The sequence below is a fragment of the Micromonospora sp. NPDC127501 genome, assembly GCF_040302185.1.
Taxonomy (GTDB): Bacteria; Actinomycetota; Actinomycetes; order Mycobacteriales; family Micromonosporaceae; genus Micromonospora.
In genome coordinates, this window is the sequence record NZ_JBEORJ010000006.1 from 341,476 (window position 1) to 399,146 (window position 57,671).

Sequence of the window (57,671 nt, forward strand, 5' to 3'; positions counted from 1 at the left end):
CGGCCCAACTCTCCGGCGGTCAGCAGCAGCGGGCGGCCATCGCCCGGGCGCTGGCCATGCAGCCCAAGGCGATGCTCTTCGACGAGCCGACCAGCGCCCTGGACCCGGAGATGGTCGGCGAGGTGCTCGACGTGATGACCTCGCTGGCCAGCGACGGCATGACGATGGTCGTGGTGACCCACGAGATGGGCTTCGCCCGGCACGCGGCGAACCGGGTCATCTTCATGGCCGACGGGCAACTGGTCGAGGACGCCCCACCGGCGGAGTTCTTCGCGAACCCGCGCAGCGAGCGGGCCCGAGACTTCCTCTCCAAGATCCTCACGCACTAGGCGTCCGTAGTGGAGCGCGCCGTACTCGGTGGGCTCCGTTGAAGAAGGAGAAGAGTATGCGTATCAAGCGCGTTGCGGCAGTCGCCGCGGTCGCCGCTCTGGCGCTCGGCCTCACCGCCTGTGGTGGCGACGACGGCGGGGACACCGGTGCTGGCAGCAAGTCCTTCACCGCCGGCACCACCATGGAGAAGCTGAACAAGGCCCAGAAGATCAAGGTCGGCACCAAGTTCGACCAGCCCGGCTTCGGCCTGAAGGGCCTCTCCGGCAAGCCGGAGGGCTTCGACGTCGAGATCGCCAAGATCATCGTCAAGGAGCTCGGCATCCCCGAGGACAAGATCGAGTGGGTCGAGGCCCCCTCGAAGGTCCGCGAGGACGTGATCGTCAACGGCACGGTCGACCTGGTGGCCGCGACCTACACGATCAACGAGAAGCGCAAGGAGCGGATCGCCTTCGCAGGCCCGTACTACGAGGCCGGCCAGAACATCATGGTCAAGAAGGACGACACCACCATCACCGGTCCGGACTCGTTCAAGGACGGCACCAAGAAGGTCTGCTCGGTCACCGGCTCGACGCCGTTCGAGGAGATCAAGAAGTACGTCAAGGACGTCGCCACCCAGCTGGTGCCCTTCGACACCTACGACAAGTGCCGCGACGCCCTCAAGAGCGGCCAGGTCGACGCCGTCACCACTGACAACGTGATCCTGCTCGGCTACATCGCCAAGGACGAGGCGTCGTTCAAGCTGGCCGGCAGCAACTTCACCAAGGAGCCGTACGGCATCGGGGTGAAGAAGGAGGACGCGGACTTCCGCAGCTTCATCAACGACACGCTGGACAAGGCCGTCGCCGACGGCAGCTGGAAGAAGGCCTGGGACGACACCGCCGGCAAGTTCGGCGCGGAACTGGGCTCGGCGCCCACCATCAACCGCTACTGATCTGATCCTTCGATCTGGAGGGTGGGGAGGAACACCGACCCGTGAACGTGCTCATCGACAAGTTCGACGTCTTTGCGGGTGGTTTCTGGCTCACCCTCCAGATCTGCATCCTTGCCGCGATCGGCGCCCTCGTCCTGGGCGCCATCGTGGCGGTGCTGCGCATCTCACCGGTGCCGCCGCTCCGTGCGCTCGGCACCGGCTACGTGAACGTCTTCCGCAACATGCCGTTGACGGTGGTGATGTTCTTCGCCGCGTTCGGCCTGCCGGCGCTCGGCTCCAACGCGGACTTCCTGCGCATCCCGGTGCTCGACTCGCTGTTCACCAGGCTCGGCACCGACCTGCCGTACTTCCGGTTCGCGCTGATCGCCCTGGTGCTCTACACCGCGGCGTTCGTCTGCGAGGCGCTGCGCTCCGGGGTGAACGCGGTGCCCGCCGGCCAGGCGGAGGCGGCGCGGTCACTGGGCCTGACCTTCGGGCAGAACCTGCGCTACGTGGTGCTGCCGCAGTCCTGGAAGGCCTCGATCGTCCCGCTCGGTTCCGTGATCATCGCGATGATCAAGAATTCGGCGCTGGCCGGCTTCTTCGGGGTCGCCGGTGACCTGTCGGCCACGGCCGACCAGCTCACCGGAGCCGAGGGCTACGCCTTCGTCCCGGTCGCCATCGGCATCTCGATCGGCTACCTGATCATGACCGTGCCGCTCGGCGCCCTGCTGGACCGGATCGAGAAGCGACAGGCGGTGGCCCGATGAGTCAGCAGACCAGCGTCCTCTACGACGTCCCTGGCCCCCGGCAGCGGCGGATCACCCTGATCAGCAGCCTCGTCGCCGGCGTGGTCCTGCTCGTCGGCGCATACTTCCTGATCTACCGGCCCCTGGATGAGAACGGCCAGCTCTCGATGGAGCTGTGGGGCCCGCTGATCGACCCCTCCAACGAGAACTTCTCCCAGGTGTGGGAGCGGATCGGCCTCGGTTTCAAGAACACCCTGCTCGCGGCGGCCCTGGCCATCGTCTCCTCGCTGGTGATCGGCACGCTGCTCGCCGTGCTGCGGATCCAGCTCAAGAGCCTGATCCGACGGCGCTTCACCGGCGTGGCGACGCCGGTGGCGTACCTGCTGCGCGGGCTGAGCAGGGTGCTGTCCGCGGTCACCCGGGTCTGCGTCGAGGTCTTCCGCGGCCTGCCCGTCGTGCTCACCATCTTCTTCGTGGCTCGCGGTTTCCCCGAGTTCGGCTTGTACTTCGACAACTTCTGGTACCTGGTCATTGGCCTCACCATCTACAACTCGGTGGTGATCGGCGAGATCCTTCGCTCCGGCATGGAGGGGCTGCCCGGCGGTCAGGCGGAGGCCGCCGCCGCCATCGGGCTCTCGCCAGCACAGACCACCCGGATGATCCTGCTGCCACAGGCCTTCCGGGTCATGCTGCCGGCACTGATCAGCCAGCTGGTCGTGGTGCTCAAGGACACCTCGCTGGGCTTCATCATCAGCTACGAGGAGACCCTGAACATCGGCAAGCAGCTCATCGGCGTGCTGGGCAACCCGATCCAGGTCTACGTCGTGATCGCCGTGCTCTTCATCGTGGTGAACTACTCGCTGTCGAAGCTCGCCCAGTACGTCCAACGACGGCTCGCCCGCGGCCGCAAGACCGCCGGCACCCCGGCGCAGAACCCGCCGCCGGCGGCCCTGATCTCCCAGGCCGAGGGCGGGGGCGCCGGCGGAGGTGGCGGCGGCGCCTGAGCCACGCCACACCGACCAGAAGGCCCGAAGGCCGCCCCGAGCAGTTCGGGGCGGCCTTCGGTCATCTGCGCGGGTGGTGCGTGTGGCGCCGTTGCGCGCGCGGCCGCTGCGGGCGGGTGATCGACTCTGTTATCAGGACATCGCGGTGTCCCGACGCGTGCGACCCACCGACTTCCAGGAAGCCGAGTCGATCAAGCGGCTCAGCGGGCGATCTCGGTGACCCGGGACTCGCGGACCACTGTGACCCGGATCTGACCCGGGTAGGTCAGCTCCTCCTCGATCTGCTTGGCCACGTCGCGGGCCAGCACCGCCGCCCCGATGTCGTCGACGTCGTCCGGCTTGACCATCACCCGGATCTCCCGGCCGGCCTGCATGGCGAAGACCTTGTCCACGCCGAGCTTGCCCGCCGCGATCTCCTCGATCCGCTCCAGCCGCTTGACGTACGCCTCCAGGCTCTCCCGGCGCGCGCCCGGCCGACCACCGGAGCAGGCGTCGGAGGCCTGGGTGAGCACGGCCTCGATGGTCTGCGGGGGCACCTCGTTGTGGTGCGCCTCGATGGCGTGCACCACGTCCTCGTGCTCGCCGTACTTGCGGGCCAGGTCCGCGCCGATGATGGCGTGGCTGCCCTCCACCTCGTGGGTGAGCGCCTTGCCGATGTCGTGCAGGAACGCCGACCGTTTGATGATCGGCACGTCCAACCGCAGCTCGGCGGCCATGATGCCGGCGATGTGGGCGGTCTCGACCAGGTGCTTGAGCACGTTCTGCCCGTACGAGGTGCGGTAGCGCAGCCGGCCGAGCAGGGTCACCAGCTCCGGGTGGATCTCGGTGATGCCGACCTCGACCAGGGCGTCCTCGGCGGCGCGGAGGCAGAGCTGCTCCACCTCCTGCCGGGCCAGGTCGTAGACCTCCTCGATGCGGTGCGGGTGGATGCGCCCGTCGAGGACCAGCTTCTCCAGGGTGACCCGACCCACCTCGCGGCGGACCGGGTCGAAGCAGGAGAGCAGCACCGCCTCGGGGGTGTCGTCGATGATCAGGTTGACGCCGGTCACCGACTCGAAGGCGCGGATGTTGCGCCCCTCCCGGCCGATGATCCGCCCCTTCATCTCGTCGCCGGGGAGGTGCAGGACGCTGACCACGCTCTCCGCGGTCTGCTCGCTGGCGACCCGCTGGATCGCGTCCACCACGATGTGTCGGGCGCGCTGCTCGGCCGTGTTGCGCGCGTCGGACTCGATGTCCCGCACGAGCAGCGCCGCTTCCCGCTTGGCCTGCGTCTCGATGGCGTCGACCAACTCCAGTCGGGCGGACTCGGCGGTGAGCCCGGCGATCCGCTCCAGCTCCCGGCGGCGCAGCTCCTCCGACTCGGTCAGCTCGGCCTCCCGCTGGGCGAGCGCGGCCTCCCGGGCGGCGAGGGCCGCCTTCGCGGCGGTGAGCTGTCGCTCCCGCTCGGCGAACCGCTCCACCTCCTCGGTGTGCATCCGCTCCCGCTCGTCCATCCGAGCTGCCCGACGTTCCACCTCGGCGGCCTGCTCCCGGGTGGTGGCGGCGAGCACCGCGACCTCCCGCTCGCCGCTGCGCCGGGCTGCCGTCCGCAACTGTTCGGCGTCCGCCTCGGCCTGCTTGTGGGCGCGCTCCAGAACGGTGTCCGCCTCGGCCCGGGCGTCGTCGAGGACACGCCGCGCCTCGGCGCGGGCCGCCTTCGCCTCGGCCTTCGCCGCCGCCGCCTCGGTACGGGCCGCGGCGGCCGCTGACTTCGCCACGTCGATCGTGCTGTTCGCCTCGTCGGCCGCGGTCCGCAGGGCCGCGAGGGACTGCTCCTGGCGGTCCTTCTCGGCGATGAAGGCGGGATCCTCCGGAGCCGGCGCCGCGCCCATCCGGCGCAGTGTCCGGATGCCGACGAGCACGGCCCCGATCACCACCACCGCGAGGACGAGGACGGCCGCGAGGAGCACGACGTCGAACGCGTTCATGCCGGGACCCCGTCGGGTCTACCGATGAACCTGTGCCGCCGCCCCGCCATGGCCGCCTCCCCTAACGTCGAGACCGCAGCGACCGTGCCGGGGGCACACTCCTGCGGCTGTGGACGCCCGACCGGAGCGGCTGGCCGTGGGTAGCTTTCTCCGCCGGCGGTGCCCGTGGGCAGCGTCGGCGGCCGGGTGCAGTTGTCGCAGCGTTCCGGACCGGCCTGTCCGGAACTGCCGCCAAAGGCCGCGGAGCCGGCCAAAGTGATGCTGTTCTGTTACGCGATCTATGTTGTGCGCTTAGCCTGCGCTGGTCGGGCAATGTGAGCCTGTATGGCGAGGCTAGGTCGCCGGGGGTGCTCCGGTCAAGGACTCATGATCAAACCCCCCGAACGGAGAGAAGTTGAACCGTCACCGCGCGCTGATATCACGCCGGACAGGAAGGGACAAACTCCGCGAGGTGTGCTGCCCCCTGGACGTGTCGGGCCTGCTCAGCGCCGTCCAAGGGGTCGTCGGACGGGGCCGACGACTCGAGCGAGGTGTGACCCAACAGTCTGACCAACGTCAGCTGGCACCGACCGCCACCGCTGCCGCGACCAACGCCGCGTTGTCCCCGGCGGGCGAGCCGTCCGGCAGGCACAGGGTGTCCTCCAGCCCGATTCGGGTGTCCAGAGCCCGGCGTACCGCCTCGGCGAGGACCGGCCAGGTCGCCGGCCCCTCGGCGTGCAGCAGCACCGACGGCGCGTCCGCCGGCAGCGCGGCGAGAAGCCGGGAGGCGTCGGCCAACGCGACCGCCACGTCCTCGGCCATGCACTCGATCAGAACCCGCCCGGCCGGCACCCGCCACCTCCGGTACGCCGCGACCGCGTCGAGCGTCCACAGCCCTGCCTCGACGAGCACACCACGCTCGTGCAGGGCGGCCGCGACGGCCTCGGCACCGGGCTCGTGCGCGTTGACCGAGGCGAAGTCGGGCAACACCGGCCAGGCCCGGACGGCGGCCACCCGGGCAGCCGGATCCGGCACGATCCAGGCTCCGGTGCTCACCCCCACCGGCAGCCCCGGCCGGGCGGCACGGATCGCGGTCAGCGCGTCAGCGATCACCGTCGGCCGCAGCGACTCGACGCCGGCCTCGTCCCGGGGATGGACGTGCACGGCCGCGACCCCGAGCGCCGCGCAGCGGGCCGCATCGGCGGCGAGCTCCGCCGCCGTGAGCGGCACGGCCGGATGGGCCTGCCGGCCGCGCCCACCGTTCAGACATGCCTTCAACATCGGGCCCCCATCCGGAGTCGCAGCGACCGCTCACTCGACCAGACGGTTGTCGCGCTCCAACTCGCCCTCGGCGTCGGCGAGGGCGTCGGCGTCGATCTGCTCGGCGAACTCGGCCGCCTCGGCGCTCTGCGCGGCGAGCGCGTCCTTCACCGCCCGGATGGCCACGCCAGGCGGGTAGCCCTTGCGGGCCAGCATGCCCACCAGCCGGCGGAAGACCGCGTCCGGCTCGCCGCGGGCGGTGCGCAGCTTGCGCTCCACCAGGGCACGGGCGGTGTCCGCCTCGGTCTCCTCGTCCAGCTCATCCAGCGCCTCGGTGGCCACCTCGCCGTCCACGCCCTTGCGGCGCAGTTCGTTGGCGAGCGCCCGGCGAGCGAGGCCGCGCCCGGCGTGCCGGCTCGACACCCAGGCCCGGGCGAACGCGGCGTCATCGATGATGCCGACCTCGTCGTACCGGTCGAGGACCTCGGCCGAGACCTCCTCGGAGATGCCCCGCTTGGCCAGCGCCCCGGCCAACTCGGCCCGGGTGCGGGGCCGGACGGCGAGCTGGCGCAGACAGATCTCGCGGGCCACCTCGGACTCGTCGCGCGGAGGGGCCGGAGACTCGACGGTGTCGGTCTCCTCGGACCGACCCCGGCGGCCTCGCCGAGGGCGGGGCGCATCGGTGGCGTCGCCCGTACGAGGCGGACTGGCATCCCAGCCCCGCCCCGTACGGGCGCGTCGTCCTGCCATGGGTCAGCGACCGGTCAGAAGTCGACCGGCGGCAGCTCCGGGCCACCGGCGGCGTCACCCGCGCCGACCCCGACGCCGAGCTTCTCCAGGATCTTCTTCTCGATCTCGGCGGCCACGTCCGGGTTTTCCTTCAGGAACTCCCGGGCCTTCTCCTTGCCCTGGCCGAGCTGGTCGCCGTCGTACGTGTACCACGCTCCGGACTTGCGGATGATCGCCTGCTCCACGCCGACGTCGATCAGCGAGCCCTCACGCGAGATGCCCTTGCCGTACATGATGTCGAACTCGGCCTGCTTGAACGGCGCGGCGACCTTGTTCTTCACGACCTTGACCCGGGTGCGGTTACCGACCACGTCGGTGCCGTCCTTGAGGCTCTCGATGCGTCGCACGTCGAGCCGGACCGAGGCGTAGAACTTCAGCGCCCGACCACCGGTGGTGGTCTCCGGGCTGCCGAACATGACGCCGATCTTTTCCCGCAGCTGGTTGATGAAGATCGCCGTGGTGCCGGTGTTGCTGAGCACACCGGTGATCTTCCGGAGCGCCTGGCTCATCAGCCGGGCCTGGAGGCCCACGTGGCTGTCGCCCATCTCGCCCTCGATCTCGGCGCGCGGCACCAGGGCCGCCACCGAGTCGATCACGATGATGTCCAGAGCGCCGGAGCGGATCAGCATGTCCGCGATCTCCAGCGCCTGCTCGCCGGTGTCCGGCTGGGAGACCAGCATCGCGTCCGTGTCGACGCCGAGGGCCTTCGCGTACTCCGGGTCGAGCGCGTGCTCGGCGTCGATGAAGGCGGCGATGCCGCCGTTGCGCTGGGCGTTGGCCACCGCGTGCAGTGCCACAGTGGTCTTACCGCTGGACTCGGGACCGTAGATCTCGACCACCCGGCCACGGGGCAGGCCGCCAATGCCGAGGGCAACGTCGAGCGCGATGGAGCCGGTCGGAATGATTGCGGTCTGGACGACCGGCCGGTCGCCCAGCCGCATCACCGAGCCCTTGCCGAATTGCTTGTCAATCTGAGCGAGAGCAAGGTCGAGTGCCTTCTCCCGGTCAGGCCCTGCTGCCATGGTTGCCACCCCTGCCTTCGCCGGCGTCTTTGCTGAGCTTCGCGTCACGCGGACACGCTAGGCGCTAGGTCCGACAGAAAACCAGCCGACGGGCCGCGAGCTGTGGACGAGCACCCCGCTGTGGACAATAGCCGAACAGGTGTACGACTCGGCAAACGACACGCGGAACCGGCGAAAAGGCTGCTCAGCGTAGTCGAGCGGGCACTCGATCGGGGTACGCGGCACAGACCGCCCGCCACACCACGTGCGTCTGCTCCCCCGATGCCAGGGCCTGCTCGATGGTCCGCCCGCCGAGCTGGGACAGCACCTGATCGCGGGCGATGCTGGCCGCGTAGCCGGGCCCGAACGCCTCGTCCAGCCGCGTCCAGAAGTCGGTCAGCCGCACAGTGATCAGCCCTCCTCGTCCGGTGCCCCGGTCGGCACCGGGCGCAACGCTAGCGCCACCAGGGGCGCCGCCGCGACCGCCGCGAGCAGGGTGAGCACGGGATAACCGGCGAACTGCATGACAAACCCGCTGACCACTGCGGCCCCGGCCCCGGCCAGCCCCATGATCAGGTCGCACAACCCCTGGACGCTCGGTCGCACGGCGGCCGCCACCGATTCGGACAGCAGGGTCGAGCCGGCCACCATCGTCCCCGACCAGCCCAACCCGAGCAGGACCAGACCGATCGAGAGCCGAGGCGTGTGGTGCCCGGCGGTGCCGGCGACCGCGCAGGCGGCCAGCAGCAGCCCGACCCCGCCCAGGATCACCGCCCGTCGACCGAGCCGGTCGGTGAGCCAACCGACCACCGGCGAGAACGCGTACATGCCGGCGATGTGCAGGCTCAGCACGATGCCGACCAGCCGCAACACGTCGGCGTCGGCGTGCGACTCACCGAGCCGCACCGGAGTCATCGCCATCACCGCCACCATCACCAGGTGACCCACCGCCACGGCGGCGATGCCGAGTCGGGCGGCGGGCTGTGCGCGTACCACCGACCAGGCCGCACGCATCCCGGCGCCGCGCGGCGCGCGCACCTTGACCGGCGCGGTGACCGGCGTCGCACCGCCACCTGCCGCCGGCGCCTCGGCCGCCACCGCGGTCGCCGTCGCGTCGGCGGTCGGCGGCGGATCGGCGGCAGGCGCGTCGGCCGCCGCGAGCCGCCGCGCGGTGAGCAGCGGGTCGGGCCGGAGCAACCCGAGGAGTACGACGGCGGCCAGCACGAACGCCGCCGCGCTGAACGCGAACGGGCCGGCCAGCGGGGGCAGCCCCCAGCCGGTCGTGACCCGGTCGGCCAGTGCGGCGAAGTTCGGCGCGGCCACCGCGCCGATGGTGGTGGCCCAGACGATCAGGGAGAGCTGCCGCCCCCGGCGGGCCGGCTCGGCGAGATCCACCGCCGTGTAGCGGGCCTGCAGGTTCGCGGCGGTGCCCCCGCCGAAGAGCAGCATGCCCACGAAGAGCAGCGGCACCCAGCGGGTGGCCGCGGCCAGCACCACCAGCAGGCCACCGACGGCGCCGACCCCGTACGCCAGCACCAGACCCGGCCGGCGACCGTGCCGCGCCATGATCCGGGTGACCGGGACGGCGAGCAGCGCGGCACCGACCACCCCGGCGCTCTGCGCGACACCGGCCACCGCGGTCCCGGCGATCCGTGCCGCGAGCAGCGCGCCCACGGCGATGCCGATGGTCACGCCGATCCCGCCGATGATCTGGGTGGTGAAGAGCAGCCGCAGGGTACGCCGCTGGATCGACGCGACGTCGGGTCGGGCGGCGGTACGCGGCGCGGTCAGGTCGGTCGCCATCGGCGCTCCTCAGGACGGGAAGCCCCATCCTCGCGCACCCGCACCGACCAGCGGCAGTGGGTTTTGCCGACAGCCGAACCGGTCCGTCCGAGCACGCCCCGTCGCGTCGGAACGGGTCGCTGCCGGCGCGGCCCACGCCCCGGTGCCGGGTGTTGATCGACGCTAAGGACGTGTTCAGCAAGATCAGCGGGCCGCTGAGCCGCCCCCTACCCACGCGCTCCCGGTGTTGCCGGTGGGTTGGGCCCGGCCAGCAGGGATGCCAGCCGACGGATCCGGGTCAGGGTGCGCGCGGCGACGGCCACACTGACGGCGGCGACCACGCCGAAGATCGCCGCGAAGCCCTCGTTGTCGGCGAAGAGAGCGAGCAGGATCAGCCCGAGGGAGATGCCCAGGATGGCCAGCAGCGCCGCCCGCGTGGCCCGCCGCTGTCCGGCGAGGTAGCCGGGCAGGTCGGCCCGTACCGCGTCGTCCTCGGGCACGGCGCCGGTAAGCATCGCCTCGCGCAGCGCGTACCCCTCGGGATCCCGCCGAGCATTCTGCTGGCCCGCCATCCGCCGGCTCAGGTAGAGCGCCGGGCCGATCGAGACGGCGTTCAGCGCGGCACCCAGCACCGCTTCGTCAAGTGATTCCTGTCGGTCGAAGAGCCAGCGCACCGGCAGCCCGATGAGCACCGTCATCGGCACCCAGTAGACGGCAATGAGCTGCAAGCCGGGCGCCCGCTCGAAGAACCGCTTCCATCTCCCGCGACGCCCGACGGCCGCAGCGGGCGCACCGGCGCGACGCTCCTCGTTGTCAACGTCCATCGACCCCCGTTACCCACCCGCGCGATCGGCGACGCACTGTCAATCTTGGACACTTTCCGTCAGCTGCGAACGGAAAGTGTCCAGGATCTGAACAGGTCTCGGCGGCGCACCGGGTACGTGAGTCGGTCGCCGTCAGCCGGGCAGTGCGCGGGTGACGACGGTGAGGTCGGCGACCAGGCCCTCGTACGCCTTGTCCTGGTCGTCGGCCCGCAGGACGGCGGACGGGTGAATGGTGGCCAGCAGCCGAGCCTGCGGCGCGTCGGCGCGCTTTCCGGCGTTGTCCACCGGCACCTGCTCGAAGTCCGCGGGGTGTTGGGCCGACTCCGGCCAGGGCAGCAGCTCGCCCCGCTGCCGGGTGACCCGGAAGGACGGGCCGAGCAGCGCCTTGGCGGCGGTCGCGCCGAGCACCACCACGACCTCCGGACGCAGCCGGGCGAACTCGGCGACCAACCAGGGGCGGCAGGCGGTGATGTGCACCTGGTCCGGGGTCTGGTGGATCCGCCGCTTGCCGCGCTGTTCAAAGCGGAAGTGCTTTACGGCATTTGTCAGGTAGAGGTGACCCGGGTCCAGCCCGGCGTCGTCGACCGCGCGGCGCAGCAGGCGACCGGCCGGACCGACGAAGGGCAGCCCCTTCTGGTCCTCCATGTCGCCTGGCTGCTCGCCGACCAGCACCACGCGGGCGCTCTCGTCGCCCCGACCGAAGACCGTCTGCGAGGCGTCCCGGTACAGCTCGCAGCCCCGACAGCCGCCGGCGGCGGTGCGCAGGTCGTCGATGGTGTCGGCGTCGGGCGGGATGAACCGCTGGGCGCCCGGAGCACTCCCGGTCTGCTCGGCCATGCCGACTGTTATATACCCGTTCGATGCTCACCGCCGGATACGCCCCGGCGCACCGGCCGCATCGCGTCAGTACCCGTTACCGCCCCCGTCGCCGCCGGACGCGATCGCAATCAGCACGATGACGATGATGATGATCGCCACCGCCACCGCGATCCAGATCCCCTTACGAGCCCCACCAGAAGCCATGTGCCCCACCTCCGGGCGCCCGCATACCCGTCTTCGCCGCCGCAAACCCCGCGAATCAGCACTTTCTGCCCCGACCACAGTGCTTTCCACCAACCCACACTGCGAGATCACGGGCGGGGTTCAGGTGGGGAAGCCCTGGGAGGGGGGTGGGTTCTCGGCCTGGGCCAGGGCCGCCGCCAGCGGGGCCAGGTCGGCGGTGTCCAGGGAGCTGACGGTGATGCGCAGGGCCGGCGGGGCGGCGATGCGGTAGAGCGCGCCGGGGGCCACCGCCCAGCCGGCGTCGCGGAGCGCGGTCACCGTGCTGGTCTCGTCCGCGACCGGCAGCCAGACGTTGATGCCGCTGCGACCGTGTGCGGTCAGGCCGTGCTCGGCCAGCGCGGCGAGCAGCCCTTCGCGGCGCTGCTCGTAGCTCTGCGCCGCCCGCTGCACCAACTCGGTGACCGCCGGGTCCCGCCACAGGGCGAGCACCAGCCGTTGCAGCACGGTGGAGACCCAGCCGGCCCCGACCCGGGTACGGCCGCTCACCCGGGCCACAGTCGTCTCGTCGCCGACCAGCACCGCCATCCGCAGGTCCGGGCCGAAGGGCTTGCTCACCGAACGGAGGAAGGCCCAACTCTCGGTCGCACCGGCGAGCGGGTGCAGGGGTACGCGGGCCAGTTCGGCAGCGTGGTCGTCCTCGATCAGCAGCAGGTCCCGGCGGCCGGCGAGCAGCGTCCGCAGCGCCTCGGCGCGGGCCGCGGAGACGGCGGCGCCGGTCGGATTCTGCGCCCGGCTGGTGACGATCAGAGCCCGCGCTCCGGCGGCGAGCGCCGCCGCCACCCCGGCGACCAGCGGCCCCTCGTCGTCCACCGGTACGCCGATCGGGCGCAGGCCCAGCGCGGCGACGAGGTCGAGCAGGTTGGCCCAGCCCGGGTCCTCGACCGCCACCGCGTCGCCGGGGCGCAGGTGGGCGCCGAGCAACCGTTCGATGCCGTCCAGCGCACCGCCGGTGAGCGTCAACTCCCCGGCCGGTACGCCATCGGCGCTCAGCCGGCCGCGGGCCACCTCGGCCAGTTCGGGCAGCACTCCGGCATCGGAGTAGCCGACCGACGGGCCGTTCTCGGTGGCGAGCGCCGCCAGGTGCGGGCCCAGCGGGGGCAGCAGACGGGGGTCGGGTTCACCCCGGGACAGGTCGCGTGCGCCGGGCAACGGTGGGGGGCGCAGCGCGGAGCGGCGGGCGGCCACCGGGGGGCGGGGGCGTACCCGGGTGCCGTGCCGACCGGCGGTGGCGAGCAGGCCGCGCTGGCGTAGCTCCTGGTAGGCGCGGGCGACGGTGGCGGGGCTGACGCCCAGCTCGGCAGCGAGTGCCCGCACGGGCGGCAGGGCGGCTCCCGGTGACAGGGCGCCGGTACGGATGCCGGACTCGATGCTGGCCGAAATCTCGACGGCCGTCGCACCGGTGAACTGATAGTGTGCTGACACAAATAAGAGATTGTACTAGAACAAAGGGGCGCGCGCATGTATCCACCCACCGCCCGGACCACACCCCACCGCTCCCGCGACAAGATGAGCTACGACCAGGCCGCCGCCCACGCCGTGCTCGACGAGGCGTACGACTGCGCGCTCAGCTTCACCGTCGACGGGCAGCCACGGGTGCTGCCCACCCTGCACGTCCGCATCGGCGACACGCTCTACCTGCACGGCTCCACCGGCAGCCGGCCGCTGCTCGCCGCCCGGGGCGACGACGGGTTGCCGGTCTGCGTCGCGGTGACAGTGCTCGACGGGCTGGTCTACGCCCGTTCCCAGTTCCACCACAGCGCCAACTACCGCTCGGTCGTCGCGCACGGCACCGCCCGACTGGTCACCGACGAGCGGGAGAAGCTCGCCATGCTCACCGCGCTGGTCGAGAAGGTCGGCGCGGGACGCAGCACCGCCACCCGTCCGCCCAGCCGCCGCGAGCTGGCCGAGACCGCCGTACTGGCGCTGCCGCTGCGCGAGGTGTCCGTCCGGGCCCGCACCGGCGGGGTCCGCGAGGACGAGGCCGACCTGCACCTGCCGCACTGGGCCGGCGTGCTGCCGCTGCGCCTGACCGCCGGGGCACCCGAGCCGGACGCCGGGGTCACCGCGCCGCTGCCGGCGTACCTGCGGACGCCCCGCACGCCCTGGCACGACCCGGTGCCGCTGCACGGCGAGCACGTTCGGCTGGAGCCGCTGGAGCTGGCGCACACCGACGAGTTGCACGCCGCCACCACGGACCCTGAGGTGTGGCGGCACCTCAGCGTCGCGGCGCCCACCGCCCCCGCCGAAACCGCCGAGGTGATCGGCACCGCCCTGGCCGCCCAGCACCGGGGCGAGCGGGTGGCCTGGGTGCAGCGGTGCGCGGCGACCGGGGCGGTGGTGGGCAGCACCTCCTACTACGACATCGACCCGGAGCGGCGGGCGGTGGCGATCGGGCACACCTTCCTCGGCCGGCCCTGGTGGCGTACCGGCATCAACACCGAGGCGAAGTTGCTGCTGCTCAGCCGGGCCTTCGACGACCTGGGTGCGGTACGGGTCGCCTGGCACACCGACATCCGCAACGTTCGCTCCCAGGCGGCCATCGAACGGCTCGGCGCGACCCGGGAGGGGGTGCTGCGGATGCACCGGCAACGCCCGGACGGCTCCTGGCGGGACACCGTGCAGTACGCGATGACCGTCGACGAGTGGCCGAACGCACAGGCCAGGCTGCGAGAAAGACTTCTGCGGACGGCACCGGTGGCGTGATGATGGCGGGCGTGCTGGGGATCACCGACATCTGGACGTACGTGCTGGGCACCGTGGCCATCATCCTGCTGCCCGGGCCGAACTCACTCTTCGTGCTCTCCACCGCGGCCAAGCGGGGCGTCGCGGTCGGCTACCGGGCCGCCGGTGGCGTGTTCGTCGGCGACGGGGTGCTGATGTTCCTCTCCGCCGCCGGGGTGGCGTCGCTGCTCAAGGCGTACCCGCCGCTGTTCATGGTGATCAAGTACGCCGGTGCCGCGTACCTCGGTTATGTCGGGGTGACCATGCTGCTCGGCGCCGTGCGGCGCTGGCGCGACCGCAACGACCCGAGCACGCCGCGGCTCATCGACGCCGCGGAGCCGGCGGCGATGCGCAGCCCGTTCCGCAAGGCGCTGGTGATCAGCCTGCTGAACCCGAAGGCGATCCTGTTCTTCATCTCGTTCTTCATCCAGTTCGTCGACCCCGGTTACGCCTGGCCGGCGCTGTCGTTCCTGCTGCTCGGGCTGATCGCGCAGGTGACCAGCGCGCTCTACCTGACCGCGTTGATCTTCGCGGGCACCTTCCTGGCCGCCCAGTTCCGCCAACGCCGCCGCCTGGCGGCCGGTGGCACCACCGCCGTGGCCGCCCTCTTCCTGGCCTTCAGCCTCAAGCTGGCCACCGCCAGCGCCGGCTAGTCCGCCGCGATCTTGCACTTTCGGTCGTCGAAACGCGCACTCTGAGCCGGTTTGTGGCCGCAGAAACTGCAAGATCGCGGGGGTGGGAGGCCGGGGGTCAGGTGCCGTCGCCGCCGCCGGAGCCGCCTCCTACGCCGGCGCCGCCGGCGGTTCCGCCCAGGCCGTAACCCGGTCGGATCGGCTCGTCGGGATGGCGGCTGACGTGGGCCGAGCCCGCGATCTGCGCGGACCAGTCGGCGTGCGCGGCCGCGGCGGCGTGCCGGTTGATCGCCTGACGGATCCAGCCGTCCACGGTGGCGACCCAGTCCCGCCGGTCGGCGTCCTCGTGCCAGATCCGGAACCGGCTGATGCTCTGATGGGTGATTCCGGCCAGCGCCAGCCGGCGATCCATCCAGAGGATCGCCTCCAGGCCCGCCGAGTTCGTCACGAAGATCACCTCCAGCTCGGTGATCGGGCCGGCGTAGAGCGGCCCCACCCAGTAGCCCCAGCGTTGGTGCAACGGCAGGGTGTGCTCCACCCCCGGCAACCCGCCCTCCTGCAACCCGGACTGCCGGATCATGAAACCGAGGGTGTCCAGCGCCGCCAGCACGTGCTGCTGGGTGGGGATCGGATGCACGAAGACCGGCACCATGGCGCCCTGGTCGAGGTCGGGGTCGAGCGACACCTCGGTCCGCAGGCCCATCCGCAGGCTCAGCAGCGGCACCCCACCGAAGGTGGTCACCGGGGTCTCCCACGGCAGCGGGAACGCGAAGTCGACCGCCCGCCGCCGGCCGGCCGGTACGACGAACCGGCCGGCGATCGGCACGTGGTGGAACTGCACGAGACGTCGGGCCGCGGCCGGGTCGTCCGGCTCGACAGTGGTGACGAGACCGAGTCGGATGTGCCGCACCAGCACGTCCTCCGGGCCGGCCGCGAGGGTCACCCGTCCCGGCAGGCGTAGGCCCGGGCGGGTACTCGGGTTGGGCAGCGTGGTCTGCACGGAGAGCCCGGTGCCACCGGACTCCGGGGATACTCCCGTCAGCCGCACCGCGCGCCCCCTCCCGGGACGGGGCCCCGCCGGCCCCACCAGGCGCGCCTACCCGGTCGGGGTCGGCTCAAGCCCGCCGCCGTGCCGAGCGTTGACCCGGCCGCACTTCGTCAGTGCGGCCGGGTCGACAGCTCAGCGCAACCGACGCCCGCGCGGGACCGTGTCGGTCTCGTCGTCGAACTCCCCGATGACCTCCTCCAGGAGGTCCTCCAGGGCCACGAAGCCGATCGGCCGGGCCGGGCCACCGCCGTTGCGGACCAGCGCGAGCTGCGACTGCCGGGCCCGCATCGCCGCCACCGCCTCGGTGACCGAGGACGTCGCGGGCAGGGTGAACGCGGGCGTCATCAGCGCCCCGGCGGTGGCGACCCGGCCGGTGGTGACCACCCGTACCGCCTCCCGGACGTGCACGAGCCCGCACACGTCGCCCGCCTCGTCGAGTACCGCGAGCCGGGATCGGCCGCTGTCCCGGCTGACCTCTTCGATCCGCTCGGCCGGATCGTCCCGGCGGACGGTGACCATGGTGGCGAACGGTTCCATCACCTGCGCCACCGACGTGCCCTGCAACTCCAGCATGCTGGTCAGCAGTTGGTGCTGCTCGGCGCCGAGCAGCCCGTGCTCTCGGGACTGCTCCAGCAGGATCCGCAACTCGTCCGGGCCGTGCACCTGGGCGAGCTGGTCCTGCTGGTTGACGCCGAACAGCCGCAGGATCGCGTTGGCCAGGGCGTTCAGCGCGGAGAGCACCGGCCGGGAGACCCGGGCGAAGGCGCGGAACGGCAACGCGAGCAGCGTCGCCGAGCGCTCCGCGTCGGTGATCGCCCACGATTTCGGTGCCATCTCCCCCACCACCAGGTGCAGGAAGGTCACCACGCCGAGGGCGAAGACCAGGGCGACCAGGTGACTGGCCGCGTCCGGTAGGCCCACCGCGTGCAGCAGGGGGCTGAGCAGATGCTCGATCGCCGGCTCGGCCAGCGCGCCGAGACCCAGGGTGCACAGCGTGATGCCGAGCTGCGCGCCGGCCAGCATCAGCGACAGCTCGCGGACGCCATCCAACGCGGCCCGTGCCGCCCGGCCACCGTTCGCCGCCGCCTGCTCCAGGCGGTAGCGCTTGCTGGCCACCAGGGCGAACTCGGCGGCCACGAAGAACCCGTTCAGCGCCAGCAGGATCACCGAACTGAACAGTGCGATCCCGGGGCTCATGCGGTCACCTCGGGTTTGGTCAGCTGCAACCGCACCGAGTCGGCCACGTGCCGGTCCACGGCCAGCACCTCGACCAGCGCCCGGGGCTCCGCCTCGTTGTCCTCGCCGTCCGCCCCCTCGGGTTGCAGGCTGATCTCCAGCCGGTCACCGACCTCGGGCACCCGGCCCAGTTCCCGCATCACCAACCCGGACAGGGTGTCGTACTCGGGGGCCTCGGGCAGGGCGATGCCGGTGCTGTCGGCGACCTCGTCGATCCGCCAGCGGGCCGGCACCACCCAGGACCCGTCGTCCTGCCGGGCCGGTGCCCGCTCCGGTGGGTCGTCCTCGTCGCGGATCGGGCCGACCAGCTCCTCGGCGATGTCCTCCAGCGTGATGACGCCGGCGAAGCCGCCGTACTCGTCGACCACGCAGGCCATCTGCCGGTGCCCGGACCGCAGGCGGTCGAGCACCGTGGGCAGGGGCAACGTCTCCGGTACGAGCAGCGGCGGCCCGGCCACAGCGCTCACCGGAGTGGTGGCCCGCTCCCCCGGGGGTACGCCGAGCACGTCGGCGATGCCGACGATGCCGAGCAGGTCGTCGACGCCCTCCGCACCGCGTACCGGGAAGCGGGAGTGGCCGGTGTCCAGCAGCTCGACCACCCGGCTCACCGGTTCGTGCGCCCGGACGGTGTGCACGTCGACGCGCGGCACCATGGCCTCGCCGGCAGTCAGTTCGCGGAAGTCCAGACCTCGGTCGAGCAGCGTGGACATCTCGGCGTCGAGGCTGCCCTCCTCGCGGGACTCGGCGATGATCTGTTCCAGGTCCGCCGGGGTGGCACCGCTGGGCAGCTCCTCGATCGGCTCGATGCCGATGCGGCGCAGCAGCCGGACAGAGGCCCGGTCGAAGAGCCGGATCAGCGGCCCGGCGACGGCCAGGTAGATCAGGGTGGAGCGGCTCAGCGCCCGGGCCAGTTGCTCGGCCCGGGCGATGGCCAGGTTCTTCGGGGCCAGCTCACCGAGGACCATCTGCACGATGGTGGCGATGACCAGGGCCAACGCCACCGACAGCGGCAGGCTGACCGCCTCGCTGACGCCGGCCACGCCGAGCAGGTCGGCGAGGCCACCGCCCAGGTACGGCTCGGCGACGTAGCCGACCAGCAGCGCAGTGACGGTGATGCCGAGTTGGGCACCGGAGAGCATGAAGGAGAGCCGGCTGGTGACGGTCAGGGCCCGGGCGGCGGCCTGATCGCCGTCATCGGCGAGCTGGCGCAGCTTGCCCCGGTCCACGGCGACGTAGCCGAACTCCTGCGCCACGAAGTAGCCGGTGGCGGCAGTGAGAATGATGATCAGAAGGAGACCAACGACGATCAACACGGGTCGCTCAGGGCTCCCGGGGTCGTCGGTACGGGGATATGCCGGGCACGACCCGGCTGGCTACTGCTGCCCTCCTGGGCAGAAGAGTCGATCATGCCGTCATTTTATCGGCGCTGGCTGGGACTCCGCTGGGGGTGGGCCGAAGGAGCGGAACGTCCGGTTCAGCGGGCGCCGCCGCGTGGCGGTCGTCACGCCGGGCCGGCCGGCTGGTGGCCGTCACGCCGGGCCCGCCGACCCGCCGCATTGTCCACGGTCGGCCAGTTCGTCGGCGTCGAGCAGGCCCCGGTCGAGCCGCCCCGACCGGTACGCCGCCCGCCCGATCATCTGTGCCGCCACCGGCGCGGTCGCCAACTGGAAGACCGCCACCAGCAGGATCATGCCGAGGTCGGCCGGGGACCGCAGCCGCAACGCGATGCCCAGCAGCAGCAGGAGCACCCCGAGCACCTGCGGTTTGGTGGCCGCGTGCATCCGGGACAGCGCGTCCGGGAAACGCAGTACGCCGATCCCGGCGGCCAGGGCGAGCAGCGCGCCGGCCACCAGACAACCGGCGCCGAGCCAGTCCGCGATCGTCGCGATCACTGCTGCTCCCGGACGGCGAAGCGGACCAGCGACACCGAGCCCACGAAGCCGAGCAGGGAGAGCACCACCAGCACGGGCAACGTGGTGGCGTGCCGGTTGACCGCCGCCTCGGCGCCGACCGCGCCGACCATCGTGGCGAGCAGCATGTCCGCTGCGATCACCCGGTCCACCAGCGACGGGCCACGGTAGAGGCGGGCCAGCGCGAGGAGCGCGGTGACCGACAGCAGTGCGGTGAGGACGACGGCCAGGAAGGTGGTCACGGGCGGGTTCCCTTCTCGGGTGGGGTGACGTCGAGGTGGCGCAGTTCGGTGGTGGAGCCGACCGCGCGGATGATGCGCCGCTCGACGGCGAGTGTGCGGTCCCGGGCCACGTCCAGGTCCGCGGGACCGTGGGTGTCCAGGACGTGCAGGTAGAGCGTTCCGGAGTCCCGGTCCACCTCGAGGATCAACGTGCCCGGCACCAGCGAGACCGCCTCGGCGGTGAGCGCCAGGTTCAGGTCGGTGGGCACCCGCAACCGGACCGCGATGATCGCCCCGCGCGGTCGGTAGCCGGGCTGCACGGCGATCCGGGCGACGTGCAGGCTCGCGCTGACCAGCTCGACAGCGAACCGGCCCGCGAACACCAGCAGCGCCCACGGTCGCAACCGGCCACCGAAGCTGACCGCCGGCAGCGGGTAGAACACCAGCACGGCCGCACCCACCAGCAGGCCACCGAACAGGTTGGCCCAGTTGATGTCGCCCCAGAGCAGGTTCCAGACCACCACCAGCCACCCGAGCGCCACCGCCTGGTCCCGCCAGCGCCCGAGCCGGCCCCGCCCCACCACGGCGGGCCCGGGGGCGTCGGGAGCCGGCTCCGGGGAGCCGGTCACGGCACACCGCCCGGCAGCACGGCACGGACGTACGGGGTGCGCAGCCGCAGGTCCGCGGCCGCGTCGGCGGTGACGTCGAACAGCGGACCGGCCAGCACGGTCAACGCCAGCCCGAGGGCGACCAGGGCCACGGTGGCGCCCACCATCAGCCTCGGCAACTGGACGACCGGCTCGCTGGTGGCCAGCCGGGGCGCGCGCCAGAAGGCGATGTTCCACACCCGGGACGCCACGTAGAGGGTGAGCAGGCTGGTCAGGGTGCCGGCCGCGACCAGCGCCCCGGGCAGCGGTCCACCGGACGCCACCCCGGCCTGGAGCAGGCCGAGCTTGCCGAGGAAGCCGGAGAACGGTGGCACTCCGGCGAGGTTCATGGCCGGGATGAAGAAGAGCACACCCAGCAGCGGCGCCACCCGGGCCAACCCGCCGATACGACGCAGGTCGGTGCTGCCGGCACGCTCCTCGACCAGCCCGGCGACGAGGAACAGCGTGGTCTGGATGGTGATGTGGTGCACCACGTAGAAGATCGCGCCGGAGAGGCCGGCGGCGGTGCTCAACGCCACCCCGAAGATCATGTAGCCGATGTGACTGACCAGGGTGAACGAGAAGAGTCGCTTCAGGTCGGACTGGGCCACCGCACCGAGGATGCCGATCACCATGGTCAGCCCGGCGACGACCATGAGCAGGATGTGGGCACGCCCACCGGGAAACAGCAACGTCTCGGTGCGGATGATCGCGTAGACGCCCACCTTGGTGAGCAGACCCGCGAAGACGGCCGTGACCGGAGCCGGCGCGGTGGGATAGCTGTCCGGCAGCCAGGCCGACAGGGGGAAGACCGCCGCCTTGATCGCGAAGGCCAGCAGCAACATCAGCTCCAGGGCCAGCCGGACACCGTCGGGCAGGTCGTCGAGGCGCTGGGCGAGCTGGGCGAGATTGAGCGTGCCGGTGGCCGCGTACACCAGACCCACCGACGTCAGGAAGATCATCGAGGAGAGGATGCTGACCACCACGTACGTCGACCCGGTCCGGATCCGGGTCTCGGTGCCCCCCAGGGTGATCAGCACGAAGCTGGCGGCCAGCAGGATCTCGAACCCGACGAAGAGGTTGAACAGGTCACCGGCCAGAAACGCGTTGGTGACGCCGGCGGTGAGCACCAGGTACGTCGGGTGGAAGATCGACACCGGCGAACTCTCACTGGTGTCGCTGCGACCCTGGCCGATCGAGTACAGCAGCACGCAGAGGGTCACCGCCGAGGAGACCACCAGCATCAGCGCGGCCAACTGATCGGCCACCAGGACGATGCCGACCGGCGCCGGCCACCCCCCGACCGCCACCACCACCGGCCCGTGCCGGTACGCCTGCACCAGCAGCAGCACCGCCACCGTGAGCGTGCCACTCAGACACAGCACGCTGATCGCGCGCTGGATTCGGGGCTTCCCGGCCAGCAGCAGGGTCAGCGCCGCACCGAGCAGTGGCACCACCACCGGCAGTGGCACCAGGGCCCGCATCACGACTCGTCCCCGCGTCGTAACCGGCGGCGGGCCGGCTCGGGATCGACCTGTTCCGGGTCGCCGTTCGGACCCTCCCCACCGCGATCGGCCGCACCCACCTCGTTGCGCCCGGCCTGCCGGATGATCTGCCGGTCCTCCAGGTCGTCGGGCACCTCGTCGTCGCCGGAGAGATACCAACTGCGGTACGCCACCGCGAGCAGGAACGCGGTGAACCCGAAGGTGATCACGATGGAGGTCAACACCATGGCCTGCGGCAGCGGGTCACTCATCTGCTCCACCGGGCCCGTGCCGACGATCGGCGCCCCGCCCGACCGCCCGCCCAACAGGATCAACAGGTTCACACCGTTACCGAGCATGACCACGCCCAGCAGGATCCGGGTGAGGCTGCGCTCCAACAGCAGGATCACCCCGCACCCGACCAGCACCGCGACGGCCAGCACCAGCACCAACGTCGGCCCCGCACCGCTCCGCGTCACGGTGCCACCTCTGTTCGCGACTGCGGGGCTCGCAGACCCGGCTCACTCCTCGCGCTCACCGTGCCACCTCTGTTCGCGGCTGCGGGGCTCGCAGACCCGGCTCACTCCTCGCGCTCACGGGCGGTCCCCCTTGTCGACGGCCAACCCGCCGGTGGCCGTTCCGGTGGCCTCGATGTGCCGGTCCACCTCGGCACCGAGGCTGCGCAGGATGTCCAGCACCAACCCGATCACGACCAGGTACACGCCGATGTCGAAGAAGAGCGACGTGACCAGATGGGCGTCGCCCACCAGTGGCAGGGCCCGGTCGACCTTCGCGCTCTCCAGCACCGACCCACCGACCAGCAGCGCCACCACGCCACTGCCGACAGCCATGGCCAGCCCGGCGCCGAGAATCGCGCCGGCGCCGATCGGGGCCGCCTCGGTCAGCTCGTACCGGCCGCCGGCCAGATAGCGCACCACCAGGGCGAGACCCGCCACCAGCCCGCCGGCGAACCCGCCGCCCGGCGCGTTGTGCCCGGAGAAGAGCAGGAACAGCGAGAACAGCACCACGGTGTGGAAGATCAGCCGGATGACCACCTCCAACACGATCGAGCGGCGCTCCTCGTACAGGGTGGGGCCACCGCGCAGCCAGACCGGTCGACCGCGTCCACCCTCCTCCTGCTCGGAATCGGGCCGGCGCGGCCGCGGCCCGGTGCGGGAGCGCTCGAAGATCAGGCTGGCCACCCCGGTCGCAGCCACCACCAGCACCGCCAACTCGCCCATCGTGTCCCAGGCCCGGATGTCGACAAGGGTCACGTTGACCACGTTGCGGCCGTACCCGTGCGCCACCGCCAGGTCGGGGAAGGCGGCGGAGATGTCCGGTGCCCGGCGGGCACCGACGGCGGTGAGGGCCAAACCGGCGGCCACCAACCCCGCCGCCACCCCGATCACCCGACGGGCCCAGCGGGTACGGCGCAGCGGGCGGGCCGAGAACCGCTCCGGCAGGCGACGCAGTACGAGCACGAAGACCGCGATCGTCGAGGTTTCCACCAGGAACTGGGTGAGCGCCAGGTCGGGCGCTCCGTGCAGCACGAACAACATCGCCGTGCCGTAGCCGGTCATGCCCACCAGCAGCATCGCGGTCAGCCGGCGGCGGGCACCGACCGCCAGCACCGCCGCCACCGTGATGACCAGGACGACCACCGGTTGCAGCGCGCTGTCCCAGAGCGGAATCCGCGCCCGCCATGGGCTGGCGGAGAGCATCGCCGCACCCGGCACCAACACCAGGGTGACCAGGATGATGCCCAGATACTGCGGCAGTGAGCCGCGCTGGGTCGCGCTGGTGACATCGAATGCCAGTCGGTCGAACCGGCCGATGACCCACTCGTACCCCTGGTTTCCACTCACCGGTGATCGGAGCCGGGTCAGCACCGGGGCGAGCGGCCCACGCACGGCGAAGAGCAGGCCGCCGCCGACGAGCGCCAGCACGGACAGGCCGAGCGCCGGGGTCGGTCCGGCCCAGAGCGCCAGGTGCGCGTCGACCCCGCCGAGCAGATCGGCGTACGGGCGCAGCAGGTCGTCCAGCACGCTCGCGGCCGGACCGGCGAGCAGACCGACACCGGCGAGCACCGCGGGCGGAACCAGCAGCGACGCGGCGATCGACCCCGGCGGGACCGGCGCCACACCCGGCCGATCGGCGAACGCGCCCCAGAGGAAACGGGCGCTGTACGCGACGGTGAGCACCGTCCCGACGACCAGGCCGGTGAGGAGCACGGGCTGGTCGGTGAACGCCCCGAACACCGCCTCCTTGGCCACGAAGCCGACCAGCGGCGGCACACCGGCCATCGACGCCGCGGCCAGCACGGCGACCACGAACAGCGGCCGGGACCAGTGCCGCAGCCCGGACAGCTCGCGCAGGTCACGGGTGCCGGCACCGTGGTCGATGATGCCGACGACCAGGAACAGCGCCGCCTTGAACAGGGCGTGCGCCAGCAGCATCGCGGTGCCGGCCAGCGCGGCGTCCGGGGTGCCCGAGCCGGTCACCGCCACCAGCAGGCCGAGCTGACTGACCGTCCCGTACGCGAGGAGCAGCTTGAGGTCGGTCTGGCGCAGCGCGGCCCACCCACCGAGCAGCATGGTCGCCACGCCGGCGACCTGCACCAGCGGCCGCCACGGGCCGACCGTGGCGAGCGCCGGGGCGAGCAGTCCGACCAGGTAGACGCCGGCCTTGACCATGGCGGCGGCGTGCAGGTAGGCGCTGACCGGCGTGGGTGCTGCCATCGCCACCGGGAGCCACGAGCTGAACGGCAGCACCGCCGACTTGGACAGCGCACCGGCCAGGATCAGCAGCACGGCGCCCACCAGGTACCCGCCGCCGGGCAGCGGCTGCGCGCTGATCTCCGACCAGCGGTAGGTGCCGGCGTGCTCGCCCAGCATGATGAAGCCGACCAGCATGGCGAGGCCGCCCAGCGTGGTGACGGTCAACGCCTGCGCCGCCGCCCAACGGCTGGACCGCCGTTCGGTGCTGTGCCCGATCAGCAGGTACGAGAAGATCGTGGTCAGCTCCCAGCCGACGTAGAGCAGCAGCAGGTCGTCGGCGAAGACCAGGACGAGCATCGCGCCCGCGAAGGCGACCAGGACCGCGGCGAACTGCGCCATCCCGGTGGAGCCGGCACTGAAATAGCGGGCGCTGTAGACCAGCACCAGCGCGCCGACGCCGCCGATCAGCAGCGTCATCAGCCAGGACAGCGTGGTGAGCCGGAACGCGATGTCGAGGCCCAACTGCCGGATCCACGGGTACGTCTCGACCACCGCACCGCCGTCGGCGACGGCCGGGGTGCGGGCCACCGCCCAGCAGAACGCGGCGGCCGGCGCGAGCGCCAGCGGGTAGCACGCGCGCGGACCCCACCAGCGGACGAGCAGGGGCGCGGCGAGGGCCGCCACGAGATGGAGGATGAGCAGTACCAGCACCTGCGCTCCCGATCGACGTGGCCGACGCCCGTGGCAGCGGTGGCGCCTAGCAGCGATCAGACGCCAGTTCCTCCCCCGCCGGGCGGTTTTGCCAGAATTAGCCCGCCCAACCCCAACCCAGCCCCAACCCCAGCCCGTTGATCAAGAGGTTTGCGTCATCCGCGCCCGCGTTCCTGACGCAAACCTCTTGATCGACGCGGGAGGGGGTGCGGCGTCGTCAGCGCAGCAGGGCGTTGTTGAGGGGTTGCGCGTCGTCGGGGGTGGGGCGGCGGCGGCCCAGCTCGGCCAGCAGGTCGAGGCGGCCGAGCTGGCGGGCGACCCGGTCGACCACCCGCTCGGCGGCGGTCAGCGACCGCACCGACAGCAGGCGGCCACGGCTCTCGCGACGCAGCACGAAGTAGTGCACGGCAACGCGGACCTGGCCCCGGTCGGCGGCGCTGGCCTGGGCGGTGCAGAGAACCATCTCGCGCAGACAGTGGGCGAGGCGTTCGGCGAGCTCGAGCTCGGGGCCGTGCAGACCGGAGCGGAGCGCGGCGAGGTGGCTGTCGACCTTGCGAATCAGCACGTCGGTGCCCGGTTCGACGGTGCGCTGCTCGCCGGCCATCAAATCCCCTCACCCCGGTTCGCGTTGCGGGTGAAGTTACTTTATGTTGCTCCTCAGAAGCAAGCAGTTAAGTGAGACTTAACGTATTAAGCGCACGTTCCACGCTTTTTGCCTTTTGCTGGCCCATTCCGTCGTGGGTCGCTCGTGGATGTCGGACCGGCGGGGCACGATGGACCGGTGATCGGGGCAGATGCAGACGCCGGCGCGGTGCTGGCCGGGTTCGGCCCGGCCACCCGCGCCTGGTTCGACAACGCCTTTGCCGCCCCGACCGCCGCGCAGACCGGCGCCTGGCGGTCGGTCGCCGCCGGCCGCAACGCGCTCGTGGTGGCGCCCACCGGCTCGGGCAAGACGCTCGCGGCCTTCCTCTGGTCACTGGACCGGCTCGCCCGCGAGCCAGCACCGGCCGAGGCCCGCCAGCGCTGCCGGGTGCTCTACGTCAGCCCGCTCAAGGCCCTCGCCGTCGACGTGGAGCGCAACCTGCGCGCCCCGCTGGCCGGCATCCGGCAGGCGGCCACCCGGCTGGGCGTCGCACCGCCCGACATCACCGTCGGCATGCGCACCGGCGACACGCCCGCCGACGAGCGACGCGCGTTCGCCCGCACCCCGCCGGACATCCTCATCACCACACCCGAGTCGCTGTTCCTGCTGCTCACGTCCGCGGCTCGCGACTCGCTGCGCGGCGTCCAGACGGTGATCGTCGACGAGGTGCACGCGGTCGCCGGCAGCAAGCGCGGCGCCCACCTCGCCCTCTCCCTCGAACGCCTCGACGGGCTGCTGCCTGCCCCGGCACAGCGCATCGGCCTCTCAGCCACCGTCCGGCCGATCGACGCCTGCGCACAGTTCCTCGGCGGCGCCCGCCCGGTCGACGTGGTCCAGCCGGCCACCCCGAAGACCATCGAGGTCAGCGTGGAGGTCCCGGTGGAGGACATGACCCGCCTGGACGAGCAGGAGCAGCCACCGGAGGACGACCTCGGCGGCCCCGGGCCGCGTCGGGCGTCGATCTGGCCGGCCGTGGAGGAGCGGGTCTTCACCCTCATCGGGCAGCACCGCTCGACCATCGTCTTCACCAACTCCCGGCGCAGCGCCGAGCGCCTCTGCGCCCGCCTCAACGAGCTGGCCGCCGAGGCGGTGGCCGCATCCGCGTCGGACGAGGGCGCGATCGGCGTACCGGAGGGGTTGCCGGCCGGCGCCGACCCGGCGGGCGACGACGGCACGGCGTCCGGCGCACAGCGTTGGGGTGGCCCCGCCGGTCCGGTGCGCAACCGGCCGCCGGCCGAGGTGATGGCCCAGTCCGGCGCCGCCACCGGCGCGGCGCCCGTGATCGCCCGCGCCCACCACGGCAGCGTCTCCCGGGAGGAGCGCAAGCACATCGAGGAGGCGCTCAAGTCCGGCCAGCTCCCAGCGGTGGTCGCCACCTCCAGCCTGGAGCTCGGCATCGACATGGGCGCGGTCGATTTGGTGGTGCAGATCGAGGCGCCGCCGAGCGTGGCCGCCGGCCTGCAACGGGTCGGCCGGGCCGGGCACCAGGTGGGCGCCGTCTCCCGGGGGGTGGTCTTCCCCAAGCACCGCGGCGACCTGCTCTCCTGTGCGGTGGTCGCCGAGCGGATGACCGACGGCGCGATCGAGGAGCTGCACTACCCGCGCAACCCACTGGACGTGCTGGCCCAGCAGATCGTCGCGATGGTGGCGCTGGAGCCGTGGGCGCTCGGCGACCTGGCTGTACTGGTCCGCCGGGCCGCGCCCTTCGCCGAGCTGCCCGACTCGGCGCTGCACGCCGTGCTGGACATGCTCTCCGGCCGCTACCCGTCGACCGCCTTCGCCGAGCTGCGGCCCCGACTGGTCTGGGACCGGGCCACCGACCTGCTCACCGGCCGCCCCGGCGCGCAGCGACTCGCGGTGACCAGCGGCGGCACCATTCCCGACCGGGGTCTGTTCGGGGTGTTCCTGGCCGGCGCCGAGCGGGCCGCCCGGGTCGGCGAACTGGACGAGGAGATGGTCTACGAGTCCCGGGTCGGCGACGTCTTCCTGCTCGGCTCGTCCTCCTGGCGGATCGAGGAGATCACTCCGGACCGCGTGCTGGTCTCGCCCGCCCCGGGGCAGGCCGCGCGCATGCCGTTCTGGAAGGGCGACCAGCTGGGTCGGCCGGTGGAGCTGGGCCGGGCCATCGGCGCCCGGGTGCGCACCCTGCTGCGCCAGACCGACGAGGCGGCCCTGGCCGCGCTGCGCGACGGCGGGCTGGACGACTGGGCCGCCGGCAACCTGATGGCCTACCTGCGCGAGCAACGGGAGGCCACCCGCTCGCTGCCCGACGACCGCACTGTCGTGGTCGAGCGGTTCCGCGACGAGCTGGGTGACTGGCGGCTGGCCGTGCACAGCGTGCTCGGTGCCCGGGTCAACGGGCCGTGGGCCCTCGCGGTGGGCCGCCGGCTGGCCGAACGGTACGGAGTGGACGCCCAGGTGATGCCCTCGGACGACGGCATCGTGGTGCGACTTCCGGACACCGCCGACGAGCCCCCGGGTGCCGACGTGGTGGTCTTCGAGCCGGACGAGATCACCCAACTCGTGGAGGAGTCGGTCGGCACCTCCGCCCTCTTCGCCGCCCGCTTCCGGGAGTGCGCCGCCCGGTCCCTGCTGCTGCCGCGCCGAGACCCGCGCCGCCGCCAACCGCTCTGGCAGCAACGGCAACGCGCCGCGCAACTGCTCGACGTCGCCCGCGAGTACGCGGACTTCCCGGTCACCCTGGAGGCCGCCCGGGAGTGTCTCCAGGACGTCTTCGACCAGCCGGCACTGGCCGGGCTGATGCGCGACCTGGCCACCCGCAAGGTGCGACTGGTCGAGGTGGAGACCAGCGCGCCGTCGCCGTTCGCGCGGTCGCTGCTCTTCGGCTACGTCGGCGCGTTCCTCTACGAGGGCGATGCCCCGCTGGCCGAGCGCCGCGCCGCCGCACTCGCCCTCGACTCGACGCTCCTCGGCGAGCTGCTCGGTCGGGTCGACCTGCGGGAGTTGCTCGACCCGGCGGTGCTCACCGAGACCGACCGGCAGCTGCGGTGGCTGACCGAGCAGCGCCGTCCCCGCGACGCCGAGGACGTCGTCGAGCTGCTGCGGGTCCTCGGCGACCTGAGCGACGCCGAGTTGACCGAGCGGGGTGTGCCGGAGACGTGGCTCAGCGAGCTGGAGGCCACCCGCCGGGTGCTGCGGGTCCGGATCGCGGGCGAGCAGCGCTGGGTGGGCGTCGAGGACGCCGCCCGCCTGCGCGACGCCCTCGGCGTGGCGCTGCCGATGGGGGTGGCCGAGGCGTACCTTGCCCCAGTGGCCGACCCGCTCGGTGACCTGGTGGCCCGCTACGCCCGCACCCACGGGCCGTTCGCCGCGGCCAGCTGCGCGGCCCGGTTCGGGCTCGGGGTGTTCGTCGTCGAGCAGGCGCTGCGCCGGCTCGGCACCACCGGGCGGGTGGTCTCCGGAGAGTTCACACCGGATTCGGCCGGCGCCCAGTGGTGCGATGTCGAGGTGCTGCGGATGCTGCGCCGCCGCTCCCTCGCCGCGCTGCGCCGGGAGATCGAGCCGGTGCCGCCCCGGGCCCTCGCCACGTTCCTGCCACGCTGGCAGCAGGTCGGCTCGTCCGCCCGAGGTGTGGAGGCGCTCGCCGCCACTGTGGAGCAGTTGCAGGGCGCTGCGGTGCCGGCGTCCGCGCTGGAGCGGTTGGTGCTGCCCGCCCGGGTCGCGGACTACTCCCCCGCCCAGCTCGACGAGCTGTGCGCCAGCGGGGAGGTGCTCTGGGCGGGGTCCGGGGCGATCTCCGGGGGCGACGGCTGGGTCACCCTGGCGTACGCGGACGCCGCGCCGCTGCTGCTGCCGCCGCCCGACGAGGCGTTGACCCGTACCCCGTTGCACGACGCGGTGCTCGACGCGCTCGGCGACGGGCAGGCGCTGTTCTTCCGCCCGCTGGCCGACCGGGTCGGCTCGACCGACGACGCCGCGTTGACCGGGGTGATCTGGGACCTGGTCTGGGCCGGGCACCTCAGCAACGACACCCTCGCCCCGCTGCGCGCGGTGCTCGGCGCTGGCGGCGCGCACCGCTCCCGGCCGTCCGCGCCCCGCACCCGTTACCGGCGGCCCGGTCGGGTGGCGCTGCCGACCCGGGGTGGCCCGCCGACCGTCGCCGGCCGCTGGTCACGTCTCCCGGAGCGGGACCTCGACCCCACCCGGCGCGCCGCCGCGCTCGCCGACCTGCTGCTGGAGCGGCACGGGGTGGTCACCCGAGGCGCGGTGATGGCCGAGCAGGTGGTCGGCGGCTTCTCGGCGGTCTACCCGGTCCTGTCGGCGCTGGAGGAGCGCGGTGCGGCCCGCCGGGGTTACTTCGTCGAGGGGCTCGGGGCGGCGCAGTTCGCCGTACCCGGTGCGGTGGACCGGCTGCGCGCGCTGGCCGAGCCGACCGACGGAGTCCGGGGTCGGGGCGCGGTGGCCACAGTGCTCGCCGCGACCGACCCGGCCAACCCGTACGGTGCGGCGCTGCCCTGGCCGGAACGGGTGGTCGACTCCGGCGACGGGGCCACCCCGGCGACCGGGCACCGGGCCGGTCGCAAGGCGGGTGCCCTGGTGGTGCAGGTCGGGGGTGACCTCGTCCTCTACGTCGAACGCGGCGGCCGGACGCTGCTCTCCTTCACCGACGACACCGACACGCTCGCCGCGGCCGGCAAGGCGCTCGCCGACGCCGTCCACTCCGGGGCGTTGGGGGCGATGTCGGTGGAGCGGGCCGACGGCGAGGCGGTGCACTCGTCGCCGCTGCGGGACGCGTTGACCGCCGCCGGCTTCCGGGCCACCCCCCGCGGCCTGCGCCTGCGCGGCTGACCCACCCTTCCCGCCCGCGGTTCAGCCCAGGCCGTCGAGGACCTTCTCGTAGCGGGGCCGGTCGGCGGCCGGGGTCTTCGCCTCCAGGTAGTTCAGCACCACCGCGCCACGCTGGTACGACTGACCACCCCAGGTCTCCGCGATGTCGCTGGCGCTGGTCTCGTCCGGGAAGACGTAGACGGTGACGGCGTCGGTGGCGATCAGCTCGGAACAGCCCAGGCCGAGGCCGTCCGGCCCACAGTCGACCGAGCGGTCCTTCGGGCGCGGCACCTTCAGGCCGGCAGCCCGGAAAGCGTCGACGACCTGCTTCGCGCCGGGCGCACTGGCCGGACGCTTGGGCAGCACCACCGGCGGCGGGCTGGCCGGCCGTCGCTGCGTCGTGCCCTGTGCGGCGGCGGAGGGCGGGGTCGCGCCGTCGGCACCGGGTGGGGCTTGGGGCGTCGGCAGGCCGGTCGGGGCCGCCTCGGACGAGACGGACGGGGTCGCGGTCGGGTTGCCGTCGTCGTCACTGCCACAACCGGCGCTGAGGGCGACGGCGACCAGCAGGATTCCGACTGCGGGGAGGTTCCGAGTTGTCACCAGGGCAGTCTGCCCAACGTCCTCCGGCTGCGGGAGGGGCCGGTCGGCCACTGCGCTGTCCCGTATCCGCCAGCACGCCGCGGTTCTACTAGCCTGCGGACATGTCCGCCGTGCCCTGGATCTCGCTGACCACCGACTACGGCCTCACCGACGGCTTCGTGGCCGCCTGCCACGGGGTCGTCGCCCGGATCGCGCCGGCCGCCCGGGTGATCGACGTGACCCATCTGGTGCCGCCGGCGGATGTCCGGCGCGGTGCCGCCGTGCTGGCGCAGGCCGTGCCGTACCTGCCGGTGGGAGTGCACGTGGCGGTGGTCGATCCGGGCGTGGGCACCGCCCGACGGGGGGTCGCGCTGGCCACCCCGGGTGGGTTGCTGGTCGGCCCGGACAACGGGTTGCTGCTGGACGCGGCCACCGTGCTCGGCGGGGTGACCGACGCGGTCGAGCTGACCGGGTCGCGCTGGCTGGCCTCCCGGGTGTCCAACACGTTCCACGGCCGCGACGTCTTCGCACCGGTGGCGGCCCGGCTGGCGCTCGGCGCGCCGTTGTCCGAGGCGGGCCCACCGGTCGACCCGGCCGGGCTGGTGCGACTTCCGACGCCGACGGTGACCCGGGACGCCGAGGGCTTCACCGCCGAGGTGCTGACCGTGGACCACTTCGGCAACGTCCAACTGGCCGCGCCGGCCGAGCTGCTCGATCCGCTGCCGGCCACGCTCCGGGTGGGCCCGCCGGGGCCGACGCCGGCCCTCGTGGCGGTGCACGGGCGGACCTTCGGCGACGCCCCGGCCGGTGGCCTGGTGGCGTACGTCGATTCGGCCGGTCTGGTCGCGGTCGCGGTCAACGGCGGGCGGGCCGCGGACCTCCTCGCGGCCTCCCCGGGGGACCTCCTGCGGGTTTCGGGCTGATGTTCGACTGTGGAATGCTTCTCCGGTGGGTGAGCATGTGGTTCCTGTGGGCTGTCCCTGCTGTGCATCCCGAACCGGCGGGGGGACGTGCCCCGTCTGTTTCTGGACCGACGACGGCCAGACCGACGCCGACGCCGACGCCGTCCGCGGTGGCCCCAACGGCGATCTGAGCCTCACGCACGCCCGTCTCAACTACGCCGTCTACGGTGCCAGCCACCCGCGCTACCAGGACATGGTGCGCACGGCTCGCCCCGACGAGCGCCCCTGACGTCGACGGGGCGCCCGACGGGGTGAGCGTGGCTCAGCAGACCGGCACGCTGCCGCCGTACACGCTGGAGATGTACGCGTGGCTGACGTACTGCCCAGTGGCCAGACGGTTCCAGCGGGTGGTGGTCCGGAAGGGGCCGGCGACCGACTGACCGGTGACGTAGCACTGGATCGGCACGTGGGCCAGCCGGGCGGCGAGGCCACGGGTCGCGTACGACGTGCTGGCCCCGGTGCGGATGTTGAGCGGCCCGTCACCGACCACGCCACGCGGCCCGCCTCCGGTCCACAGGTAGGCGACGTCCACCCAGGCGTTGGTGGTCAGGCGCAACCCGTCCCAGAACGTGCCGTCGGCCAGGTCGATGCCGGCCGGGTTGAGCACGGTCCGCCCGAACTGGTCCCGTCCGCCGTTGTAGCCGGACTGGTACGCGGCCTGCGCCTCGGGCCGGCCCTGCGGCAGGTTCTTCCAGTTCTCCCGGACCGACGAGGGGTTCCAGTAGTCGTCGCGGGTGTTCCACGGCCCGACGTCCCAGACCGGGGCGTACTCGCAGCGGGAGCCGCTGGTGGTGCAGACCCGCACGGTGTAGTCACCGGTGTTGAGCGGGGAGAGGCCCCGCCGCGACGGCAGCGCCGCGAAGTGGTCCCGGGGTTGCACGGTACGGCCGTTGGCGGTCAGCTCTCCGACCAGCCCGATGCGGGTGGCGTACACCCGGTAGGTGCGGCCGGGCGTGGCGGCGGACACGGCGGCGTTCGCGTCGGCGGTGAGCTGCACGCCCCGTACCGTCGCCGTGGCGCCGCCGTTCGGGGCGGTGAGCACCACCCGGGTCTGCACCCGGGTGACCGGCCGGTCGAAGACCGCGCCGGTGGTGGCCGCCCGCCACTCCGTCCAGCCGGCGGCCCGCCAGCCGCGGACCTGAGCCTCCACTGTCGCCCGGGCCGGTACCGCGGCGTTGATCTCGGCACGGACCCGGGTGGCCGGCCGGGCGAGGGTGCGGGGAGCGGTCAGCAGCATCCCCTCGGCGACCGCGCTGTGCGGGCTGCGGGCGCCGCGTCCGGTGGACCGGGCCTCCCGCAGGCGGAGGCCGGCGGCGGTACGCCGGACGTTGACATCGTCGCGGTCGACGATGGTGAGGTCGGCGCTCCACCGTTCGTCACCGGGTGCGGCGGCAACGAGAGTGATCGGAGCGCCGCCGGGTGCGGCCGGCGCAGGACCGGTGGCGGGTAGGAGCGCTGCGGTGAGCAGGAGGACGAGGGTGGCGATGAGGGCGACGGATGGGATACGACAACGCGGTCGCGTCATGGGCATTCTCCTCAGAACCCCCTGACCTTCGCATGTCAGGAGATCATGAGGAACCTGAGTACAAATAGCGACACATGCGAATCTTGCTCGAAAGAGGGAGGATGGCAGGGTGCCCGAAGGCGACACCGTCTGGAACACCGCGCGTGTGCTGCACCGCGCGCTGGCCGGCGCGCGGATCACCGGCAGTGACTTCCGGGTGCCACAGCTGGCGACCACGGACCTCACCGACTGGACCGTCCGCGAGTCGGCCAGCCGGGGCAAGCACCTGCTGCTGCGGCTGAACGCCCCAACCGAGGAGCACTGGACCCTGCACTCCCACCTGCGGATGGACGGCGCCTGGCGGGCGTACGCCCCGGGGGAACGCTGGAGCGGCCGGCCCGCGCACCTGATCCGGGTGGTATTGCGCAGCCCCGGCGCTGTCGCGGTCGGCTACCACCTGCACGACCTGACCCTGGTGCCGACCGCCGAGGAGGACCAGCTGGTCGGCCACCTCGGCCCCGACCTGCTCGGCTCCGACTGGGACCCGGCCGAGGCGGTCCGTCGGCTCGCCGACCACCCGGAGCAGACCATCGGCGAGGCGCTGCTCGACCAGCGCAACCTGGCCGGCGTGGGCAACCTCTACAAGTGCGAGGTGCTGTTTCTGCGGGGCGTGTCACCGTGGACCCCGGTCGGCGGAGTGCCCGACCTGCCGGGCCTGGTGGCCCTCGCACAGCGGCTGCTCGCCGCCAACCGGGGCCGGTGGACGCAGAGCAGCACCGGCTCGCTGCACCGGGGGCAGACCAGCTACGTGTACGGCCGCCGCGCCCAGCCCTGCCGCCGCTGCGGCACCGCCATCCGCAAGGAGGAACTGGGCGAACGGGTCACCTACTGGTGCCCGGTCTGCCAGCCCGAGCGTCCGGGTCCGTCGTCATCCGGCTGACCAGGCTCTCGCCTGACGGGATCCCCGGCAGAAACGGACGATTGGGTAATTCCTAACCGGCCGCCAGAGTCGCATGCTGCGGTTGAGCGCTCACCGACCGTCAGCAGAGTGCCGGGGTCCCCACGCCGGGGTGGCGGACCTCGCGCCCCGAACCGGGGAGAGTCATGGCGATGTTCCGCAGACTCCGCTCCACCTTCTTCGAGCGGACCACCCGCGACACCGACGCCGACGGCCGGGCGTCGTCCGTGCCGGCCCCGCGTACCGCCGAGGAGGCCGTTGTCACGCCGAGCCTGGACCCGGCCGTCGTGCCCCGCTACTTCGGCCCGGTGCCGAACTTCGCCCACAGCCCCCGACCGACGCGTGACCCGGACGGGCAGGTGGTCGCCGGGACCGGCCTACGCAAGTTCGTCGACCCACTGCCCCTGCCGGGCCAGCCCGGCCGCGGCGAACTCGGCAGCCACCTGCCGGTGGCGGTGCCGGACACCATGAGCTATCCGGGCTGCGACTACTACGAGATCGGCCTCCAGGAGTACGCCCAGCGGCTGCACCGGGACCTGCCGGTCACCCGGCTGCGCGGCTACCGGCAACTCAACCTCGGCACCGACCCGGCCGGACACAACACGGTGGCGCCGCCGGAGCGACCGTGGCACCTCGGGCCGATGATCCGCGCCCGTCGGGGTCGACCGGTCCGGGTGAAGTTCATCAATCAACTCCCCACCGGTCGATCCGGCGAGCTGTTCCTGCCGGTCGACGACACCATCGAGGGGGCCGGCCTGGGCCCACTGGACGGACCGGCGCCGTACCCGCAGAACCGGGCCGTGCTGCACCTGGCCGGGGCGCAAACCGGCTGGACCAGCGCGGGCAACCCGGGGCAGTGGATCACCCCGGCCGGGGAGATCACCCCGTACCCGACCGGGCCCGGCCTGGCCCACGTGCCGGACATGCCGGCGCCCGGCGCCGGTGCCACCACGCTCTACTTCCCGAACGAGCAGAGCGGCCGGCTGCTGTGGTTTCACGACAACACCCTCGGCCTGGCCCGGCTCACCGTCTACGGCGGACAGCTCGCGCTCTACCTGCTCACCGACCCGGCCGAGGACCAGCTCGTCGCCGACGCGGTGCTGCCGGCCGACCAGGTGCCGTTGGTGATCGAGGACAAGACGTTCGTTCCGGACGACACCCAACTCGCCGCCGAGGACCCGACCTGGGACCGGGAACGCTGGGGCGCCCGGGGCAGCCTCTGGCACCCGCACGTCTACCAACCCCGGCAGAACCCGTACCGATCCGGCGGACGCAACCCCACCGGCCGGTGGGACTACGGACCCTGGTCCCGCACCTCCGCCTCCGACGACGCGAGCGCCGACGGCTGGGTGCCGAACCCGTACCACGACCCGGTCGGCGCGCCGGACGAACCGCCGATGAGCCCCGGCGTACCGCACCCGGCGGCCGTTCCCGAGGCGTACGGCGACACCCCGCTCGTCAACGGCGTCGCCTACCCGTACCTGGAGGTGCGGCCGCGCACGTACCGGTTCCGGATCCTCAACGCCTGCCTGGACCGCAGCCTCAACCTCCAGCTCTACCGCGCCTGCTCCGACGCGGCCATGTGGACGTCCGACGGGGCGCTCGCCGACCCCGACGCCGGTGAGGTGCCGATGGTGCCCGCCGCGCGGGCGGCGGACCGTCCGGCGGGGTGGCCGACCGACGGACGCGACGGCGGTGTGCCGGACCCGCGCGCCGCCGGCCCCGAGTTCATCCAGATCGGCAACGAGGCCGGCCTCCTGCCGGCGCCCGTGGTGCTGCCGAACCAACCGATCGGCTACCGCTACGACCGGCTCGACCCGACCGTGCTGAACGTCGACGGACACACAGTGCTGCTCGCCCCCGGCGAACGGGCCGACGTGCTCGTCGACTTCTCCGCTCTGCCGCCGGGCAGCACGCTGATCCTGTACAACGACGCTCCGGCCCCGCTGCCCGGCTTCGACCCCCGCTACGACCAGCACACCGACGCCCCGGACCGCAGCGCCGAGGGCGGCCCACCCTCGACCGAACCGGGGTACGGCCCGAACACCCGCACCCTGCTCCAGTTCCGGGTCACCGGGACGCCCGAGTCCCCGTACGACCTGAGCCGGCTGCGCGAACGGCTGCCCCTGGCGTACGCGGCCAGCCAGCGCCCGCCGATCGTCCCGCAGCCGGCGTACGACCCGGCGTTCGGCACCCGGACCCCGGCGCAGACGACGGTGCCGGTGCACGCCACCACTGTGACGTTCACGCCGACCGCCGGCACCGGCCCGGTGTCCCTGCCGATCGCGGTCAAGGCCGCGCAGCAGATCTTCGAGCCGGACCACGGCCGGTCGGCGGGCCGGCTCGGCGTCGGGCACCCACACGCCGGGCCGCTCAACCCGACGACGCTGCCGCTCGGTGCGACCGACCCGGTCACCGAGGTGCTCTTCGCCACCGACCCCGCCGTGCCGGTGGGCGCCCCCACCGACGGCACGCAGGTCTGGCGGATCAGCGGCAACATCCGGCAGACCGAGCCATTGCACCTCGCCGGCTGCGACGTACAGGTGATCAACCGGGTTGGCTGGGACGGCACCCTGCGACTCCCGCACGGCACGGAGCTGGGCTGGAAGGGGGTCGTCCGGGTCAACCCCCGGGAGGACGTGGTGGTGGCGCTGCGCCCGGTCGCGCCGACGCTGCCGTTCAAGCTGGGAGACAGCGTCCGGCTGCTCGACCCGGGTCGACCGGTCGGAGCGCGGACCGGGTCGACACCGGTCAGCCCGATCGACGGGCGACCGGCCACGGTGGTCAACCAACTGGTCAACCTGGGCTGGGAGTACCGCTGGCACAGTCAGCTCGCCGGCCACCGCGACGGCGGGATGAGCCGGCCGCTGGTGCTGCGGGTGGCGCCGAAGGCGCCGACCGGGCTGACCGCCACACCGGTGCCCGGCTCCGCTACCGCGCTACCCGCGATCGCGCTGACCTGGACCAGCAACGGCGGGCGACCGCCCGCCACCAGCCACCTGCTGCAACGAGCCACCGACGCGACCTTCGGCGGCGAGGTCACCACGATCACCGTCGCGGCCGCCGCCACCCGCTACACCGACGCGACCGTCACCCCGGGGGTGACCTACCACTACCGGATCCGGGCGGAGAACGCGGTCAGCTACTCGTCCTGGTCGAACGGGGTACCCGCCTCGGTGCACCTGGCCGCGCCGAGCGGTCTGGTCGCGACGCTCCCGCCGGCCGCGCCGCTGCGGGTGGCGCTGCGCTGGACGAACCGCTCGTTCGCCACCGGCATCGACGTGCAGCGGGCCACCAACCCGACGTTCAGCAGCGGCCCGGGCACCACGGCGATCGGGGTCGGCGACAACCACCTGGACGCGACGGTGGCACCGGACACCACGTACTACTACCGGGTGCGGACCACCTACCTGGGCTCCGCCTCGGCGTGGTCGACGGTCGCCACGGTGACCTCGCCACCCGCGCCGGGAACCCCCAGCGGGGTGAGCGCCACCGCCAGCGCACCGGGGCCGGACACCGCGACGGTGATCCTGGCCTGGGAGGCGAGCACACCCGGCGGTCCGGGGTCCGGGTTCATCGTGCAGCGGGCACTCGACCCGGCCTTCGAGCAGGAGACGGCCACCTTCACGGTGACCGGCCGCGGCTTCACCAACACGGGACTGGCCCGGGGCGTCACGTACCACTACCGGATCCGGTCGTTCAACGTCGTGGGCACCTCGCCGTACACCGGGCCCGTCCTGGTGACGACGCCACAGTGACCGGCCCGGGGTCCGCGAACGGTCTCCGGTGGGGCGCGCCGTCAGCGCGGGTGTCTCTGGGCGTGCGCCGTCAGCGCGTCAGCGCGCGGTCTCTGGGCGTGCGCCGTCAGCGCGTCGGCGCGCGCAGCGGGGTGCCGACGGCCCGCAGCTCGGCAAGCGCCCCGGCGACCCCGTGCAGCAGGTCGGTCGCCTCGGTGAGCCGGTCGGCTGCCGGGTGGGCGGTCTCCGGTCGGGAGTCCTCGGCCAGATAGCCGGCGGCGGCGACCACCAGCCGTTCGTACGCCGCCACCCCGCCCTCCAGTTGAGCGGTCAGCGCGGCGTGCGCCTCGGCCAGCGGCGGCCGGGCGTCGGCCGGGGCCAGCCGCAGCGCGCGTTCGACGCTGGCCACCCGCGTGGCCAGGTCGCGCAGCGAGCGGTCGGCAGCCGCGGCCTCCAGCACCGCCGGCTCGGCCAGCCCGGTGAGCCGGGGGGCCATCCCGGCCAGGGTGAGCGCCGCCCGGTCCAGTCGGGCCCACTGCTCTCCGGCGCTGGTGCCGCGCAGCGCGATCCGGGAGCGGACCCGGCGCACCTCGGCCAGCACGCCCGGGCCGACCGGCAGCCGCTCGACGGCGGCGATCAATCGGGCCCGCGACCGGGCCGCCGCCTCGGCCGGGTCGAGCGCGGGGGGCGCCGGCTGGGCGGCCAGGGCACGCACGTCGATCCAGCGCCAGGCGGCGAGCGCCACCGCGCTGCCCGCGGCGCCGGCCCAGGCCGCGTCGGGCAGACCAAGGCCGGCGTACGGAGTCAGCACCACCGCGGCGCCGCCGAGCCCACCGGCCAGCACGCTCCACCGTCGGGCCGACCGGCGAAGCCGACCCAGCCTCCGGAAGTACCGTGTCCGCTCGTCTGCCACAGTGACCCCCTCAATCCGGTCGTTCAACCGGCGGCGGTCGGGTCGCCGGTGCCCCGCTCGCGAGCCATGCTGGCGCGCAGCTCGTCCAGCCGGGCGGCTGCCGTCGGGTCGTTGGCCGGGCCGGTCTTCTCGGCCTGCGGCACGGCCGGTCGCTGGGCCGCGCCGCCGAGCTGCTCCCCCGCCATGCTGGACCGGATCTGCTCGAGCCGGGCGGAGCCGGCCGAGTCGATCGTGGCCTTCTGAATTTCCAACATACGGCCCTCGACGGAGTTGCCGGCCAGTTCGGCGCGACCCATCGCGTTGGCGTACCGCCGCTCGATGCGGTCGCGCACCTCGTCCAGCGACGGGGTGTTGGTGGGCGCGGTCAGCGACGACATCGACTCCAGCGAGCGGGCCACCGTCTCCTGCATCTTGGCCTGCTCCAGCTGGCTGAGCAGTTTGGTGCGCTCGGCGAGCTTCTGCTGGAGGATCATCGAGTTGTTCTCGACCGCTCGGCGGGCCTGGGCGGCGGCGCCCAGCGCCTGGTCGTGCAGTGTCTTCAGGTCCTCGGTGGCCTGCTCGGCGGAGACGAGCTGGCTGGCCAGCGTCTGCGCGGACTGCTCGAACCGCACCGCCTCGGCCTCGTCGCCCTTGGCCCGGGCCTGGTCGGAGAGCACCAGGGCCTGCCGGGCGTTGCCCTGCAACCGCTCGACCTCGGTCATCTGTCGAGACAGCTTCATCTCCAGCTGACGTTGGTTGCCGATGACCGCGGCAGCCTGCTGAACCAGCGCCTGGTGCTGCCGCTGGGCATCCTCGATGGCCTGCTGGATCTGCACCTTGGGATCGGCGTGTTCGTCGATCTTCGCACCGAAGAGCGCCATCAGGTAGTTCCAACCCTTGACGAACGGGTTCGCCATCTCCGCGGTATCCCCTCAGTAGCGTCGCTCCACCACGGCCGGGCCGGCTGGACCGACCGACCGTGACCGGCCGGTCTCCATCGTCCCAGCCGAACGCCAATGAGGCATCCGTACCGGGCGGTCGACAGCACCGGCGGCTCCTGCGAGCAACCCTACGCGGCCGTGGCCAGCCCGCCCATGGTCAACTGGATCGGCGGCTCAGGCCGCGCAGACCACGTCCCGGTCGCGCTCGGTCGGGCGGACCCGGGTGCTGCGCAGGGTGGCCTTGAGCGGCGAGTCCTGGCGGACCGAGACAGCGACCTTGCCGTCGGAGGTGACCTGACGGACACCGCGGTTGGTGCTCTTGGCTGCGGCGTCGGCCGGCTCGTCCTGCATCGAGACGAGCACCCCGGGCATCTGCTCGGCGAGCGCCACGGTGTCGCTCACCTCACGCAGCAGCTCGGAGAGGCGGGCACCGAGGGCGTCGCAGATCGCGGCGAGCAACTCGCTCGACGGCTCCTTGTGCCCGCGCTCAATCTCGGAGAGGTAGCCGAGGCTGACGTTGGCGGCGGTGGAGACCTCACGCAGCGTGCGCTGCTGGCCCTGCCGGCGCGCTCGCAGTGCGTCACCGATCACCCGGCGTAGCAGGATCATCGCACCTCCCCCTGAGGGATACCTCGCGCCCGCCGCTGGGCGGCCGGTCGCGGCGGACCGCGCCGACCCCGAACGTCGGAGCCTTCCCGCAACCGTACCCGTTGCGGGCCCGGGCGACATCCCGCCCCGCCCGTCGGTTCGTCGGGACGGGCTCACCGGGGCGCGCCGCCGCCCGTATGGCGGCGGCTCGGGTGGCTCCGACCGCTTCGTCCCTGGCTTCACGAGGTTGCGGCGGCGAGCCGCTCGGAGAGCAACCGCAGCGCCTCGACCACCGCCCCCGCTCGGACATGGTCGCGCCCGCTGCCCAGGTCGAGCTGGCGGACCTCACCACCGTTCGGGCCGGCGACCGCGACGTAGACCAGGCCCACGGGTTTTCCGTCCTGCGGCTCCGGGCCGGCGACCCCCGTGGTGGCCAGCCCCCAGTCCGCGCCGCACCGCTGCCGGCCACCCTCGGCCAGTGCCGCCGCCACCTCCGGGTCCACCGGCCCTCGCTCGGACAGCAGGTCATCCGGTACGCCAGCCAGGGTCGCCTTCAACTCGGTGGCGTAGACCACGAGACCACCCCGGTAGACCCCGCTGACCCCGGCGATGTTCACGATCGAAGCGGCGAGCGACCCACCGGTGAGTGATTCGACGGTGGCCAGGGTCTCGTGTCGCTCGGCCAGCCGGTGCACGACCCCCGCCGCCGCACTGCCCACCTCGGCACCGTCCACCTCAGCGCCATTCCCCCCGGCACCACTCGCCCCGCCACCGTTCACCGACACCCCGACCTCCGTCGCACAAACCAGTCCATCCCCACCCACCAATCCCCCACCTACCAATCCCCAACCCAGATACCCCCAACTCCGACCCGATCGCGTCCGACCCAGTCGCGACGATCATGGAGTTGGCGTTCCAACACGCCGTCCCAACTGGCGCCAACTCCATGATCAACAGGGGCGGGGCCGGTGGGGCGGTGGGGTGGGGTCAGCGGGGGCGGCGGAGGCGGAGGGCCTGGGCTATGTAGTCGAAGCCGGTGGCGACCGTGACCAGGACGGCGGCGGCCATGATCCAGGGGCCGACGGCGGCGAGCGCGGCCGGCATCGGCCAGAGGTACCAGGCGATCGCGAGGATCTGGAGCGCGGTCTTGACCTTGCCACCTCGGCTGGCGGCGATGACGCCGTGCCGGATCACCCAGAACCGCAACCCGGTGATGCCCAGCTCGCGGACGAGGATCAGCGCAGTCACCCACCAGGGCAGCTGGTCGTACCAGGAGAGCAGCACCAGCGCCGCCCCGGTGAGCGCCTTGTCGGCGATCGGGTCGGCCACCTTGCCCACCGAGGTGACCAGCCCGAAACGGCGGGCGATCCAGCCGTCCACCAGGTCGGTCGCCGAGGCCACCGCGAAGATCAGGCAGGCCGCCATCCGCCAGCCGGAGTGGGCCATCCCGGACATGATCACCGAGGCGGCGAAGACCGGCACCAGCACCAGCCGTAGGGCGGTCAACGCGTTGGCCGCGTTGACCACGGGCACCACGGCCACCACCCGGGCCGGCGTCGACTCCGTCGCCCCGGTCACCGGCGCACTCCGCTCGGGCCGCCGTGGCGTTCCCGGCACCGCACCACCTGGGTCCCCCGCTCCGCTCGGGCCCGCCGTCACCGTGCCGCGCCGGGCGCCGCCGAGATCATCTCATCCGGCACAGCGAGCAGGTCCACCCCTTCGGTGCCGGTCACCGTTGCGCGCACCAGATCGCCCGGGCGCAGCGCGGCCAGGTCGACCCCGCCCTCGGCCGGGGCGACCAGGGTGGTGGAACCGTCCACCTCCGGCGCCTGGTGAGCCGCCCGGCCCTCCACAACGCCGTCCTCGATCGAGTCGACAAGCACCTCGACGGTCGAGCCGAGCCGGTCCTCGGCCCGCTGCGAGCAGAGCTCGTCGGCGAGGGCGCTGAGCCGGTCGTAGCGCCGCTTGATCGTCGCGGCGGAGACCTTGCCGGGCAGGCCGGCCGCCTCGGTGCCGTCCTCGTCGCTGTAGTCGAACATGCCGATCGCGTCGAGCCGGGCCTCGGTCAGGAACCGGACCAGCTCGTCGACGTCGGCGCGGGTCTCGCCGGGGAAACCGACGATGAAGTTGCTCCGGGCGCCCGCGTCCGGGGCCAGGGCGCGGGCACCCGCCAGCAGCTCCAGGAACCGGTCGGTGGAGCCGAAACGGCGCATCCGGCGCAGCACCGGCTCGCTGGAGTGCTGGAACGACAGGTCGAAGTACGGTGCCACGCCCGGGGTGGTGGCGATCGCCTCGACCAGCCCAGGCCGGGTCTCGGCCGGCTGGAGGTAGCTGGCCCGCACCCGGACGATGCCGGTCACGGCGGCGAGCTGCGGCAGCAGCTTCTCCAGGGCGCGCGGGTCACCCAGGTCCTTGCCGTACGAGGTGGAGTTCTCGCTGACCAGCACCAGCTCCCGTACGCCGGACTTGGCCAGCCACTCCGCCTCGGCGAGCAGCTCGTCCGGGGTACGCGAGACGAAGGCCCCCCGGAAGGCCGGGATGGCACAGAACGCGCAACGGCGGTCGCAGCCGCTGGCCAGCTTCAGCGAGGCCACCGGCCCGGTGTCGAGCCGTCGGCGCAGCACCTGGCGCAGGTGTGCCGGGGTGTGCTCGTCGGTGTCGACGACGGTGCGGGTCACCGTGCCGTGGCCGGGCAGCGACACCCCGCTGTCGCGGCGCTGCACCGGGGTCAGCGGCAGCAGCTCGCGCCGGTCCCGTGGGGTGTGCGCGGTGATCTGCTCACCGGCGACGACGGCGTTCAGCCGGGCGGCGATGTCGGGGTAGTCGTCGAAGCTCAGCACCGCCTGCGCCTCGGGCAGGCTGTCGGCCAACTCCCGGCCGTACCGCTCGGCCATGCAGCCAGCGGCGACCACCTTGGCGCCCGTTCCGGCGGCGGCGAGCAGGGTCTGGATCGAGTCCTGCTTGGCCTTCTCCACGAAACCGCAGGTGTTGACGACCACCACGTCGGCGCCCTCGCCGTCGGTGGTCACCTGCCAGCCGTCGGCGTGCAGGCGGGCGGCCAGCTCCTCCGAGTCGACCTCGTTGCGGGCACAGCCCAGGGTCAGCAGGGCGACGCGACGGCCCTCGGCGTGGTCAGCGGGAGAAGGAGAGGTGGCAGACACCATCCGAGGGTACCGGGCCGGCCGGGTAAGCCCACGCACGCGGGCTGCGGAGACGGTGGACACCATGCGGTCAGCCCCGTCCTGTCAGCCGGTCAGCGCGCTGCGGCGGCCACCCGGGTCAGCGCGTCGAGCAGGAACACCTCGGTGCCGGCCAGGCCGGTGGAGCAGAAGACGGAGATCTGGTGCGCGGTGCTCCGGCCGGGGACCGCGCCGGCCAGGATGCCGCCCAGGTCGCGCAACCGCCCGGCGTACGGGGGTGTGGCCGCGAGCATCGGCGGCTGGTAGTCGGCCGCCTGGGCCGGTGAATCGGTGACCAGCAGGTCGGCGGTGTCCAGCAGGTCGGTGCCGAACTCGCTGCGGTCGCGCTGCTTGAAGCCGACCGCGTTGACGTGCGTGCCGGGGCTGAGGTCGGCGGCGCAGAGCACCGGGGTCGGGCTGGTGGTCGCCAGCACCACCACGTCCCGCCCGGCGACGGCGGAGCCCGGGTCGGCCACGGCACGGGCCGGCACGCCCAGTTCGGCATGGACCCGGGCGGCGAAGGCCTCCCGGCGAGCGGAGGAGCGGCTGTGCACCACCACCTCCCGCAACGGACGGACCGCGGCGGCGGCCCAGACCTGGGTCCACGCCTGCCGGCCGGAGCCGATCACCCCGAGGGTGGCGGCGTCCGGACGGGCCAGCGCGTCGACCGCGAGGCCCCCCAACCCTCCGGTACGACGGGAGCCCAACTCCTCGCCGACCGCGACCGCCCGGATCGCCCCGGTCCGGGCGTCGTGCAGCACCACCAACTGCTCGCCCTGGGGGTGACCGAAGGTGTCGTACGAGCGGAAGCCGTACCACTCGTCGACCAGGTGCCCGGCGGTGAGCACCATCCGCCCGCCGCTCAGCGGTGCGGCGGCCCGGGGCGGCGCGATCAGGCGTCCCTCGTACGCGGCCAGGAGGGCGGCGCGCATGGCGTCGACAGTGGTGGCGGCGTCCAGCGCGGCGGCGACCTCGGGGTCCGCGTAGAGCATGGTCATGGTGGCGATACTGCAAGTTGAAGTCAGGTGGAGGTCAACGGACCGTGGTGGTTGTCACCGCCCCGCCACCGGGGGCGGTGCTAGCGTCGGCACCGGCGGCCGGATGCTCGTGGCCGCTCCGGACGAGTGGTGGGCGTACCCGGTCAGGCCAAGACGCCCCGCGTGACGTGCAGACTCGACTCGTCCCGGCGCGGCAGCCCGGGCGCTTCCGGTGAGGTGAACGATGGCCTGGCTCGTACTGGTGATCTCGGGACTCTTGGAGACGGCCTGGGCGATCGCCCTGGACCGCAGCGCCGGTTTCAGCCGGCTGGTCCCGTCCGTGGTGTTCGTGGTGACCCTGCTGCTGAGCATGGCCGGGCTGTCGTACGCGCTCCGGGACATCCCCGTCGGCACCGGCTACGCGGTCTGGGTCGGCATCGGCGCGGTCGGCACCGCGCTGGTCGGGATGCTGGCGCTCGGCGAGTCGGCGAGCCTGCCCCGGATCCTCTGCCTCCTGCTGGTGGTCGCCGGCGTGATCGGTCTCAAGATCTTCCACTGAGGGCCCCAATCGGCAGGCGTGGCCAGCGCCCACAGTGGGTAGTGATCGATCCGTCACGACAGGCTCTCAACAGGAGGAAGACATGGCCGACATGCCGAGCACCGTTCGTCCCCGCAGCAACGCCGCCCGCATCATCACCATCGTGGGTTTCGTCTTCGCGGTCCTGGCCCTGCTGCTCAACCCGATCATCTTCGGCGTGCTCGGCGTCATCGCGGGCGTCGTCGGCGCGGTGCTCGGTGACAAGCCGCTGGGTTGGTACGCCGCCGCGGCCAGTGTCGTCGCCGCGATCCTCGGTCTGGTGGTCTTCGCCGCGCTGATGAACAACTGACCGCTCCCCCACGTCACGGGCCCGCCGGATTTCGGCGGGCCCGTCGTGCGTCCGGGGGCGGCGGGTCAGTCCCCGTCGCCGCGCAGGCCGACCAGAACCTCGTCCAGCTCGTCCGGCTTGACCAGCACGTCGCGCGCCTTCGACCCCTCGGACGGCCCGACCACCCCCCGGGTCTCCATCAGGTCCATCAGGCGGCCAGCCTTGGCGAAGCCGACCCGCAGCTTGCGTTGCAGCATCGAGGTCGAGCCGAACTGCGAGGTGACCACCAGCTCCACCGCCTGCACCAGCAGGTCCAGGTCGTCGCCGATGTCCTCGTCGATCTTCTTCTTGTTCTCCTGCGCCGGAGCCAGCACGTCCTTGCGGAACTCCGGCTCACGCTGGTCCTTGCAGAACTTCACCACGTCGGCGATCTCGCGCTCGGTGACCCAGGCGCCCTGGATCCGGACCGGCTTGGAGGCGCCCATCGGCAGGAAGAGCCCGTCACCGCGGCCGAGCAGCTTCTCCGCGCCCGGTTGGTCGAGGATGACCCGGGAGTCCGCGAGGGAGGAGGTGGCGAACGCCAGCCGGGACGGCACGTTCGCCTTGATCAGACCGGTCACCACGTCGACAGACGGACGCTGGGTGGCCAGCACCAGGTGGATGCCGGCGGCCCGGGCCAACTGGGTGATCCGGACGACCGAGTCCTCCACGTCGCGCGGCGCGACCATCATCAGGTCGGCAAGCTCGTCCACGATCACCAACAGGTACGGGTACGGACGCATCTCGCGTTCGCTGCCCGGCGGAGCCGTGATCTCGCCGTTGCGGACCTTGCGGTTGAAGTCGTCGATGTGCCGGACCCCGTTGGCGGCGAGGTCGTCGTAGCGCATGTCCATCTCGCGGACCACCCAGTCCAGCGAGTCGGCCGCCTTCTTCGCGTTGGTCACGATCGGGGTGACCAGGTGGGGAATGCCCTCGTAGCCGGTCATCTCGACCCGCTTCGGGTCGATCAGCAGCAGCCGCACCTCGTCCGGGGTGGCCCGGGTGAGGATGGACACCAGCAGGGTGTTGAGACAGCTCGACTTGCCCGCGCCGGTGGCGCCGGCGATCAGGATGTGCGGCATCTTGGCGAGGTTGGCCACCACGTAGCCGCCCTCGATGTCCTTGCCGAGCGCCACCACCATCGGGTGGTGATCGCTGGTCGCCGCGCGCGAGCGCAGCACGTCGCCGAGGGCGACGTTCTCCGGGTCGGTGTTCGGGATCTCCACGCCGACGGCGCTCTTGCCCGGGATCGGACTGAGGATCCGTACGTCCGGTGACTTCACCGCGTACGCGATGTTGCGGGACAGCTGGGTGATCCGCTCGACCTTGACGCCGTGCCCGAGCTCCACCTCGTAGCGGGTGACAGTTGGGCCACGGGTGAAGCCGGTGACGGCGGCGTCCACATCGAACTGGTCGAACACGCCGGTCAGCGCGGCGATCACCTCGTCGTTGGCCTTGCTGCGGGTCTTCGCGGCGGCCCCGGCGCTGAGCATGTTGGCCGGCGGCAGGGTGTAGTCCCCGGACAGCCCGGTCAACGCGAGCTGCTCGGCCCGGGTCGGGGCGGGCGAGTGCTCCGGCGGCTCGACCGGCGGTTTGCGGCTCGCCGGCACCTTCGCCGGAGACTTGCGCGGCAGCACCATGGTTTCCTGGAGGTCCACGCCGTCCAGGTCCTCGAAGTCGTCCGGGTCCAGTGGTGCGGGCATCCGCTTCGCCGGTCGCTTGCGCGCCGGCTTGGCGGCCACCTCGTCCGCCTCCTCATCCGTCTCCGGTGCGCCGACCAGCCCACCGGCGAGCAGGCCGAGCCGCTCCGGGATCTTGTTGATCGGCGTCGCGGTCACCACGAGCAGGCCGAAGAGCAGCAGCAGGATGAGCAGCGGCACCGCCACCCAGGCGGTGACCGCCCGCTCCAGCAGCCCACCGACGCCCGCGCCGACCAGACCGCCGGCGAAGTCACGCTCCAGCGGGTCGGTCGGGTCCTGACCGATCTGGAGCAGCGCGGCGGTCGACACCAGCAGCGAACCCCAGCCGATCAACCCACGGCCCCGGTGCTCCGGATCGGCCGGCTGACGCATCAGCCGCCACGCCCCGATCATCAGCAGCACCGGTACGACCACCGAGATCGCGCCCAGGAACAGCCGGATCGTGTCGGCCAGTCGCGCGCCCACCGGCCCCGCTCCGGACAACCAGAGCGCCACGGCGCTGAGCAGGGCGAGCCCGAACATGAACAGACCGGCACCGTCTCGGCGGTGCTCCGGGTCGAGGTCGCGGGCCGAGGCGGCCTGCCGGCCGGCGGCGCGCACCGCCCAGCCCATCCCGTGCGCCAGCCCCATCCACAGTGCACCGACCGCACGGCCGACGTAGACCGCCGGGCCGGGCCGGGCCGGCGTGGTGCGACGTCGGACCGGTGCCCGGGTGGTCTTCTTCGCCGGTTGACGGGCACGACTGTTGGTGCCACCGCGCGGCGACGCGCCGCGCCGCCGGCTCGCCTGAGAGGTACGGCCCGCCATAGAGTCACGGTAACGGTGGGGCCGGGCAGATCCCCGCTTTTCCGGGTCGTGTCCGCGCGTCGTAACACGAACCCCGCCGCCGGTCGTGATATCCGCCTCAGAAGGGATGCCCCATGGCGTCGCCGGAAATCGAAGGCGATCCGGACGATCCGCTGGCCGGGCACCCTGGCGCACTGCGTCCGCTGACCGGCGAACTGGTCGCCGCGGTGCTGGCTGCCCGTGGCCGGTCCGTCGACCCGACCCCGGACGGCGAACTGGTGGGCCACTTCGACGACAACCTGATCTGGTTCCTCCGCGTCGGCGGGGACGGGGAGCTGCTCCAGATCCGCACCATGGTCGATCCGACCTTCGGCATCGAGCGGGTGCCCGACCTGTACGCGTTCTGCAACTCCTGGAACCACGACCGGCTCTGGCCGAAGGCGTTCGTCCACGTCGCCGACGACGGTCGGGCCCGGGTGTACGGCGAGGTGATCACCGACCTGGAACGCGGCGTGACCCCACACCAGCTCGACCAACTGCTCGACTGTGGCATCTCCACCGGCTGCCAGCTGGCCGTGGCGGTCCGCCGACTACCCGGCGCGGTCCCGTCGTGACCGGCCGGGACGAGTTCACCGCCAGCCGCACCGGCACGCCACCCACCGGCTCCGGTGACCGCCTCGCGCGGGCCCGCGTACCGGCGCTGGAGGCCGCGCTCGCCGAGGCCCGGGACCTCCCCGACGGCCCGGCCCGGCAGGTGGCCCTGGAGCGGCTCGCCGAGCGCGCCGACGCGGCCGGCGACGTCCGGTCCGGGATGGACGCCCGGTTCGCGTTGATCGAGGCGTATCTGCTGCACGGGGAGCGGTGGCGTCTGGTCGAGCCGGTCCGGCGCTGCCGGGCCGCCGCCGACCACCGGCCCGACCTGCTCACCGACACGGAGAGCGGGCTGCTGCTGCGCTACCAGCGGTACGCGGTGGAGGCGTTGCTCGGCACCCCCCGGGTCGGGCTGGACCAGACCCGGTCCCTGCTGCACGACCTGGCTCACCGCGTCGGCGCGGATGGTCCGGACACACCGACCGTCGCGGAGCTGCACTGCCGGATCGCCGATCATCTGGGCGACGAGCCCACCGCCCGGCACTGGTACGAGCGATGGTCCGGAAAACGGCCGGGCCCGGCCGGCGGCTGCCCGGGCTGCGCCTCGGCCCGGCGTGCCGAACTGCTGGACGGCTGGGGCGAGTGGCATGCCGCGGTCAGCGAGCTCGGGGAGACCGACGGCGACCCGCAGTCCTGCACCGACCAGCCCGAGCGGGACCTGGTGGCCGGACTACTGCCGGCACTGCGCACCGGCGAGCCGGCGCGGGCGGCGACGGCGCACGTGCGGGCGTACCGCCGGCACCGGCGGGAGCGCGCGGCGTTCCCGCACCTCGCCGCGCACCTGCGGTTCTGCGCACTGGGCGGGCACCTGGAGCGCGGGCTGGCCATCCTGGCCGAGCAGCTGCCCCGATTGGACCGGCCGACCGACGATCTCGCCGCCATGGAGTTCGCCGCCGCCGGGGCACTGGTCTGCGGGCTGGCCACCGACGCCGGGCTGGGCGGGCGGACGATGCCCCGGCCGGCGTACGGCGAACGGACGGCCACCGAGTTGGACGTCGCCACGCTCGGGGCACTGCTGCTCGGGGTCGCCAACGAGTTGGCCGGCAGCTTCGACGCGCGCAACGGCACGGGGCACCACTCCGGGCGGATGGCCGCCTGGCTGTCTGAGCGCCCGCTCGCGGCGCCGGTTCCGCTGCCCACCGACGACGAACCTGACGAGCCCGACGAGCCCGACGCCGACCGGGCCGACGCCCGGGCCGAGCCCGATCCCGAGCTGGGCGACCGCGAGTTGTCGGCGCTCTCCCTCGGCATGATCACCGGGGTCCTGGACGGGCGCGGCGACCGGTACCTGGTGGACGAGGGCGAGACCGTGGTCGGCCACTGGGAAGGGACGGTGATCCAGTTCCGGCGGGCCGGTGAGCGCGGCGAGGTGCTGCACGCCCGCGCCATGGCCAACCGGCGGCTGCCGGCGACCCGTCGCGCCGAGGCGTACGCCTTCTGCAACGCGTGGAACCACGACCGGCTGCTGCCCAAGGCGTACGCGCACGACCTCGGCGACGAGTTGGTGCTGGCCGGCGACGTGGCCACCGACCTGGCGCACGGGGTCGCCCCGGCGCAGCTGCGGGTCCTCATGGACGCCGCCATCGCCACCGGCATCGCGTACGCCGAGGCCGTCGCCGCGCTGCCCTGACCTCCCGGGTACGGCGGACGCCGGCCCACCCCGTTCAGGTGGACCGGCGTCAGTGGAAGGTGCTCAGACCTCGACGACGGTGGGCACGATCATCGGCCGACGACGGTACTTGTCGTTGACCCACCGCCCCACGGTCCGCCGGACGATCTGCTGAAGCTGGTGCGGGTCGGTGATGCCGTCCGCCGCGGCCCGGTTGAGCGCCTCGGTGACCAGCGGCACCACCGGGTTGAACGCCTCCGGGTCCTCGGAGAAGCCCTTCGCGGAGAGCGTCGGGCCGGCGACCACCTTGCCGGTGACCGAGTCGACGACAACGGTGGTGGCGATGAAACCGCCGTCACCGAGGATCCGCCGTTCGGTGAGCAACGACTCGCTGACGTCACCGACGGCGAGGCCGTCCACGTAGACGTACCGGCTCTTCACGTGCCCGACCAGGCTGGCGCGGCCCTCGACCAGGTCGACCACGTCGCCGTCCTCGCAGAGCACCACCCGGTCGGCGGCGACCCCGGATTCGATGCCGAGCCGGGCGTGGGCGCGCAGGTGACGCCACTCGCCGTGCACGGGCATCAGGTTGCTGGGACGGACAACGTTGAGCAGGTAGAGCAGTTCCCCGGCGGGGGCGTGCCCGGAGACGTGCACCTTGGCCACGTCCTTGTGCACCACCACCGCGCCGGCCCGCGCGAGCCGGTTGATCACCCGGTAGACCGAGGTCTCGTTGCCCGGCACCAGTGAGGAGGCCAGCACGACGGTGTCACCGGGGGCGATGGTGATGTGCCGGTGGTCGCCGCTGGCCATCCGGCCCAGCGCGCTCATCGGCTCACCCTGGGAACCGGTGGACATCAACACGATCTGCTCCGGCGGCAGCGTGGTCGCCTCCTCGATCCCGATGACCAGACCGGCCGGGATGTTGAGCAGGCCGAGGTCCCGAGCGATGCCCATGTTGCGGACCATGGACCGGCCGATCAGCGCGACCTTGCGGCCGTGCTCGGCGGCGGAGTCGAAGACCTGCTGCACCCGGTGCACGTGCGAGGCGAACGAGGCCACGATGATCCGACCCTTGGCCTTCGCGAAGATCGAGTCGAGCACCGGGCCGATCTCCCGCTCCGGGGTGACGAAACCGGGGATCTCCGCGTTGGTGGAGTCGGACAGCAGCAGGTCGACGCCTTCGGCGCCGAGCCGGGCGAAACCGGCCAGGTCGGTGATCCGGCCATCCAGCGGCAGCTGGTCCATCTTGAAGTCGCCGGTGTGCAGCACCAGGCCGGCGGGGGTGCGGATGGCCACCGCGAGGGCGTCCGGGATCGAGTGGTTGACAGCGAAGAACTCACACTCGAACGGGCCGAGCCGCTCACGGCCGCCCTCCCGCACGGTCAGCGTGTACGGCTGGATCCGCCGCTCGGCCAACTTAGCCTCGACCAGGGCGAGGGTGAACTGTGAGCCGACCAGCGGGATGTCGGGCTTGTGGGCGAGCAGGTACGGCACCGCGCCGATGTGGTCCTCGTGACCGTGCGTCAGCACGATCGCCTGGACGTCGGCCAGCCGGTCCAGGATCGGACCGAAGTCGGGCAGGATCAGATCCACACCCGGCTGTTCGACGTCGGGGAACAACACCCCGCAGTCGACGATCAGCAACTTGCCGTCGTACTCGAAGACGGTCATGTTCCGACCGATGGCGCCGAGCCCGCCGAGCGGGATGATCCGCAGGCCGCCCTCCGGCAGCGGCGGGGGTAGCTCCGCCTCGATGTGCGCCTCGGTCACGCGTCCACCTCATTCTGCGACGCCGTTACTCGACGTCCATCGTGTCGTTCGTTCATTCGGGCAGCTCCAGGCCCGCTGCCGCGAAGTCTGCGCGCAGCTGGGCGATCTCGTCGTCGGTGGCGTCCACGAGCGGGGGTCGCACCGGGCCGGCCGGCAGGCCCAGCGACGCCAGGCCCGCCTTCACCAGGATGGTGCCCTGGGTGCGGAAGATGCCGGTGAACAGCGGCAGCAGCCGCCGGTGCAGGGCCAGCGCGGTCGGCATGTCCCTCGCGTCGTACGCCTCGATCATCTGTGCGGTCAGCGCCCCGGTGAAGTGCGTCGAGGTGCCGACCAGGCCCACGCATCCGACGGCCAGCGCCGGCAGGGTGAGGGCGTCCTCGCCGCTGTAGAAGGCGAGGCTGGTCCGGCTGGTGACCCAGCTGGTGGCGGTCAGGTCGCCCTTGGCGTCCTTGACCGCGACGATCCGGCCGTGTTCGGCGAGCCGGACCAACGTCTCGGTGTCGATCGGCACGCCGGAGCGGTGCGGAATGTCGTACAGCATCACCGGCAGCCCGGTGGCGTCGGCCACCGCGGTGAAGTGTCGCAGCAACCCGCTCTGCGGCGGCTTGTTGTAGTACGGGGTGACCACCAGCAGGCCGTGCGCACCCGCCTTCTCGGCGGCGGCGGCCAGCTCGATGGTGTGCCGGGTGTCGTTGGTGCCGACGCCCGCGACCACCTTGGCGCGGTCACCGACGGCCTCCACCACGGCCCGGATCAGGTGTTCCTTCTCCGCGTCGGTGGTGGTCGGCGACTCGCCGGTGGTGCCGTTGACCACCAGCCCGTCGTTGCCCTGCTCGTCGACCAGGTGGCTCGCCAGCCGGGCGGCGCCGTCGACATCGAGGGAACCGTCGGGGGTGAACGGGCTCACCATGGCTGTGAGCAGCCGGCCGAAGGGGCGGGACGCCGGTCGGGCCGCGGCGTCGAGGTGGTCGTGCGTCATACCCTCCAACCTAGCGGACGACCAGCCGAGGCCCGCCGGGGAAGGGCTCAGGACGCCTCGTGCGGGCTGGCCGCCACTTCGGTGCCGTCCGGCAGCGTGGTGATCACGAAGTCGGCGAACACGTTCGGGGCGACCCCCTGGAGCTGGCGCAGGCACTCCACGGCCAGCTCACGGATCTCCACGTCGGCGTGCTCGGTGGCCCGCATGGCGATGAAGTGCCGCCAGGCCCGGTAGTTGCCGGAGACCACGATCCGGGTCTCGGTGGCGTTGGGCAGCACCGCGCGGGCCGCCTGCCGGGCCTGCTTGCGGCGCAGCGTCGGGTTGGGCTCGTCGGAGAAGCGCTGCTCGAGGCCCTCCAGCAACTCGGTGTACGCCCGAACGCTCGCCTCGGCGGCCTCCACGAACTTCTTGTGCAGCTCCGGGTCGTCGGCGATGACGGCCGGCTCGACCATGGCCGCGTCCCGCTCCGGGACGTAGCGCTGCGACAGCTGGGAGTACGAGAAGTGCCGGTGCCGGATCAGCTCGTGGGTGAAGGAGCGGGACACCCCGGTGAAGTAGAAGGTGACCGACCCGTGCTCCAGGACACTCAGGTGGCCCACTTCGAGGATGTGCGCCAGGTAGCCGGCGTTGGTGGCGGTCGCCGGGTTCGGCTTCTTCCACGACTGGTAGCAGGCCCGACCGGCGAACTCGGCGAGCGCCTGGCCGCCCTCCGCGTCGGTCGACCACGGCACGTCGTCCGGGGCCGCGAATTGGGTCCACGCGATCAACTTGACCTGGGGCTGCACCATGTCCGGCATTCCTGGGACTTTAGTGGTGGGGTGCCGCCCAGCCCAACTCAGGCGCGCCCCGTGCAATGTCGATCACTCAGAGAGCTCTGGACCCGCCGACGCCCCAGGGCGTTGACCAGGGTCCGGGTCCGGCCGTTGGCCGGGGTCCGGGTCCGGCCGGGGTCCGGGGTCCGGGTCCGGCCGTCGGCCGGGTCCGGGGTCCGGGGTCCGGGGTCCGGGGTCCGGGGTCCGGGGTCCGGGCATCGTCATCGAGCCCGGGGCAGACAGTTCCATCGGCGTCCTTTGGAGCTGAATCGTTGGCGACATCAGCCCCAGCGGATGGGCCGCCCAAGCCGACGACCAAGGCCCGAGCGCTGCTGAGGCGTCCAAGCGATCCGAACGAGCCGAGCGGCCCGAGCCGGAGCGACCCGAGCGGCGTCGCAGCAGCTTCCGCTCGCAAGATCGCGCAATACCATTGATGTAGTGGCATCCGTCGCGCCGGACCCCACTACATCCAGGATCGAGCGCGATCTTTGGGCGAAATGCGTCGTCTCCGCCGTCCGCCGTCAACCGCGGCCGCGCGTCTGCGACTGCCCGCCGAATGATCGACTCGGGTTCCTGAGAGTCGGGGTATCCGGGCCGGGTGAATGGCCCGGGTTCCTGAATGCCGAGTCGATCATGGGTGGTGGACGCCGGAGGGGCCCTGATGTCGTAAACGAGTCAGCTGCAAAGGACGCCAAACAGCGCACCCCGGCCGAGCCCCGCCTCCGCGCATCGGCGATGACGCGTGGCCGGTGCGGCGGCCGCGCGCCAGACAGCGGCGCGGCGGACGGCAGCGCGGTCAAACGGCGGCGCGGCGGCACGGTCAGACGGCACCCCGGCGGACGGCAGCCCGGCAGACGGCAGCCCGGCAGACGCCGGCGCGGCGGACGGCGGCGCGGCGGGACGGCAGCCCGGCAGACGCCGGCGCGGCGGACGGCGGCGCGGCGGGACGGCGACGCGGCGGGACGGCGACGCGGCGGGACGGCGACGCGGCGGGACGGCGACGCGGGGGCGCGGCGGGACGGGGGCGCGGTCAGACGTAGAGCGAGGTGAACGGCGCCCAGGGCAGGTTGCGTAGCACCGAGAAGGCCAGCCACGCGGCCAGGAAACCGCCGATGACCTTCGAGCTGATCCGCAGTTCGGGCAGTCGCCAACCGAACGCCTGGTTCCCCGCCCAGGCCACGAAGAGGTACGCGAGGAACGGCAGCGCGAAGACGAACAGGAAGTGGTGCCGGGCGGCGGCCGGCAGGTCGCCGTGCAGCACGTACCAGAGCGCGCGGGTGCCACCGCAGCCCGGGCAGTCCAGCCCGGTGGTCAGCTTGAGCAGACAGGTGGGCGCGGCGTCCGGGTCGGCGTAGGTCGGGTTGCTGAGCAGCGCGTAGCTCATGCCGACGGCGACGCAGCCGACCGCGGCCAGCGGCACCGCCCAGCGCGGGGACCGTTCGTAGAGGCGCAGCACGAACCGGGTGAGTCGGTCCGGCTCAGGCGCCGGGTAACCGCCGGGCGGGGTCGTCGGCCAACCCTCCGGACCTGAGCCGCCGGGACCGAAGCCCGAGGGTGCGAAGCCACCAGGGCCGACGCCACCGGCACCCGCGCCGCCGGCATCCGCGCCGCCGGCATCCGCGCCGCCGGGAGCCGTGCCACCGGCATCCGCGCCTCCGGGAGCCATGCCACCGGGACCCGCACCGCCGGAATTGAAGCCACCGGGAGCCGTGTCACCGTCGGCCGGCGCCGTGTGGACTGCGCCGAGGGCGAATTGCGGCTGGTCGACCGGTCCGGGAGCGCTCGTCACGCGCTCACGGTACACCGGACACGCCGGCCAACGCGGCGGTGAGCGGACCGGCCAGATCGCCGGCCGCCGGTGGGGCCACCGCGTCCAGGCCGAGCCAGCCGGCGAGGCGGTACAGCTCGGCGGCGAGCGCGACGGCGGTCTCCCCCGGGTCGGCGCCGGGTTCGAGCCAGGCGGCCGGCACCAGCAGCACCCCGGCCTTCCGATCGGCCTTCAGATCGACCCGGGCGGTGAACCGGTCGCCCTGCAGGAACGGCAACACGTAGTACCCGTAGACCCGCTGTGGCGCCGGAACGTAGATCTCGATCCGGTAGCTGAAGTCGAACAGCCGCTCGGTGCGGGCCCGTTCCCAGATCAGCGGATCGAAGGGGCTGACCAGTGTGTTGCCCCGCACCCAGCGGGGCAGCCGGGCGGACGTGTGCAGCCAGGCCGGCTGTCGCCAGCCCGCCACGGTGACTGGCACCAGCTCACCGGCCTCGGCCAGCTCCGCGACGGCCTGCCGGGCACCGGCCAGCGGCAACCGGAAGTAGTCCCGCAGCTCCGGCTCGGCGGCCACCCCGAGGGACCGCGCGGCGAGGGCAACCAGCGTCCGGTACGCCTCGGCGTCGGTCGGGGTGGGCGCGGCCAGCACCGCCGGGGGCAGCACCCGCTCGGGCAGGTCGTAGCGGCGGGCGAAGGAGGTGCTGCGCTCGGCGGCGGCCACCTCCCCGGCCCAGAACAGGAACTCCAATGCCCGCTTGACCGCCGACCAGTTCCACCCCCAGTTGCCGGTCTCCCGGGGCGCGTCGTGCTCGATCTCGGCGGCGGTCAGCGGCCCCCGGGCGGCCACCTCGTCCCGGACCCAGGCGACCAGCTCCGGCTGCTCCTGGGCGATCCGCCGCATGCCGCCCCAGGATTCGCTGTGCGCCCGGGCCATCCGCCAGCGCAGCATTGGGTGCAGCTCCACCGGGACCAGCGACGCCTCATGGCCCCAGTATTCGAACAGGTCGCGCGGGCGCCGGTAGGCGGCCTGGTCGAGCAACGTGGTCGGGTAGGGCCCGAGCCGGCTGTAGAGCGGCAGGTAGTGCGCGCGTTGCAGCACGTTGACCGAGTCCATCTGGATCAGGCCGACCCGGCCCAGCACGCGACGCAGGTGCCGGCGGGAGGGCACGCCCGTCGGTGCCGGGTCGGCGAAGCCCTGGGCGGCGAGAGCCACGCGGCGGGCCTGGGCGAGCGAGAGTGATTCCGGTGCGGTCATCGTCGGCGACCTTAATTCATCGGTACGACGCCGGTGCGGGAAGCTGGACGTGACGACCAACGGGGCATAGAACGGTGCAATGCTGACCATCCGTCGGGAGGAACCGGACGACGCTGAGGCGGTCGCCCGGGTACACGTGCACGGCTGGCAGGCGGGCTACGCCGGCTTCATGCCGGACGAGGTGCTCGGGCGGCTCAACGTGGTGGCCTGGGCGCAGCGTCGTCGCGACGTCGGCACCGCCGATCCGGAACACCCGTTCACCACCCTGCTCGGCGAGGTGGACGGGTTGGTCGTGGGTTTCACCACCTTCGGGCCGTACCGCCGCAACCAGGACCGGGACGACCTGGACCCGACGGTCGGCGAGGTGGTGGCGCTCTACGTGGAGCCGGCCCACTGGGGTGACGGGACCGCCGCGGCGCTGCTGGACGCCGCCCGGAGCGGGCTCACCGAGCGGGGCTGGGCCGGGTACCGGGCGTGGGTGCTGGCGGACAACCGGCGGGCCCGGCGGTTCTGCGAGCGCGCCGGCCTGTCACCGGACGGTGAGCGGTCGACCTACCAGGTGCCGTTGGCCGGTGGGGGCCCGCCGGTCGGGCTGGTCGAGCTGCGGTACGCCGGACGCCTCGACCGCTGACCCGTTCGGGGTCAGCCACCGGCGGATCGGCAGGAAGGCCAGCAGCGCCAGACTCACCCACACGTAGGCG

Annotated in this window: 51 protein-coding genes and 1 riboswitch (2 of these 52 only partly in view); of the genes, 16 read left to right on the forward strand and 35 right to left on the reverse strand. The window is 72.7% G+C overall.

The window, feature by feature from the left end; genetic code table 11:
• The 4 genes in view from ABTW72_RS16765 to ABTW72_RS16780 are tightly spaced (at most 56 nt apart) and all read left to right on the forward strand, a layout consistent with a single transcriptional unit that may run on beyond the window.
• A protein-coding gene (locus ABTW72_RS16765) for an amino acid ABC transporter ATP-binding protein (protein WP_088946762.1) crosses the window boundary here: on the forward strand, nt 1-329 show its 3' portion. 427 nt of this gene lie to the left of the window's left edge; only the last 329 of its 756 coding nucleotides appear in the window; the start codon falls outside the window, past its left edge; its stop codon occupies nt 327-329.
• A gap of 56 nt (nt 330-385) precedes the next feature.
• Nucleotides 386-1,261, forward strand: coding sequence for a glutamate ABC transporter substrate-binding protein (locus tag ABTW72_RS16770; protein WP_350859669.1), 876 nt, complete (start codon nt 386-388; stop codon nt 1,259-1,261).
• Between the two features lie 41 nt (nt 1,262-1,302).
• Nucleotides 1,303-2,010, forward strand: coding sequence for an amino acid ABC transporter permease (locus tag ABTW72_RS16775; RefSeq protein WP_112586661.1), 708 nt, complete (start codon nt 1,303-1,305; stop codon nt 2,008-2,010).
• Nucleotides 2,007-2,993: an amino acid ABC transporter permease gene (locus ABTW72_RS16780; RefSeq protein ID WP_350859672.1), complete on the forward strand. Its 987-nt coding sequence runs from the start codon at nt 2,007-2,009 to the stop codon at nt 2,991-2,993. The genes ABTW72_RS16775 and ABTW72_RS16780 overlap by 4 nt, the downstream gene beginning before the upstream one ends.
• Nucleotides 2,994-3,193: 200 nt before the next feature.
• Here the strand turns inward: ABTW72_RS16780 and rny are convergent, their stop codons facing one another.
• From rny to ABTW72_RS16825, 9 genes are all read right to left on the reverse strand, one after another.
• Nucleotides 3,194-4,960 carry a ribonuclease Y gene (gene rny, locus ABTW72_RS16785; protein ID WP_350859675.1) on the reverse strand — a complete coding sequence of 589 codons (1,767 nt, stop codon included), beginning with the start codon at nt 4,958-4,960 and terminating at the stop codon, nt 3,194-3,196.
• 555 nt (nt 4,961-5,515) lie between these two features.
• Nucleotides 5,516-6,220, reverse strand: coding sequence for a 3-keto-5-aminohexanoate cleavage protein (locus tag ABTW72_RS16790; RefSeq protein WP_350859677.1), 705 nt, complete (start codon nt 6,218-6,220; stop codon nt 5,516-5,518).
• 30 nt (nt 6,221-6,250) lie between these two features.
• Nucleotides 6,251-6,949 (reverse strand): regulatory protein RecX, encoded by a 699-nt coding sequence (locus ABTW72_RS16795; RefSeq protein WP_350859680.1) that lies wholly within the window; start codon nt 6,947-6,949, stop codon nt 6,251-6,253.
• Between the two features lie 14 nt (nt 6,950-6,963).
• Entirely contained in the window at nt 6,964-8,010 is a 1,047-nt protein-coding gene (gene recA / locus ABTW72_RS16800) for a recombinase RecA (protein ID WP_007456801.1), read from the reverse strand.
• 184 nt (nt 8,011-8,194) lie between these two features.
• A complete protein-coding gene (locus ABTW72_RS16805) occupies nt 8,195-8,395 on the reverse strand; it encodes a DUF3046 domain-containing protein (protein WP_030489422.1) in 201 nt (66 codons plus the stop codon).
• A 5-nt stretch (nt 8,396-8,400) separates the two neighbouring features.
• Nucleotides 8,401-9,792, reverse strand: a complete 1,392-nt coding sequence (locus ABTW72_RS16810; protein ID WP_350859683.1) for an MFS transporter — start codon at nt 9,790-9,792, stop codon at nt 8,401-8,403.
• Between the two features lie 206 nt (nt 9,793-9,998).
• Nucleotides 9,999-10,595, reverse strand: coding sequence for a hypothetical protein (locus ABTW72_RS16815; RefSeq protein WP_350859686.1), 597 nt, complete (start codon nt 10,593-10,595; stop codon nt 9,999-10,001).
• Between the two features lie 132 nt (nt 10,596-10,727).
• Nucleotides 10,728-11,432, reverse strand: a complete 705-nt coding sequence (locus ABTW72_RS16820; protein WP_112622139.1) for a UdgX family uracil-DNA binding protein — start codon at nt 11,430-11,432, stop codon at nt 10,728-10,730.
• 306 nt (nt 11,433-11,738) lie between these two features.
• Nucleotides 11,739-13,079: an aminotransferase class I/II-fold pyridoxal phosphate-dependent enzyme gene (locus ABTW72_RS16825; protein ID WP_350859690.1), complete on the reverse strand. Its 1,341-nt coding sequence runs from the start codon at nt 13,077-13,079 to the stop codon at nt 11,739-11,741.
• A 36-nt stretch (nt 13,080-13,115) separates the two neighbouring features.
• Between ABTW72_RS16825 and ABTW72_RS16830 the strand changes: the two genes are divergently transcribed.
• On the forward strand, nt 13,116-14,360 hold the full coding sequence (locus ABTW72_RS16830) for a bifunctional pyridoxamine 5'-phosphate oxidase family protein/GNAT family N-acetyltransferase (RefSeq protein WP_350859693.1): 1,245 nt from the start codon (nt 13,116-13,118) through the stop codon (nt 14,358-14,360).
• Entirely contained in the window at nt 14,360-15,031 is a 672-nt protein-coding gene (gene leuE / locus ABTW72_RS16835) for a leucine efflux protein LeuE (protein ID WP_091400492.1), read from the forward strand. Before ABTW72_RS16830 ends, leuE begins: the two co-directional genes overlap by 1 nt.
• 97 nt (nt 15,032-15,128) lie before the next feature.
• On the opposite strand, the gene ABTW72_RS16840 is transcribed toward leuE, so the two are convergent.
• The 10 genes from ABTW72_RS16840 to ABTW72_RS16885 all read right to left on the reverse strand — a co-directional run bounded on the left by ABTW72_RS16840 (nt 15,129) and on the right by ABTW72_RS16885 (nt 25,588).
• Entirely contained in the window at nt 15,129-16,058 is a 930-nt protein-coding gene (locus ABTW72_RS16840; protein ID WP_350859696.1) for a sporulation protein, read from the reverse strand.
• A 132-nt stretch (nt 16,059-16,190) separates the two neighbouring features.
• The gene (locus ABTW72_RS16845; protein WP_112586637.1) at nt 16,191-17,255 is read right to left on the reverse strand and encodes a hemolysin family protein; all 1,065 of its coding nucleotides are present in this window, start codon (nt 17,253-17,255) and stop codon (nt 16,191-16,193) included.
• Complete coding sequence (locus tag ABTW72_RS16850; protein WP_350859699.1) at nt 17,252-18,607, reverse strand: hemolysin family protein; 1,356 nt, start codon at nt 18,605-18,607, stop codon at nt 17,252-17,254. The genes ABTW72_RS16845 and ABTW72_RS16850 overlap by 4 nt, the downstream gene beginning before the upstream one ends.
• Nucleotides 18,608-18,823: 216 nt before the next feature.
• Complete coding sequence (mnhG, locus tag ABTW72_RS16855) at nt 18,824-19,183, reverse strand: monovalent cation/H(+) antiporter subunit G (RefSeq protein ID WP_350859972.1); 360 nt, start codon at nt 19,181-19,183, stop codon at nt 18,824-18,826.
• On the reverse strand, nt 19,183-19,446 hold the full coding sequence (locus tag ABTW72_RS16860; RefSeq protein WP_030489433.1) for an MrpF/PhaF family protein: 264 nt from the start codon (nt 19,444-19,446) through the stop codon (nt 19,183-19,185). The genes mnhG and ABTW72_RS16860 overlap by 1 nt, the downstream gene beginning before the upstream one ends.
• Nucleotides 19,443-20,054, reverse strand: coding sequence for a Na+/H+ antiporter subunit E (locus ABTW72_RS16865; protein WP_350859701.1), 612 nt, complete (start codon nt 20,052-20,054; stop codon nt 19,443-19,445). The genes ABTW72_RS16860 and ABTW72_RS16865 overlap by 4 nt, the downstream gene beginning before the upstream one ends.
• On the reverse strand, nt 20,051-21,556 hold the full coding sequence (locus ABTW72_RS16870) for a Na+/H+ antiporter subunit D (RefSeq protein ID WP_350859704.1): 1,506 nt from the start codon (nt 21,554-21,556) through the stop codon (nt 20,051-20,053). The genes ABTW72_RS16865 and ABTW72_RS16870 overlap by 4 nt, the downstream gene beginning before the upstream one ends.
• Nucleotides 21,556-22,035: a Na(+)/H(+) antiporter subunit C gene (locus ABTW72_RS16875; protein ID WP_350859707.1), complete on the reverse strand. Its 480-nt coding sequence runs from the start codon at nt 22,033-22,035 to the stop codon at nt 21,556-21,558. Before ABTW72_RS16875 ends, ABTW72_RS16870 begins: the two co-directional genes overlap by 1 nt.
• Before the next feature lie 114 nt (nt 22,036-22,149).
• Entirely contained in the window at nt 22,150-24,984 is a 2,835-nt protein-coding gene (locus tag ABTW72_RS16880) for a Na+/H+ antiporter subunit A (protein ID WP_350859709.1), read from the reverse strand.
• Nucleotides 24,985-25,201: 217 nt separating this feature from the next.
• Entirely contained in the window at nt 25,202-25,588 is a 387-nt protein-coding gene (locus ABTW72_RS16885) for a hypothetical protein (RefSeq protein ID WP_350859712.1), read from the reverse strand.
• A gap of 177 nt (nt 25,589-25,765) precedes the next feature.
• Between ABTW72_RS16885 and ABTW72_RS16890 the strand changes: the two genes are divergently transcribed.
• Complete coding sequence (locus ABTW72_RS16890) at nt 25,766-30,436, forward strand: ATP-dependent helicase (RefSeq protein WP_350859715.1); 4,671 nt, start codon at nt 25,766-25,768, stop codon at nt 30,434-30,436.
• A 21-nt stretch (nt 30,437-30,457) separates the two neighbouring features.
• Here ABTW72_RS16890 and ABTW72_RS16895 read toward each other — a convergent pair whose 3' ends face one another.
• The gene (locus ABTW72_RS16895) at nt 30,458-31,015 is read right to left on the reverse strand and encodes a hypothetical protein (protein ID WP_350859717.1); all 558 of its coding nucleotides are present in this window, start codon (nt 31,013-31,015) and stop codon (nt 30,458-30,460) included.
• Nucleotides 31,016-31,116: 101 nt separating this feature from the next.
• Between ABTW72_RS16895 and ABTW72_RS16900 the strand changes: the two genes are divergently transcribed.
• Both ABTW72_RS16900 and ABTW72_RS16905 read left to right on the forward strand, forming a co-directional pair.
• Nucleotides 31,117-31,917, forward strand: coding sequence for an SAM hydrolase/SAM-dependent halogenase family protein (locus tag ABTW72_RS16900; protein ID WP_350859720.1), 801 nt, complete (start codon nt 31,117-31,119; stop codon nt 31,915-31,917).
• A 46-nt stretch (nt 31,918-31,963) separates the two neighbouring features.
• Nucleotides 31,964-32,185 (forward strand): CPCC family cysteine-rich protein, encoded by a 222-nt coding sequence (locus ABTW72_RS16905; protein WP_091400463.1) that lies wholly within the window; start codon nt 31,964-31,966, stop codon nt 32,183-32,185.
• A gap of 33 nt (nt 32,186-32,218) precedes the next feature.
• On the opposite strand, the gene ABTW72_RS16910 is transcribed toward ABTW72_RS16905, so the two are convergent.
• The gene (locus ABTW72_RS16910) at nt 32,219-33,481 is read right to left on the reverse strand and encodes a DUF8814 domain-containing protein (protein WP_350859723.1); all 1,263 of its coding nucleotides are present in this window, start codon (nt 33,479-33,481) and stop codon (nt 32,219-32,221) included.
• Nucleotides 33,482-33,590: 109 nt separating this feature from the next.
• Between ABTW72_RS16910 and ABTW72_RS16915 the strand changes: the two genes are divergently transcribed.
• Both ABTW72_RS16915 and ABTW72_RS16920 read left to right on the forward strand, forming a co-directional pair.
• A complete protein-coding gene (locus tag ABTW72_RS16915) occupies nt 33,591-34,400 on the forward strand; it encodes a DNA-formamidopyrimidine glycosylase family protein (RefSeq protein ID WP_350859726.1) in 810 nt (269 codons plus the stop codon).
• A gap of 164 nt (nt 34,401-34,564) precedes the next feature.
• Nucleotides 34,565-38,176, forward strand: a complete 3,612-nt coding sequence (locus ABTW72_RS16920) for a hypothetical protein (RefSeq protein WP_350859728.1) — start codon at nt 34,565-34,567, stop codon at nt 38,174-38,176.
• A gap of 106 nt (nt 38,177-38,282) precedes the next feature.
• On the opposite strand, the gene pspM is transcribed toward ABTW72_RS16920, so the two are convergent.
• The 7 genes from pspM to ABTW72_RS16955 form a co-directional block, all read right to left on the reverse strand.
• Nucleotides 38,283-39,068 (reverse strand): phage shock envelope stress response protein PspM, encoded by a 786-nt coding sequence (gene pspM / locus ABTW72_RS16925; RefSeq protein ID WP_350859731.1) that lies wholly within the window; start codon nt 39,066-39,068, stop codon nt 38,283-38,285.
• A 23-nt stretch (nt 39,069-39,091) separates the two neighbouring features.
• Entirely contained in the window at nt 39,092-39,964 is an 873-nt protein-coding gene (locus ABTW72_RS16930) for a PspA/IM30 family protein (RefSeq protein ID WP_112586609.1), read from the reverse strand.
• Between the two features lie 198 nt (nt 39,965-40,162).
• Entirely contained in the window at nt 40,163-40,597 is a 435-nt protein-coding gene (locus ABTW72_RS16935; protein ID WP_091400451.1) for a helix-turn-helix domain-containing protein, read from the reverse strand.
• Nucleotides 40,598-40,815: 218 nt separating this feature from the next.
• Complete coding sequence (locus ABTW72_RS16940; protein ID WP_350859734.1) at nt 40,816-41,310, reverse strand: CinA family protein; 495 nt, start codon at nt 41,308-41,310, stop codon at nt 40,816-40,818.
• A gap of 253 nt (nt 41,311-41,563) precedes the next feature.
• Entirely contained in the window at nt 41,564-42,154 is a 591-nt protein-coding gene (pgsA, locus tag ABTW72_RS16945) for a CDP-diacylglycerol--glycerol-3-phosphate 3-phosphatidyltransferase (RefSeq protein ID WP_350859737.1), read from the reverse strand.
• A gap of 77 nt (nt 42,155-42,231) precedes the next feature.
• Nucleotides 42,232-43,740 carry a 30S ribosomal protein S12 methylthiotransferase RimO gene (gene rimO / locus ABTW72_RS16950; RefSeq protein ID WP_124854125.1) on the reverse strand — a complete coding sequence of 503 codons (1,509 nt, stop codon included), beginning with the start codon at nt 43,738-43,740 and terminating at the stop codon, nt 42,232-42,234.
• 89 nt (nt 43,741-43,829) lie between these two features.
• Nucleotides 43,830-44,753 (reverse strand): ornithine cyclodeaminase family protein, encoded by a 924-nt coding sequence (locus ABTW72_RS16955; protein WP_350859740.1) that lies wholly within the window; start codon nt 44,751-44,753, stop codon nt 43,830-43,832.
• A gap of 92 nt (nt 44,754-44,845) precedes the next feature.
• Nucleotides 44,846-44,916: riboswitch (guanidine-III (ykkC-III) riboswitch) on the forward strand.
• A 60-nt stretch (nt 44,917-44,976) separates the two neighbouring features.
• On the opposite strand from ABTW72_RS16955, the gene sugE reads away from it, so the two are divergent.
• Nucleotides 44,977-45,291: a quaternary ammonium compound efflux SMR transporter SugE gene (gene sugE, locus ABTW72_RS16960; protein ID WP_112586602.1), complete on the forward strand. Its 315-nt coding sequence runs from the start codon at nt 44,977-44,979 to the stop codon at nt 45,289-45,291.
• 82 nt (nt 45,292-45,373) lie between these two features.
• A complete protein-coding gene (locus tag ABTW72_RS16965; RefSeq protein ID WP_124854123.1) occupies nt 45,374-45,619 on the forward strand; it encodes a hypothetical protein in 246 nt (81 codons plus the stop codon).
• A gap of 65 nt (nt 45,620-45,684) precedes the next feature.
• On the opposite strand, the gene ABTW72_RS16970 is transcribed toward ABTW72_RS16965, so the two are convergent.
• A complete protein-coding gene (locus ABTW72_RS16970) occupies nt 45,685-48,144 on the reverse strand; it encodes an FtsK/SpoIIIE family DNA translocase (protein WP_350859745.1) in 2,460 nt (819 codons plus the stop codon).
• Nucleotides 48,145-48,257: 113 nt separating this feature from the next.
• Here ABTW72_RS16970 and ABTW72_RS16975 point away from each other — a divergent pair, with 113 nt between their 5' ends.
• The gene (locus tag ABTW72_RS16975) at nt 48,258-48,737 is read left to right on the forward strand and encodes a YbjN domain-containing protein (protein ID WP_350859747.1); all 480 of its coding nucleotides are present in this window, start codon (nt 48,258-48,260) and stop codon (nt 48,735-48,737) included.
• Between the two features lie 86 nt (nt 48,738-48,823).
• Entirely contained in the window at nt 48,824-50,404 is a 1,581-nt protein-coding gene (locus ABTW72_RS16980) for a type III secretion system chaperone family protein (protein WP_350859974.1), read from the forward strand.
• Between the two features lie 63 nt (nt 50,405-50,467).
• Here ABTW72_RS16980 and ABTW72_RS16985 read toward each other — a convergent pair whose 3' ends face one another.
• From ABTW72_RS16985 to ABTW72_RS17005, 5 genes are all read right to left on the reverse strand, one after another.
• A complete protein-coding gene (locus tag ABTW72_RS16985; protein WP_112586590.1) occupies nt 50,468-52,156 on the reverse strand; it encodes a ribonuclease J in 1,689 nt (562 codons plus the stop codon).
• Between the two features lie 52 nt (nt 52,157-52,208).
• Nucleotides 52,209-53,135, reverse strand: coding sequence for a 4-hydroxy-tetrahydrodipicolinate synthase (dapA, locus tag ABTW72_RS16990; protein ID WP_350859750.1), 927 nt, complete (start codon nt 53,133-53,135; stop codon nt 52,209-52,211).
• Between the two features lie 47 nt (nt 53,136-53,182).
• Complete coding sequence (gene thyX, locus ABTW72_RS16995) at nt 53,183-53,923, reverse strand: FAD-dependent thymidylate synthase (RefSeq protein ID WP_091400425.1); 741 nt, start codon at nt 53,921-53,923, stop codon at nt 53,183-53,185.
• Nucleotides 53,924-54,977: 1,054 nt separating this feature from the next.
• A complete protein-coding gene (locus tag ABTW72_RS17000; protein ID WP_502892217.1) occupies nt 54,978-55,613 on the reverse strand; it encodes a DUF2752 domain-containing protein in 636 nt (211 codons plus the stop codon).
• A gap of 127 nt (nt 55,614-55,740) precedes the next feature.
• A complete protein-coding gene (locus ABTW72_RS17005) occupies nt 55,741-56,970 on the reverse strand; it encodes a winged helix-turn-helix domain-containing protein (protein WP_350859755.1) in 1,230 nt (409 codons plus the stop codon).
• 79 nt (nt 56,971-57,049) lie between these two features.
• Between ABTW72_RS17005 and ABTW72_RS17010 the strand changes: the two genes are divergently transcribed.
• The gene (locus tag ABTW72_RS17010; RefSeq protein ID WP_350859757.1) at nt 57,050-57,601 is read left to right on the forward strand and encodes a GNAT family N-acetyltransferase; all 552 of its coding nucleotides are present in this window, start codon (nt 57,050-57,052) and stop codon (nt 57,599-57,601) included.
• Here the strand turns inward: ABTW72_RS17010 and ABTW72_RS17015 are convergent.
• A protein-coding gene (locus ABTW72_RS17015) for a glycosyltransferase family 87 protein (RefSeq protein ID WP_350859760.1) crosses the window boundary here: on the reverse strand, nt 57,500-57,671 show its end. Its footprint extends 1,103 nt past the window's final position; the window shows 172 of its 1,275 coding nt (coding positions 1,104-1,275); the start codon falls outside the window, past its right edge; it ends in the stop codon at nt 57,500-57,502. The two genes, ABTW72_RS17010 and ABTW72_RS17015, sit on opposite strands and share 102 nt — an antisense overlap.

Bases quoted from the DNA above. Each gene is read 5' to 3' on its own strand.
- ABTW72_RS16770 (WP_350859669.1), top strand. From the start codon at position 386: ATGCGTATCAAGCGCGTTGCGGCAGTCGCCGCGGTCGCCGCTCTGGCG.
- ABTW72_RS16780 (WP_350859672.1), top strand. From the start codon at position 2,007: ATGAGTCAGCAGACCAGCGTCCTCTACGACGTCCCTGGCCCCCGGCAG.
- rny (WP_350859675.1), bottom strand. From the start codon at position 4,960: ATGAACGCGTTCGACGTCGTGCTCCTCGCGGCCGTCCTCGTCCTCGCG.
- ABTW72_RS16790 (WP_350859677.1), bottom strand. From the start codon at position 6,220: ATGTTGAAGGCATGTCTGAACGGTGGGCGCGGCCGGCAGGCCCATCCG.
- ABTW72_RS16795 (WP_350859680.1), bottom strand. From the start codon at position 6,949: ATGGCAGGACGACGCGCCCGTACGGGGCGGGGCTGGGATGCCAGTCCG.
- recA (WP_007456801.1), bottom strand. From the start codon at position 8,010: ATGGCAGCAGGGCCTGACCGGGAGAAGGCACTCGACCTTGCTCTCGCT.
- ABTW72_RS16810 (WP_350859683.1), bottom strand. From the start codon at position 9,792: ATGGCGACCGACCTGACCGCGCCGCGTACCGCCGCCCGACCCGACGTC.
- ABTW72_RS16815 (WP_350859686.1), bottom strand. From the start codon at position 10,595: ATGGACGTTGACAACGAGGAGCGTCGCGCCGGTGCGCCCGCTGCGGCC.
- ABTW72_RS16820 (WP_112622139.1), bottom strand. From the start codon at position 11,432: ATGGCCGAGCAGACCGGGAGTGCTCCGGGCGCCCAGCGGTTCATCCCG.
- ABTW72_RS16830 (WP_350859693.1), top strand. From the start codon at position 13,116: ATGTATCCACCCACCGCCCGGACCACACCCCACCGCTCCCGCGACAAG.
- leuE (WP_091400492.1), top strand. From the start codon at position 14,360: ATGATGGCGGGCGTGCTGGGGATCACCGACATCTGGACGTACGTGCTG.
- ABTW72_RS16845 (WP_112586637.1), bottom strand. From the start codon at position 17,255: ATGAGCCCCGGGATCGCACTGTTCAGTTCGGTGATCCTGCTGGCGCTG.
- ABTW72_RS16870 (WP_350859704.1), bottom strand. From the start codon at position 21,556: ATGCGGGCCCTGGTGCCACTGCCGGTGGTGGTGCCACTGCTCGGTGCG.
- ABTW72_RS16885 (WP_350859712.1), bottom strand. From the start codon at position 25,588: ATGGCCGGCGAGCAGCGCACCGTCGAACCGGGCACCGACGTGCTGATT.
- ABTW72_RS16900 (WP_350859720.1), top strand. From the start codon at position 31,117: ATGTCCGCCGTGCCCTGGATCTCGCTGACCACCGACTACGGCCTCACC.
- ABTW72_RS16910 (WP_350859723.1), bottom strand. From the start codon at position 33,481: ATGACGCGACCGCGTTGTCGTATCCCATCCGTCGCCCTCATCGCCACC.
- ABTW72_RS16920 (WP_350859728.1), top strand. From the start codon at position 34,565: ATGGCGATGTTCCGCAGACTCCGCTCCACCTTCTTCGAGCGGACCACC.
- ABTW72_RS16930 (WP_112586609.1), bottom strand. From the start codon at position 39,964: ATGGCGAACCCGTTCGTCAAGGGTTGGAACTACCTGATGGCGCTCTTC.
- ABTW72_RS16935 (WP_091400451.1), bottom strand. From the start codon at position 40,597: ATGATCCTGCTACGCCGGGTGATCGGTGACGCACTGCGAGCGCGCCGG.
- rimO (WP_124854125.1), bottom strand. From the start codon at position 43,740: ATGGTGTCTGCCACCTCTCCTTCTCCCGCTGACCACGCCGAGGGCCGT.
- ABTW72_RS16955 (WP_350859740.1), bottom strand. From the start codon at position 44,753: ATGACCATGCTCTACGCGGACCCCGAGGTCGCCGCCGCGCTGGACGCC.
- sugE (WP_112586602.1), top strand. From the start codon at position 44,977: ATGGCCTGGCTCGTACTGGTGATCTCGGGACTCTTGGAGACGGCCTGG.
- ABTW72_RS16965 (WP_124854123.1), top strand. From the start codon at position 45,374: ATGGCCGACATGCCGAGCACCGTTCGTCCCCGCAGCAACGCCGCCCGC.
- ABTW72_RS16970 (WP_350859745.1), bottom strand. From the start codon at position 48,144: ATGGCGGGCCGTACCTCTCAGGCGAGCCGGCGGCGCGGCGCGTCGCCG.
- ABTW72_RS16975 (WP_350859747.1), top strand. From the start codon at position 48,258: ATGGCGTCGCCGGAAATCGAAGGCGATCCGGACGATCCGCTGGCCGGG.
- dapA (WP_350859750.1), bottom strand. From the start codon at position 53,135: ATGACGCACGACCACCTCGACGCCGCGGCCCGACCGGCGTCCCGCCCC.
- thyX (WP_091400425.1), bottom strand. From the start codon at position 53,923: ATGGTGCAGCCCCAGGTCAAGTTGATCGCGTGGACCCAATTCGCGGCC.
- ABTW72_RS17000 (WP_502892217.1), bottom strand. From the start codon at position 55,613: ATGGCTCCCGGAGGCGCGGATGCCGGTGGCACGGCTCCCGGCGGCGCG.
- ABTW72_RS17005 (WP_350859755.1), bottom strand. From the start codon at position 56,970: ATGACCGCACCGGAATCACTCTCGCTCGCCCAGGCCCGCCGCGTGGCT.
- ABTW72_RS17010 (WP_350859757.1), top strand. From the start codon at position 57,050: ATGCTGACCATCCGTCGGGAGGAACCGGACGACGCTGAGGCGGTCGCC.